This is a genomic window from Shewanella salipaludis, assembly GCF_012911865.1.
In the GTDB taxonomy this organism is placed as follows: Bacteria; Pseudomonadota; Gammaproteobacteria; order Enterobacterales; family Shewanellaceae; genus Shewanella; species Shewanella salipaludis.
Window position 1 is genome coordinate 1 of sequence record NZ_JAAXYH010000002.1, and the last position, 57671, is coordinate 57671.

Consider the following 57671-nt stretch of genomic DNA (forward strand, 5'->3'; position numbering starts at 1 on the left):
TCGACTGGCAGTGGGTCAAGGGCCACGCCGGCCATCCAGAGAATGAGCGTTGTGATGTGTTGGCAAGACAGGCGGCCGAAGCCTCGCCGACCCAAGCCGACACCGGCTATCAGGCCTGAGCCATGCCTGCCTGAGTGCTCACCAGTGACAGCCAGTATATGCGCCAGGGCATCACCCAGTGGATCCATGGCTGGAAGAAGAAAAACTGGATGACGGCCAGCCGCACCCCGGTGAAAAATGTCGACCTGTGGAAGCGCCTGGATGCCGCCTCACAACAGCATAAGGTCGACTGGCAGTGGGTCAAGGGCCACGCCGGCCATCCAGAGAATGAGCGTTGTGATGTGTTGGCAAGACAGGCGGCCGAAGCCTCGCCGACCCAAGCCGACACCGGCTATCAGGCCTGAGCCATGCCCGCCTGGCATGCTAGGGCGTGATGTTGAAAAAATTCTGACAAAAACCTATGAAGGCCTGCCCCAACGGCGTCGGGTGCCGGCTCTTGTGGGTGATCAAATAGAAGCTGCGCTCCAGCGCCAGCCCCTCGACTGTGACCAGCGCCAGCTCCTTGCGGCTCAATTCCTTCTCGACCGTCAGTTCGGACAATACCCCCAGGCCGGCGCCCTGCTTCACCGCCAGCTTGATGGCCTCAGGGGTATTGAAACAAAACTTCACCTTAGGCTGCATCGCCAGCGCATTGGCGGCATTGACAAAATGTTCACGGGTCCCCGAGCCCTCCTCCCTCAGCACCCAGGGGAAGCCTGTCACCTCCGCCGGTGACACCCGCTTGTTGGCGAAGGGGTGCGCCGGGTGGCAGAAGACCAGCAACTTGTCTCTATGCCAGGGTTCGACGGCGATGCGTCTGTCGGCGCAATGGCCCTCGATAAACCCCAACTCACTGCGACACTCGGCAACCGCCTGGATCACCGCCTGGGTGTTGCTGATGTCGAGCTCCACATGGCTCTCCTGGTGCTGTTGGCAGAAGGCCACCGCCGCCTTGGCCAGCAGATAGTTGCCTATGGTCGAGCTGGCACTGACGTTGAGCTGCCCCACCAATTCCCCGTCCTGACTGCTGAATGCCGCTTCTATCTGCGCCACCCTATGCAGCAGATCGCTGGCCAGGGGCAATAACAGGCTGCCCTGGGCATTGAGGTGCAGCTTATTGCCCAGACGCTCGAACAGCCGGCTGTTGAGCTGTTTTTCCAGTTCGGCCAGCGCCATGGAAGTGGCGGGTGCCGACAGATTCAGGTGTTCGGCCGCCTTGGCCACCTGGCCTATTCTGGCGACGGCATCGAACACGGCCAACTGTTTGAGGGTAATGCGCATAGCGAAGAAAGGTTCCTGAAAAGAGACGAATGCGTCTATGGGGCTCTGCCAAGAATATCATTTGACTTTCGGTTGAGACACCCTGCCACTGCGACCTGCGCTGGGCGCCGTCGACCACTGGGGCTGACGCCGTTTACGCCTGTCGGCTATGGGGGTGAGCGGCGTCTCCAGTTTGCGGGCGACGATCAGATACAGGCTGCCGGCACTGGGCAACCAGGCCTCGAGCGTCTGCTGCCAGAACCCCGAGTCCTGGATCTCCCCCAGCAAGCTGTGATACAGCAAACGTTCATCACAGACCACCTGATACCCCAACAACCCCAGCCAATCCCTGACTCTGGACGGCAGGAAGAAACGGCCGCTCCAGGGCAGTTCATCCCTGTGTTTGGGCAACAACTTGCCGATAAAGGCCGGACTCAGGGGATTGAGGCCGACGATGAGCAAGTAGCCACCGGAAATCAATACCCTGTCCGTTTCCCGCAGGATACGGTAGGGATCGGCCTCGAACTCCAGCAGCAGACTCATGAGCACGGCATCCATGCTGGCATTTTGCAGTGGCAAGTGGCAAAAGTCCCCCTGGAGCTGTGCGCCGCTGTCCGGGAAGAGGGAAAACTGATGCGCCACGCTGCAGCCCTCACCGGGCAATTGGGCACTCAGGGGGCCAAGCTTGAGCAGATGATAACCGAAAATCTTCGGCCACCATGGCGAGACACAGGTCATGACTCTTTGACGCAACAGGGCACCGTTTGGCAGTGCCGCCCAGCTCTGCGGCTTGGCATGGCTCCTGGTATTATTGGTATGGGACACACACGCCTCCTCGTTGACGGCCTGAATACGTTTGCAGATTGTCGTACCAGTGACAGGCAGATAGCACTATACAAACAATCACTGTGTTGCGTACACTGGAATGGTCACGCAGGACCATGACACGCCAGCGACACAATACTGCCTAAGGCATTGGACCTACAGGAATATACCATGCTTAATATATCAGGCATTGCCGCCTTCAATGATAATTATATCTGGCTGATTTGGGATCAGGATCCATCCAAGGCCTATGTGGTCGACCCTGGCGATGCCGATGCCGTGCTCGACTATCTCGCCGCCCACGATCTGGCACTGACCGGCATACTCATCACCCATCACCATGCAGATCACACCGGCGGCATCGCCAAGCTGCAGGCGCACTATGGACAGGCCTTGAGCGTCTATGGTCCCGAGGCCGAACAGATCCCCGGGGTCAACCAGCCCTTGCCCGGCGATCAGAATATTCACCTGCCCTTCATAGAGCCCAGCTGCTGCATCATCCGGGTGCCTGGACATACCTCGGGACACATAGCTTACCTCATCCAGGACGCCTTATTCTGCGGTGATACCCTGTTCAGTGGCGGCTGCGGGCGGCTGTTCGAAGGCACCGCCACCCAGATGCTGCACTCTCTGACCCGGCTGGCACAATTCCCAGTGAACACCCGGGTCTATTGTGCCCATGAGTACACGGAGGCAAACCTGGCCTTCGCCCTCACAGTCGATCCCCTCAATCCGCAACTGCGCGAGTACCAGCAGTGGGTCGTCAAGGCCCGCCAGCATGGCATCCCGACCATTCCCTCTGAGCTGTCGACCGAGCTGGCGATCAATCCTTTCCTGCGTTGTTTCCGCAAGGATATACAAGACGCCATAGAGAAAAAGTTCAACCGCACTCATTTGGATGAGCTGCAAACCTTCACCCTGCTGCGCCAATGGAAAGATAATTTTTAACCGCAGGCCAAGCAAAAGCCCCTTAAAAGCGGCGGCTTAGGTCGCTGCGGCCAGACGCCTCCCAGCCAATAACCCTGGTTTCTCTGCTACATTTGAAAGACATGCACCCGTATTTGCTCTAGAATATGCCGCTTTGCTCAATAACTGCGCCCATAACTTACTGGCCTGATATGTGCTTTTAGGCGGTGCCAATAACAGAGGACTCACGTTTTCGATGCGAGTATCACCTTATTTTTTTGCGGGGGGATTTGCCCTGCTCAGTGGTTGTCAGGTACTGAACGACCAAGCGGTTAACCCGGTCGTGGCCCCGCCGGCGACGCAGCCAATGGTCGCCGCCACAGTGGTGGAAACCCCGGCGGTTGCGGAACAGATCACAGATCTCTGGGAGCGGATCCGCCAGGATATGACCCTGGCCGTGCCCGACAAGAAACTGGTCAACCACTACCGGGATTGGTACATAGCGCATCCACAGCACCTGGCCATAGTGTCCGAGCGTGCGGCCCCTTTCCTGTATTTGATCGTCGAAGAACTGGAAAAACGCCGGTTACCGATAGAACTCGCCCTGCTGCCGATAGTCGAGAGCTCCTTCGATCCCTTCGCCTACTCCCACGGCGCGGCCTCCGGGCTATGGCAATTTACCAGCCCCATGGCCAGCCACTTCGGCCTGAAAATGAACTGGTGGTACGACGGACGTCGCGATGTTCCCGCCGCCACCACGGCAGCGCTGGATATGCTGGAGTACCTCTACAACAAGACGGGGCAGAATTGGCTGTACGCCATCGCGGCCTACAACACGGGCGAAGGCCGGGTTCTGAACGCCATCAAACGCAATGAGAGTAAGGGCCTGAAGACAGACTTCTGGTCCCTGAAACTCCCGAAAGAAACCAAGCGCTACGTGCCGCAACTCTTGGCCCTGGCCGACGTCATCAAGCACGCGGATGATTATGGCATCGCCTTGGCCGCCATAGACAATGCGCCGCAAATCGCCGTGGTCGATGCCGACAGTCAGATAGATTTGGCCCTCGCCGCCCGCCTGGCCAAGATGTCGACCGAAGAACTGCAGCGACTGAATCCGGGCTTCAACCGCTGGGCCACCGCCCCCGAGGGACCCCACACCTTGGTGCTGCCCATAGACAAGTCGGAAGAATTTAAACTGGCACTGGCAGGCACAGACTCGGCCGCCAGAATTAACTGGCTCAGATATCAGATCAAGTCCGGCGACAGCATAGGGGTCATAGCCAAGCGTCATAACACCACGATAGCGGCCATTCGCTCGAGCAACGGCTTGACCTCCAACACCATAGTGGCAGGCAAGTATCTGTTGATCCCTGTGTCGGCGCAGAACCCTGAATTGTACACACTGTCGATGAATCAGCGACTGAATAATAAGCCCGCCGGCAAGGGCAACAAGCTCGACTATAAGGTCAAAGCGGGTGACTCGCTGTGGACCATAGCCAGGGCACACAAGGTCAAGATTGACCAACTCAGTCGCTGGAATCACCTCAACAGCAAGAACCCGCTGCAATTGGGGCAGAAGCTGGTGATCTGGACCCAGGGGAATGGCTCATCCCATGACGCGAATGCCGTGATAAGGACAGTCAACTACAAGGTTAAATCCGGCGATTCTCTGGCCCGCATCGCCAGTCGTTTCAAGGTCAGGGTGAGCGATTTGATCGAATGGAACGACCTGGGTTCGGCCCGCTACATACAGCCAGGGCAAATGTTGAAACTCTTGGTCAATGTGACCAAAGGCAGCGTCTGACGGACTGTCGCAGTTCCAGGATAAAAAAACGGCAGCCCAGGCTGCCGTTTTCGTGTCCGCTGCGCGCCAGATACTGCCGCGCTCAATCCCGGTTATCCTCAGTGCGGTGGCGTCAGGGCCATGCGCACCGGGGCCAGAGTAGCTTGCTGTGACTCCTGCGCCTCCTGCGCCTTGCCGGCAAAATAGGCTTCCAGGTAATAACCTTTTCCCTTCACCCTGGCCAGGGCCTTGGCGGGTATCAGGAATCTGACCTTAATCACGCCACCGGCCTGAATCACAGTGTCCCGCAGCGCCTGGGTAAACATCATGTCGTCCGACCAGGCCCAGAGCCGCTTCCCCTGGGGATCGAGCAACCAGAGATCGGCCGTCATCCCCGAGTTATACCTCAGGGCAACGGCATGACGCTGCACATTGGTCACCAACAGGGTCACCTTCAGCGGCTGGTTAGGCTCGAACGCCGAATCCAGGATGAGTTCTCCGGTGAATAAGTCCTGCGCCATGCCGTCCTCCCCCTTGGCCGCGTGCTGTGGCCCGAGTGTAATGAGTCTAGTGTCATTCATGCCGAGCGGCAGCGGCCTCACCAGAGGCTCGGTGGCTATTCCGGCCGGCCTCGGCTGGCTCGCCGTCATTGGCTGAGGCTGAGCCTCTGGCTGGGGCCGGACCTGAGTCTCGACGGCCGCTGGCGTTTGTTGCCCCGCGGCCCTGTCTTCGCCCTGATAGGGGGAGCTGCAGGCCGCAAGCCCGAGGGACAACAGCAATAAACTTGTGACTTGGCGCATTATTTACCCCCCAGTTTCTTCAGCAAGGACTCCTTGAGCTTATCTTTGAGTTTTTCCTCGGCCTTAGCCGCTTCCTGCTTCAGCTTTCCGCCCAGCAATGCCTGGGTATCCAACGCATACTCGGGTTTTTCAAAGGTGCCTGTGATGGCCAGGGGAATGTCGATCCCCGCCAGCGCATCCTGACCCTCGCCGCCTTGGCCCTTGAGCGAGCCCACCAGGCTGGTGGTCAACTTGTAGTCCAGGGCTTCACTGATAAGGTTTGCGGTCCCCGCCCCCGCCAGTCGCAGCAAGGGGGACGCCATCGCCAGGTCAGGATTGGTGACCAGGGCCTTAGCCACGGTGAAGCTGCCGCCAAGGCTGGAGAAGTCTGTCTTGCGCTCGGCGTTATCCTGGGCCGACATATCGCCCTTGAGCTTGGCCTGGGCATCACGGAGCATCTGTGGAATATTGACCCCGTAGAGGGAACCGTCCGTGACCTCGAAATTGCCGTTCGCCAGCAGATTGGCTTTGATATTTTCCGGCACCAGGCTCTTGCCCGTCCCCTTGACGCTGAAGTTGGCACTGCCGGACAGGAGATCTACCTCGGCGGCATCCATCAACAAGGGCCTGACCTGTACTCCGGCAAGCTGCTGGTTAAACTCATAACTCGCCACCTTCTGCCGAGCGTCGAGCCTGGCCTTGGCGGTGAGTTTTCCTTGATATAAGTCTGCCGTCAGTTGCTTGAGATCCACTATGCCCTTGTTGACGGCCAAGGTCATTGCCCAATTTTGGGTCTGCACCTTGGCCAGCTTGATGGCTTTCACTGTCAACGCCAGCTTAAGATCCAGCTGCTTGAGGCCACTGAGATCCGGCTCTGTCGCCGCAGGGGAGGACGTCGCGGCCTTGTCGGCATCCGCCTCGCTCTGGGGCAACCAGGCATCCAGATCCAACTCGCCCATGGCCAGGGTGACATCCAGTTGTGGCACCTTAGTGCCATAGTTAACCCCAACCCGGCCCGAACCCTGGATATCGCCGGCACTCAATTCCCTCAGGGTCAAGAGTAACTGCTGCTTATCCAGCACAAGGTCCACATCCAAGAGCAGCTCGGCCGTCAGTTTTTGCTGGGGAATACCGGCCCCCTGCAGCAGGTTGGCGACCTTAAAATCGCGCACCTGCACTTGCTGCAGATCCCGGCTCAGCTTCAACTTGCCTTCACCCTCACTATGCAGCGTCATATCTGTCAGCTGGGCATCGAAGTCATAGGCAACGGAGGCGAACTCGTCGAGAGAGAATTTACCCAGGCTGAAACGGGTCAGAGTAAGGCTCTGGGTCTGCCCCTTGGCCTCATCGATCAGATTGACCCGTGCCTGACTTATGCTCACTCCGCCTATATTCAGGCTCTCCAGCTTCACGGCCGCGGGCTTTTCCTGTGCCGGCTGACGGGTCTTGGACTCACCCACCAGGCCATCCAGGCTCGACTCGCCATTCTTGCGGGTCACCAGGTTGACGGTTAACCCCTCGAGTGTGAGCTGAGCTATCTCCACCTCTTTGGAGAGCAGCGGCATCAGCGCCACTTCGGCGACGGCGCCCTCGATCTCCACCATGGCAGCTGGCTTGAATCCCTCCGGATTGGATAAGGCTATCCCGCCGAGATTGATGCCGAGCGCGGGAAAAAAGGTCCAGGAAAGATCTTGCTCTATCGCCAGCTCCCTGCCCGTGTGTTGTTTCACCGCCGCAATGATTTCGGGCTTGAAGTCGTTCGGGTCAAAAAATACCGTCAGGTAAAGCACCAGCGCCAATATCAGGCTCGCAGTGATAGCCAACAGCCACTTGATCAATTTCATAACCATATCCTTGTTAAATCATCATATTGCTAACGAAAGAGTTTAGCCTAAAAAGCTCAGGTCCAAGACGCTATCGCTGACGGCAATGCCATTGTCGTCGGCATATAACTGCATGCCTGCGGTTATCTTCACGCCATTTATTTCTATGGGAACACCTATCTCGCCAACGCCATGTTTCGCCGTCTTGATCGGCATGGCGCCGAGGGCCTGGATGCCTATGTCCATCCTGGCAAGCGCTGCCACATCGCGCACATAGCCGAATATCACTATCCCTTGCCAGCCCATGTCGACGGCGGATTGGGCTATCATATCGCCGAGCAGGGCCCGTCTGGATGAGCCCCCGCCATCGACCACCAACACCTTACCACGGCCAGGTTGCGCCAAGACGTCTTTCACCTTGGAATTATCTTCGAAACATTTGACCGTCACTACCTCACCCCAGAAAAGCCTTCTGGCGCCAAACTGACGAAAATCGCCCCTGAGCAGCTGCAAGCTGGCTTCATTGTGATCGAATAAATCCGGTAACAGATCTAACATGCTTGTCTCCCTGCAAAATCAAAATCTTAGATTACGCACTCTCGGCCAAGGCGACAAGCCTTCTGACAAATTGGATATCTCTTTTCGACTCGTTAGTGTATAAAGCCTTTGAGCCTGATAGCATAAACACTATAATAAGCTTAACCTACACCCGATGAGTCCACGACCCTATTCAAAAACCTTGTATATGGTTATTTTTAACTAAGCGAACACCTCAATGACTAAAGATCTTGATTTACAGAGCGCGATAGCCGCCCTCGATGAGTATGGATACGATAAAAAACTCTCAACGGATCTTGAACAAGCACGTAACAAACAACAAATGGCTAAATATATTAAGTCACTCGACTACAGCCTGCGGCGTTTATTAATATTACAGGATACTGTAAACGACTTGGTTGACGAAAAGAAACACCAACTCGCACAACAGGAAAATATCCAAACCTATAAGACAAAGATAATAAACTTATCCCGTGAATATAATATGACGTATGCCGAAGTGTTGGGAGTGATGGCGAGCCAGAGTCAAAAATAACAAGGATATTGTTAACCAGGTAAACTGTACACGGCTGCAACTAATCCCCTGATTTATCACTGGCATTTCTTTTTCAAGCATCAGGGGAATGTCATGAGTTACCCCGTGCAGGCTCGGATGTTTGAGCCTGCCCTTCTTGCAATACCCGCCCGCTTAAGCCGTTGCGACTGCCTCTCGGGCTTCAGCCTGGCTTCCTTTAGCCTAACTTAAGGCATCGGCTATTGCCTCCCTAATACAGCACCCTAGCACCTCAAGGCTGGCTCCTCATGGCCCCATGGCTCAAGTGGCGGCTGCCAATTTTGCGGCTAATTCAGCATAGTCATAAGAGGTTATTTCAAACGGATTGCCATCGGGATCGGCGAAGTAGATTGACCATGCCAAGCGATGATCGACTCTGCTGAAATGAATGCCGCAATTCTTGAGGTGCTGTTGCCAGCATAGGAAGTCGGCGCAATTCACACCAAATGCGACCGTGGTATCTTGTGGTGTCTTGGAGTCGAATAAAGCCAGGTGCACTGAACCATTGGCTAAGGTCAGTGGGCCTCCGCCAGACGCCCACTGCGCCAATGCCGGCAACCGGGTAAAACCAAGATTATCCCCGTACCATTTTTCTGCCGCGGTTAAATCCGTAACATAAATATGGATATGATCGACTCGCGAAAAACCGGGTGGCATATTGACTCCTGAATAGATCCTTTCCTGCCGTTATTCTTTCATACCTTGAGTGACGGTGAGCCAATTAATACTAGCCTGGTTTTCTGGCAATAACAGAATATGCTTGCCGGCAACTCATTTGAGCCTAATCCGAAAACCCAAAGTGATAGGCGAACAGGGCACAATGACGTATTGAGGTCGGAGAATGGCAGAGATCACTGCCACAATATGCATCTATGGAGGAATGAATAGCCTCAGTCGAGATCTTTCAGCGGCCAGAGTACTATATGATCTTCTATGTCGCGCACCCGCTCCTCGTTGACCACCTTGCCCTGAACGGAAATTCCGGCCTGGTGCATGGCGTCTTTCGAACCCGAGATCAAGGGATGCCAGGCAGCGAGGCCACGTCCCAGATGCAGGCGGCGGTAAGCGCAACTGTCCGGCAACCAGGTAAGCTCGGCTATGTTGTCTGCCGTGATGGCGGTACACTGAGGCACATGCTGGAAGCGGGTATCATAGTGCCGGCAGCCGCAGCTTTGCTCATCGAGCAACTTACAGGCCGCATTGGTGTAGTGCAGTTCCTCCGTGTCATCGTCGATCAACTTATTCAAACAACATTTGCCGCAACCGTCACAGAGGGATTCCCATTCCTGTGTGCTTAGCTCTGCCAGTGATTTCTGTTCCCAAAACGCCATGTGTATTCTGAATCTCAATTAAAAAGCCGCTACTGCGGCTTATTTTACCCTAATTGGTGCCTGGGCAGCCAACACTCTGTCCGGCACTATCCCTGACACTGAGGCTGATGGCTAATCTATGGCGGGATACTTGATCCGCTCCGACAGATAAGTCACTGAGATGCCGAAGTAATCGGAGCGATTCCAGTTCATCAACGCCCGGTAGTTGTCATACACCAGGTACTTGCGTCCCCGTTGGCCATCTGGCATCAGGACAGACACCTGCATGTCGTCTCTGTTCGGCAGATCTTTGCCATCGTAACGCCGCACCCCCAAGGCTTGCCAGGCGGCGAATGACTTCTTGGTCTCCAGCCCCACCAGACTCATGTCGAGACTCGAAGGCACCTGTACCTGGCGGCCCCAGGTCTCCGAGGCCTGCCAACCTGCCTGCTGCAGATAGTAAGCGGCCGAGGCGAAGGCATCATTCGGATTGCTCCAAATGTCTTTCTTGCCATCGCCGTCACCGTCCTGGGCGTAGGCCAGATAAGACGTCGGCATAAATTGGGTCTGGCCCATGGCGCCGGCCCAGGAGCCCTTGAGTTCTTCGAAGGGAATATTTTCCTGCGCCATGATCTTCAATGCCGCGAGAAACTCTTTCTTGAAGAAGGCCTCACGCCGGCCTTCATAGGCCAGCGAAGCCGTGACAGACAACACAGGATAGCTGCCCATCAGAGCCCCAAAGTTGGACTCCACCCCCCACAGGGCGACGATGAATCTGGGCTGCACCCCGTATTTCTCGCCTATGGCGGTGAGCTCCGCCCTATGCTGCTTGAATAAGCTGCGCGCCTGCTCCACCTTCCATTCCGGCACCACGCGGGGCAGATAGGTTTCCAGGGTATGCTGGCTCTCGGGCTGCGACTTATCCGAGGCTATGGCCTTCTTGAATAACTTAAGCTGCGCAAAGGCACTCTCAACCGTGGTCTTGGGTATGCCCGCCGCCAGGGATTCTTTCTTTAAATTATCGAGATAGTCGCCGAAGCTGCCCCTGTCGGCTTGCGGCTGCGCCATCGCCGGCAGAGACATGATGGCGCCGACAATGACACTATGAAGTAATTTCCAATTCATAACTCACCCTAAATATTTCTAACGCTTGTGTGCTTGGCTCTCCAGTCACCTGCGCCCGTTACCCCAGAGACTAATGCGCTTGTGTCTGCTCTTGCTGATTCTGCTGTTTGTACTCTTCGAGCAAATTCACCTGTGGCGGCGGTAACTGCAGGTAATAGCCCTTATCGGCCAATTCCGCCCTCACCCTGTCGATATCTGCGATACCCAGGTGATCCCGTTTGGACAGGGGCAGCAGCATCACCAGCTTTGGCGGACCGAACATCTCCAGCAAGGCCTGGGGCACATCCTCAAAATGATCGCGCTTCCCAACAAAAAGATAGGTATCTGCCCTGCGACTACTCTTATAAACGGCACATAACATAATGGTATCAATTTCCCCGGTATCAAACTTGCCAGCCAATGGGCCACACTATAACATGGTCACTTCGTAATTTAATTGCAAATCAGCGGACGACTGATGATTTCTGGAGAATAATGCCGGGATGCCAAAACCTAGTCTCGAGTTGAAAGGGTCCTCTTTTACGCTTTCGGTACTGCACATCAATAATCAGGATTTAGATGCGGTCGCCGCCGAGTTAGACCATAAGCTCGCCCAGGCACCGCAATTTTTTATCGGCGCCCCCCTGGTCGTCAATCTCAGCGGGCTGGATGGTGAAGAGGTGGATGTCGCCGCCCTGAAACAACTCTTGACCAGCAGGCAGTTGGTGATTGTCGGTGTCACGGGCGCCTCTGCGGCGTTGAACCAACAAGCCAAAGATCAAGGCCTGGCCAGCATCAAGGCCGGCAAACAGAGTCCTGTGACCCCACCTCAGGTCCGAAATACCAAAATAGTGAAGCAAAACATTCGTTCCGGACAGCAAGTCTATGCAAAAGATGGCGATTTAGTCATTTTTGGTGCCGTTGGCAATGGCGCCGAAGTCATTGCAGATGGTAGCATTCATATTTACGGTGCACTGCGTGGTAAAGCCATGGCGGGTGCCGGCGGCGACCGCCATGCTGTGATCATAGCCCAGTCCATGGAAGCCGAACTGGTTTCTATCGCAGGGCAATACTGGCTGGCAGAAAATCTGCAACAGCACTGCCCTGGGAAGAGTGGCTGTATCCGCCTCGAGGGCGAGTCACTCATAGTCGAATCATTGCCCCTATAACTTAATGGCAGAAAAGGATAGAAAGAAACATGGCACAAATTATTGTTGTCACCTCAGGTAAAGGCGGTGTGGGCAAGACCACATCGAGTGCTGCTATTGCCACAGGGCTGGCCCTTCAAGGCCACAAAACCGTGGTCATAGATTTCGATATCGGCCTGCGCAACTTAGATCTCATCATGGGCTGTGAACGCAGAGTCGTATACGACTTCGTCAATGTCATCAATGGTGAAGCCAACCTGAATCAGGCGCTGATCAAGGACAAGCGCTGCGAGAAGTTGTTTGTCCTGCCGGCGTCCCAGACCCGGGATAAAGACGCCCTGACCAAGGAAGGCGTCGGTCGGGTACTCGATGATTTGGCCAAAGAATTTGACTATATCCTCTGTGACTCCCCTGCGGGCATAGAGCAAGGCGCCATGATGGCACTGTATTTTGCCGATATCGCCATAGTCACCACCAACCCTGAGGTCAGCTCGGTGCGTGACTCGGACAGGATCCTCGGCATGCTGCAGAGCAAGTCCCGCCGCGCCGAGCAGAACCTGGAGCCCATCAAGGAATATTTGCTGCTGACCCGCTACTCGCCTACCAGAGTCAAGAGCGGCGAAATGCTCAGCGTCGAAGACGTCAGCGAGATCCTGGCGATCCCACTGCTCGGGGTGATCCCCGAATCCCAGTCTGTGCTCAAGGCATCGAACTCGGGCGTGCCTGTGATCATAGATCAGGAAAGCGATGCCGGCCTGGCCTACAGCGATACGGTTGCGCGCCTGCTCGGCGAAGATTTGCCAGTACGTTTCATCACGGAAGAAAAGAAAGGTTTCCTACAACGGATATTTGGTAGCTAATTATGTCTCTACTCGACTATTTCAGAAGCAATAAGAAAACCAGCACTGCGGTAATGGCCAAAGAGCGCCTGCAGATCATAGTCGCCCACCAGAGGGGCGAACGTGGCGCGCCGGATTATTTCCCGCAGATGAAACAAGAAATTATCGAAGTGATCCGTAAATATGTGCAGATATCTGAAGATCAGGTCTCGGTGCAGCTGGATCAGAACGATGACAACCTGTCGGTACTCGAACTGAACGTCACCCTGCCCGACAGATAAGCCATTCGCCCACCACTCCCTACATGGGATTGGTGGGTCTCGCTGCCGGCGCCGCACTGGACGACATATTCGTCGCAAGGTATTCGTCGCAAAGTATTCGGCGCCAAAGCCTTGCCCCGTGTTGTTTTCGCGCACCACCTAGCGCCGAGTCACAAGTGTTTACCGCCGGCCAACTCGTCCAGCTTGGCGTTTATCTCGCGTAACCTTGGCATTTGTTGCGCCCACTTAGCCTAACAGTGCCAAGCCGATTGCATAGAATGCCGCCGCCAGGAACGACGCCAGGGTCCTGAGATGATTCCAGCGCCGCCAACGGCAAACATACTCGCGCCAGAACCCAACAGACTCGGGCCGATGGGGAGCGACTCTTTTTAGCGCCTCATTGAGCGGTACATTGGCCGCAACAGTCACCAGAAAACAACCGCCCAAATACACCAGACTCCCAAGCAGCAAGTATACGGCGCCTGGATGCTGCCATTGGATGAGCGAGAAGCTCCCCAGTATCAGGCTAATGACTGCGGCACCAAAAAAGCAGCCGAAGAATAATGGGTTAAGGACAGTGATATTGATGGCTTGCATGGCGGACATGCCGGCTTCGGCCTGGATCTTTTCGAGCGCGCCCATGACAAAGTTTGAGAATGCAAAAAAGATCCCGGCAACCAGGCCACAGCTCAGCACCCCGGCCAGAGTCAGGGGAAAAAGGACAGTCTCGACCCAATTCATATCATACTCCCGCGGCAAGCATTGCTACCCTAGGGGCTAAACCCACACGCCAGCAGCCATGGGTCCGGCTTTGGGCCGGCTCGCCATTAAGGCTATTGATAGGTTCTGCCATTATGTTTAAGCCAACCCGCGACATGACGCCCATCGGGATCCCTGTGGGTCCAATGCACTATCCCGCCCTGTCGGTTCCACTCATACTCACCGTAAAACTGCACCCGGTCACCATTGGCCAGCGCGTTTATCCTGGCGGCCAAGTCTATGTTATGGGCTATTAACAGCGTCAGACCCGAAGGGAGGCGTAAGATAAATCTCTGGTGCCTGGCCCCCTTGGTATCATCCGCCAACAGCCGTACCACCAGGCCCATGCCTTCGACCTGGAGCTGACTCTGGTGGTTCTCGAAAGCCCGCTCTATTGCGCCGTCATCGGCAACGGCACTCGCCGTCGAGGGCATGTCGCCAACCAATACCGGCTGCCGGCTTTGACCCGCATCCATCCATAGATAGATCCCCGTCACCAGGGAGAGGATAATCAGTAATTTTTTCATGCTAGGCCCCGTTGCCGCATAATCTGCTTGGCTGTTCCCAACCCCAACCCGTCGCCGCTAATGCAGCAAACTAGAGCCAGGGCGATGCTTTCAATCCGCGGATCCCTTGGTAACACAGGCGCTCAGCAAGGCAGCTGTCCCTCTCTCTCGACTCGAGTAGGTACACATGCTGATAAGCCGCCTTGTAACCAATGGGTAAACTTCTGCTCCAGCTGATCCGCCGCTCTGTTGTGGCTCAGTAATATGTAATCATGTCCGGATGGAATAAAGCCGAATGGTGCGATCAGATTACCTCTTTTCAGATCGTCCACGACTAATGGATATGAGCCTATTGCGGCCCCCAAGCCATCGACTGCAGCCTGAAAACAGAAGTAGAAATGCGCAAAGCTCTGGCCGGCATTGCCAGCAAGAAACGTATCGCCGTAACTCGAAGACCAGTCATCCCATGCCTGTGGCCTGGTCTGGCTATGGAGCAGCTTAATCTTGCCCGGCTCCTGTTTCACCTGTTCCCAATATTCAGGCGAAAATACGGGACCAACCCACTCATCCACTAACCGCGTCTTTTGATAATCATGGGACAGCGCAAAATCATCACGCCGAATCGCCAACGACAAGCCAGTCGTCCCCAGGGTGACTGGGCCTCCGGCTGTCGATAACCTGACATCGGCCCCTGAACTTAGATAAAAATCCGCTAACCTGGGCATCAGCCAGCGCATGGTCAAGGTTGGCTCGCAGGACACTTCGAGACAGGGATTTTTCATCCGATACAGCATGTTTACGCCGGCATCCAAGGCTTGAAAAGCCTGCTCCGTATAGCCTTTGAGCAACTCGCCCTCTTGGGTCAAGTGCAGATTCCGGCCTTGCCTGTAAAACAAGGGCAGAGAGAGGTGGTTTTCCAGCACTTTGATCTGTTTGCTCACAGCCCCATGGGTGATATTCAATCTGTTTGCGGCTTCGGTATAACTCGGCGATGATGCTGCAACATGAAAAACGTGAAATGCCTTGAGGTGTCTCATCCGTGACTTTTTCTCACATAGCGACTGAAATTATTTCGATTATAGCCAGCCGTTAAAATGCATACAATGGCGACTCAAACATCAGCATAGATCAAATTCGGAGTATGCATGGAGTTCATCAGCCTCGCCGTCCTCGGCGTGTTAATCGTCATCAGTCCAGGGGCTGATTTTGTCTTGGTGCTGAAAAACAGTATCAACCATGGCAGAAAGGCCGGGATCTGGACGGCCATTGGAGTGAGTCTCGCCATCTGTATTCATATAGCTTATTCGCTGCTCGGCATAAGCTACTTGATAGCCCAGAATGAGGTGCTATTCAGCCTAGTCAGATATGCGGGTTCGGCCTATCTCATCTATTTGGGGTTGAAAGGCATTTTCTCCAGCGGTGCTCAGATAACCTCAGTAAAAGCAGACGCAACAGATATCAATACTGTGCAATATCTGGCACAAGGTTTCTTGTGCAATCTCTTAAACCCGAAAACAATGCTCTTTTTCTTGAGTATTTTCAGCCAAGTGATTTCACCCGATGCAGGTGATTACCATCCGGCTGTCATATACGGGCTATATATGGTGCTACTGCACGGGCTCTGGTTCTGTATCGTCGCCATGCTCTTCACATCCAATGCACTTCAAGCACGCTTGCTGAAAATGAAGCAAAGGTTAAATCAGGCATGTGGCGCCGGTTTACTCGCCTTCGGCGCCTTGCTTGCCATAAAATCGTGAAGCCGCGTTTCATTCAACAGTCGCGTTTCATTCCACAGCCGCTTCCCAATGTTAATTAACCGGCGATGCGAATTAACCTGGGTCTTCGATAAGCGCACAGCGCTATGGAATATCGCAAGGCCTGCTTTAGTGGAATCGAAAGAGCAGGAGCAGGACCTATATCCTGTCTTTCTTGTTGCCACAATAGCGCGAATCATCGCGTTATTTTTAAATCATTATATTTTACTTTGAATTTGGCGATATAAAATGTATGTGGCTATAGTTAGTCAGCGCCTGCCAATCGCAGGAAAAAATTCAATCTGGGGCTGATAGGTTAACTATTTTAATTTATGTTTAATTTATTTTAATTTGCTATGGCCCAGCCGAGTTGACTTTGTTTAACTTACATTCAAAGGGAACTTCCAATGTCTCACAAAGCGCTGTTATTGACGATATCCATGCTGCTTTTCGGCGCCATGCCATCGCTGACCATGGCCAAGGACCTGCCATCCAAATCCGCCACAGATGCAAGCGATGCCAAGATTGTCGAGTGCCCGCTGGCGGCCAATCAACCCGACACCTTCGCCCTTTGCGCCACCGCGACCTGCTGGACACTCGATGGCGTGGCTTACTGCAAATGTGATGTCATGAATGAAGAAAGTATTTCCTTCAGTTTTAACTATGAGGCAAACGGCGAGAGTAAAAACATTTGCGATACGCTTTTGCAGGGAAACCGCAACGGCTTCACCGTCAGCACCTATGCCACGCCCCGCCAGATTGAAACCGACTATGAGCCCGAGACGGAAAAGCTCGGCCCTCCCATGGGCTATTACACCTGCGACACCGAGTCGGGACCACAGGCCTATGGCGCACAATGTGATGGTGGGCTGTGTTTCACCAGCACTCAGGGTAAAGACTTCCCGGGTCTCGGCCATATCAACCAAAATCAGATAGTGTGTTCTTGCCCACCCACGCTGAGCAAAGCGCCGGGCTTCCAGATTGCCGGCCCCTGGAGCTGCAAACCGGGCGACAAAAATGCAGACAACCATTGTTGCGATCAAGATTATTACGATGATATGTGTGGCGTTACCAGCGTAACGGCTACGGGCACTGTACTGGCAGTGAACGCCCCCATAGGTACCGCCAGGGCGCTTTCAATCAAGCTCGACGGTGACGTGCCCAGGTTTAATTCCTGCCGGTTCAAATAACCTGCCGGTCTTTTGCAAAGCCCATGCACTGGGTGCCGTGCTGCGCAAAAGATCACCCGGCGGCGCTATGGCCTTCCCTCAGGCTAACCACAGGGCGCGCTCAGCCGCGAAACGCCGCCTCGATCGCGGCAATGTCGATTTTCCTCATCGTCATCATAGCATCAAACGCCCGTTTGGCAGCGACTCGGTCGGGACTCGTGTATGCCTTCGTCAGGGCGAGCGGCGTGATCTGCCAAGAGATGCCCCACTTGTCCTTACACCAACCGCACTCGCTCTCCTGACCGCCGTTGTCAACGATGGCGTTCCAATAGCGATCCGTTTCGTCTTGGTCTTTGGTCGCCACCTGAAATGAGAAGGCTTCGCTGTGCTTGAATGCCGGTCCGCCGTTAAGCCCGAGACACGCAACGCCCAGCACTGTGAACTCGACTGTCAATATATCCCCTGCTTTCCCCGCGGGATAATCCCCGGGGGCGCGATGCACAGCGCCGACCGACGAATCGGGAAATGTCGTGGCGTAAAACCGCGCGGCCTCCTCGGCATCGTCATCGAACCAAAGGCAGACGGTGTTCTTCGCAACCTTTGTCATGTCATTTCTCCTCTGGGGTCCATCCATGCATAGTTTGTTTGTTAGCTGTGCAAGCTTTTTTGCCAGTAACCCACATCCTGCCACTGATCAAACTTAAAGCCTATTTTTTCAAAATGGGCTACTTTCTTCATGCCCATTTTTTCATGGAGTGCAACACTCGCTTGATTTGGCAAGGTTATCCCGCCAATCACAGACTGAACACCACAAGCTTTCAGCTCCGCCATGAGGGCGATATACAACATGGAGCCATAGCCTTTACCCCTGGTCCCGGGAGCAAGGTAGACTGTGACTTCCACTGAAAATCTGTATGCACTTCTGTCTTTCCATTTGGTTGCGTAGGTATAGCCAACGACAACCGAATCTTCCACTGCAACCAGCCAGGGCAAACCAGCAGCTTGTACATTCTGAATTCTTCGATTGATTTCTGTTGCAGATACCTTTTCTTCTTCAAACGTAATAGCTGTATTTTCAATATAGTGGTTATAAATTCCAGCTATCACTTCTGAGTCAGCTTCCACGGCTTTTCTTATCATGCTACCCAACTGTATTTTTCTGTGTTAACCGTTTGCTAAGCGTTTTTTTCATAACATGCAATGATAGTCGTATTGAGCACAGACGTTGCAAAGAATTGTGACTTGGCTTTTAAGTACTCACTGTCAGAAAAGAAGTCATCCGCTGCGCTTTGACTGGGAAAATTGATCGTGAACACACGGTTGATAGCCACCTCTACTTGAGACAGCAGCACCTCAGACACGACAAAATCGAAACCAAAACCGCCGCCATATGTGGTTAAAATGGGCTTCATTGCCTCACGGTATTGCGCGTAGGTTTCATTATCTGAAACCTCTAACCCCACTAGCATTTCATACATCACAACATCTCCATTGTTCCTTGTTTAGTGTTTAGTGTTTAGTGTTTAGTGTTTAGTGTTTAGTGTTTAGTGTTTAGTGTTTAGTGTTTAGTGTTTAGTGTTTCGGCAACACACTCGCTCCTCCCCATAATTTTGTTAGTTCAACAAAATAAAATAGCCGCAGGCAAGACCAACACCACCCCTAACTATTTCTGTTTATTTAAATTAAACCTTAAAATCTCACTTTTCCAGGTTTCATACAGACTGCCATCAAGTATTTCTAGAAATATGGTGCAATCTGTAATAATAAAAACTGATCCTAATGGATCGTTCTTATCAAACATCATTTTATAAAAATAGATTTCTTGACCATTCCATTTGTAAGGGTGCCTGTCAATTTTTACTTCAGCATCGTAAAGCACTTTCCCATCGACAATGTTATTGATTAAATCACATTTTTCTTCATCATGATTAATCAAAGCCAATGCAACCCCTGATTTTTGATTATAGATCTTTACACTGAAATGTTCAGAACTATACCTTGCAGTTGAATTTTCAGGCAATGGTAAAGCCCCACCGAAAGCCTCTATATATGCTACAGCACAAACATTTAAAGGAATCATTAAAAAATCAGAAGGTATAACTTTTTAAATGCCAAAATAGGCCTCTCCACATCGACGAGCAATCAGGTAACTTCGTTCATTAAAAATTGAGACTGGAACAGTAAAGATCAGCAGCACTTATTGAAGAGTGGAACATTTTCGCCACAAAAAAATAAACGCAATCCTTATAAATTAATACATTTCAAAATAAAACATCCATGTTAAAATCAGTATAGTTATCGACATAATAAAACATGCGTCTATGCATTAAATGAAATTTAACTTCAGAAAACCTATCAGCTCTCAATTCAGAAAACATCTTTAATAACTCCTCTGACTCTTTTCCTTGGAGTAATTTCGCAGCAAAAATAAACTCACTACTCTTAATCTAAAGTACCTTAAACTGCGCCAGCACCTGTTTAATAGGTTCATCCCTATTGCTATTACCTCCGCACTTCCTCGCCTGATTCAGCAGGTACTGCATCGCCTCCATGACTGTGCCATTTTAACGACCGAGACACCCATAATTTGGGGCTCGTGATAGCACATATGTGGTCTTGGTTTCAGATAAGTCAGACGATGCGATGCAGTTCCCCGGTTTTGTATGCCGGCATAGGAACACCTCAAGTGACTCATTTTGGTGTCCACTGAAACGGGGCAAGTTCAAGATCGGTATAACTGGGTTGTTATATTTAATTTTTTGAAATACTCACTTTCGTTTTTGACGCAGATGCGAGTTCGATCACTTGTGCATACGTTAAACCATCGAGCTTTTTACTCAGAATATCGTAGTTCATGCCTTCCATCGCTGGATCACCCAACATATCGTAGACACTATTAACATCGGAGAACTGAATGGCTAATAAAGCCATGGCAAACTGTTGCTTCTTATTTTTAGACAATTTCTTAAATAGATAATTAATATCTTTTTGAATAGTTTGGCTGCTGTTACCGTTAAGTACGAAGGTATCTGAGACGCTAGCACAGCCAACAGAGGTTAATAGTGTCAGACCCAAAAATAGACTTTTCATAAAATATAACGTTTTGCTAAACGGCGCGCGTTAGCGCGTCCAGTGGAGGCCGCTTTTTGGCCGGAACGATGTTTGAGCAACTTGTTATAAATTATCTACTACCCCGATATACAATGTCGCCTTCTTTAATACCAAGATCTAAACGCATTGTGTTTAGTAGTGCATCTGCTTTTTCTCGCATTTCTTCCCAACTGGCACTTTGACCTTCGTACATAATCGGTATGAAGAAATCGATCATTTCGTTGTATTTATCCATTACCTCCTGAGTAGAAACAAGACTTAAATAGCCATAGGCCTTATTTCTGCAAAGCGCAAACGAATGCTCCACATCAGGATTAACGGCGCGCTGTTTTTTTGTTGTTACAGCTTCAAGTTCACGGAGTATTTCACTAATTAAATGCACAACATCTTTGTAGATCGCGAGCTTGTCGAAATGACGAGTAATTTCTTTTTGTTTTAGGAGGTCTAATTCTTTCTTTATACCCTCTAGTGCTTCAGAGTGTTTAGCTCGCTCATTTTGTAGCATTCGCTTTGCCCACACTCCACCAAGCCAACTTGAAAAAGCGGCTAAGATTAAGGCGCTACCACCAACTGAAGCTATAACAGCCGTGGCAATCTTGAAGACTTCATCGATATTCATAATAATTTATAACATTTTAATAGTGCGCATGCGCATATGTACATAGGTCCAATGCAAACCAGATTATCACAACTTACTGTTTTGTAAACCATTCAACTTGTTCACCCCACTAAGCCTTCCGGCTAAACGCGCATGCGCTCTTGCACCTCTTTATGAGCGGGCAAGATCTCGTTATTTTCTCCCCCCTCACGCAGAGAATTGGTCCATCTCCAGCCACGCTACCGCCCCTGGATCCGGGCCTCCACCTTGCCGCTGTATGCTGCTCTCGATTGTTGGGTACTCTCGATTATTGAATGCCCGTGAGCGTCACTTGTCGAAAACGGGAATGAGGTGCATGGAAGTAAATGTGAGGCAAGAAACCCTATGGCTCTCTGTTGCTATCTTCCTGACAACTGGGCTGCTTCCATGACAATATCATCACTGTTATTAATGAGTTAACTTAGGATATATTCGCCGCTATGGCAAGCTGAAAACGGCTGCAGGCATCACTTTAGCCGGCACAGACCTTTTCGGCATTGCTGCGCCTGTCTGCTTAGTGCGTGCATGCCGGCCGGCCGGCCGGGGGTAATGTGTCCGTGACTTACTATGACAGCCAGCAGTGGCAGCTCTCAGCTATCAACTACCAGCTCCCAGCTCTCTGTTAACAGGCATGGCCCCGATGCGGGCGGCGGAAACAAAACGGGGACAGGTAAGTACCTGTCCCCGTGACATTCGCGGTGTAAATCCGGCGCGTTAGGCTCAGAGTCTCAGTTGCCCCAACGCCTCGGCGGCGAGGGTGCCGCGCCAGCCGCTGAGCACCAAGGGGGTCTCTCCCTGCTTGCCGGCCCATAGCCATTGCAAGTAATCATGGATGTGGCGCTTGGAGCTCAGGAGTTCGACCGGCACCTGATGGTGCTCGCACACCTGCGTCAGGCAGTTCTTGATCGCCTTGAAGGCGGACTTGTAGCCCGGCTTGAGCGCCAGCACATCCACGGCCTCGGGCAAGTTGGCCAGATCCGCAGTCTGCAGCACCCTGAGCAGATCTTTGCCGTGGATCCGTTTCTCTTGTTCGGTCAGGTCATTGATCCGCAACAGCTCGGGCAGGCTGCCTGGTTGCTTCTTCGCCAGGGCGATCAGGGCGTGATCTTTGACGACGAAGCCCAGGGCGAGATCCCGCGCCAGGGCCTTCTCCATGCGCCACTTGGCCAGCACCTTGAGGTAGGCCAATTGTTGCTGCGTCAGCTGGAAGGCATTCTTCACCCTGAGATAGGCGACGCTTGTGTCGGGCGCCGCCAGGCGGTCCTGGGTCATGCGCTCGCCTTCTTCGTATACCCAGGCCAGCCTGCCCTGCTGTTCCAGCTTGGCCAGCAGCTGAGGGTATAGCTTGTAGAGGTAGAACACATCGTTGGCGGCATAGTTGAGCTGGGCTTCGCTCAGGGGGCGTTTCATCCAGTCGGTACGCGACTCGCCCTTATCCACTATCACTTCGAGGCAGGTCTCTACCAGCTTGGCGTAACCCATGCCATGACCCATGCCACAGACGGAGGCGGCTATCTGGCTGTCGAACAAGGGACCTGGCTGACATTGGCCATTATGGGCGAACACTTCCAGATCTTCGCTGCAGGAATGCACCAGTTTGATGATGCCGGGGTCGGTCAACAGGCTCCAGAAGGGCGAGAGATCCTGTATGGCAACCGGGTCTATCAATGCCAGGCTCTTGCCGTCGTAGGCCTGGATCAGCCCGAGTCTGGCGTAGTAGGTCCGGGTGCGGACAAATTCGGTATCCAGCACCAGCAGCTTAGCCTGGCGATATTGTTCAACCAGTTGCGCCAGTGCGGCTTCATCACTCACATATTGAAACGCTAACAAATTATTCTCCGGAATGAGGGGCCCTAAAAACAAAAGCCGGCAATTGCCGGCTTCATCCTTACGCAGTCTTGACTTCGTCTCGAAGTTCCCGGCGTAAGATCTTGCCCACATTGGTTTTGGGTAATTCCTGACGGAATTCTACCAGCTTAGGCACCTTATATCCCGTTAAATGATGACGGCAATGGGCGACTATCTCGGCTTCGGTGAGGGATTTGTCTTTGGCAACCACAAATATCTTCACCAATTCGCCGCTGGCTTCGTTGGGTACCCCAACCGCCGCCACTTCCAGCACCTTGGGATGCATGGCCACCACTTCTTCCACTTCGTTGGGGAAGACGTTGAAACCCGACACCAAGATCATGTCTTTCTTGCGATCGACTATGAAGAAGAAGCCCTGCTCATCCATATAGCCTATGTCACCGGTCGCCAACCAACCCTCGGCGTCGAGCACCTTGGCGGTTTCTTCCGGCCGCTGCCAGTAGCCCTTCATCACCTGGGGGCCCTTGCCGAACAACTCGCCGGTCTCGCCCTGGGGCAAGACCTTGCCTTCCTCATCGCGGATCTGGATCTGGGTCGAAGGCGCCGGAAAACCTATGGAGCCGTTGTAGCCCTCGAGGTTATAGGGACAACAGGCCAACAGGGGTGAGGCTTCGGTGAGGCCATAACCTTCCAGCAAGCGGGTCTGGGTTATCGCCTGCCACTTGTCGGCCACGGATCTCTGGACCGCCATGCCACCGCCGATGGACAGCTTGAGCCGGGAAAAGTCCAGCCGCCGGAATTCCTCACTGTTCACCAGCGCGTTGAAGAGGGTGTTCACCCCTGTCAGGGCGGTGAAGGGGTATTTCTTCAGCTCACTGACGAAACCGGGAATGTCCCTGGGATTGGTGATCAGCAGGTTGTTGCTGCCCTTATGCAGGAACAAGAGGCAGTTCACCGTCAAGGCGAAGATGTGGTACAGCGGCAAGGCCGTCACCACCAACTCTGTGCCCTTGTTGAGCATGGGCGAATAGGCGCCGTCGGCCTGCAGCACGTTGCTGACCACATTGCCATGGGTCAGCATGGCGCCCTTGGAGACCCCAGTGGTGCCGCCCGTATATTGCAGGAAGGCCAGATCATCGAAGTCGATTCTGGGCTTGACGTACTGCATCCGCCGCCCCTTAGACAGGGCATCACGCAGCGACAGCGCCTTGGGCAGATGGTACTTGGGTACCAGCTTCTTGATGTACTTGACCACGAAATTGACCAAGGTGCGCTTGGGGGCGCTGAGCAGATCCCCGAGCCCAGTGATGATCACGCTCTCCACCTGGGTCTCATCCACCACTTCTTCCAGGGTGCGGGCGAAGTTGGACACTACCACTATCGCCCTGGCGCCCGAGTCGTTGAGCTGGTGCTTGAGCTCCCTGGGGGTGTAGAGGGGGTTCACATTCACAACCACCATGCCGGCACGCAAAATACCGAACAGGGCGATGGGATATTGCAGCAGATTCGGCATCATCAAGGCGACCCTGTCACCCTGTTTGAGTCCCAATTGATTCTGCAAATAAGCGGCGAAGGCCCGGCTGCGCTCTTCCAGCTTACGATAGGTTAAGGTCGCGCCCATGTTGATAAAGGCGGGTTGGTCGGCATATTTGGCCACCGAGGTCTCAAACATATCGACAAGGGAAGTGTATTGCGCCGTATCTATTTCGGCAGGCACGTCTTCGGGCAAATTCTCAATCCAAGGCTGGTCCACAAATCTCTCCTAGAATCCCCATGGCGGCAGCAATGCAGCCAGGGTCAATGTAAGGCGTGCGTAAAATTGCTTATTAAAACGCCGACTTACTTCTTATACTTATTGAACACCCACAAAAATCATACGGGCGTTTTAATTTTTGATCATCATCACATAAATGCAACCAAAAGCCCAGCCCGATTTTTGGTATGCATCATCGCCCCGCCGAGACGCTTTTCTCGGCCAGAAACGCCCTGATCTCTGCGGCCACCCCGGCGGCATTGCCCATGTGCAGGTGATGATCCCCCGGCAACACGGCTTCGGTCAGGTGGCGGTACCAGCCCCTGGCCAATGGCAAGGCGCTCCTGAGCTGGTGAAAACCCTCGCTGCCGGTCAACAACAGGGTCGGGGTGGCCACCTGCTGCATCAGGGCGTCGACCTGCTCGAAGGTCAGTCGCAGCGGCGAGTCCAGCTTCAACCTGGGATCGCTGCGCCAGCAAAAGCCCTGCTCCGTCTGGCGCATGTTGCGCTCCACCAGCAAGCGGCACCAGGACTCGTCGAGGCCGGTGATACCGGCCCTGGCACGCACCGCCACCTCGAGCGACTCGTACGAGGTGGCGGGTTTGCCCCTGTTGCCGAGCCAGCGCCCGTGCTGGTTGAAACTGTGCGCCAGGCGCTGCCCCGACTTGGCGGCATCTTCGAACAGCGGGCATAGGGCTTCGATCAATACCAACTTATTGACCTTGGCGCCAAAGCCGGCGGTATAGGCCGAGGCGACTATGCCCCCCAAGGAATGCCCGAGGATGGCGACCGGGGCCAGGGTCTGACCCAGGTGCGCCAGCAGTTGATCCAAATCATAGAGATAATCGAGCCAATGCAGCGGATAGGCCCCTGGCCTATGGTCAGACAAACCATGCCCAGGCCAGTCTATGGCCAACAACTGGAAATCACTCAGGTGCCCGGCCAGCGGCGCGAAACTGTTGGCGTTATCCAGCCAGCCATGCAAGGCCAGCAACAAGGGCTTATCCTTCGCCCCCCAGCGTCGACCGCAGAGGCGAATATGGGGCAACGCCAGCTCAACTTGCTGTCCCGCCGGCGGCGGATTTTCGGGGGCGGAAGATTGCCACATATAGCCTCGAATGTCAGTTAGCTTGTCGCTAATTTAAGAAGATTTTTTAATGAACTTGAGCGTCATGCGATCGCTCTCGCCTATGGCAAGGTATTTATCCCTGTCTTGCTGTCCCAGTGCCAGCACAGGCGGCAGTGTCCACACCCCCCGGGAATAATCTTTGCTGTCTTTCGGGTTGGCATTGATCTCGGAGCTGGCAGCCAACACGAAACCCGCCTTGCTCGCCAGGGCTATCACCTGCTCCGGCACCATGTAACCGCTGTCGGGATCCATGCCTGGCTTGGCCCTATGCTCCACCACGCCGAAGACGCCGCCGTCTTTCAGCACCCGGAAGGCGGCATCGAATATCCCTTCCAGCTGATCTTGCATCGCCCAGTTATGCAGGTTGCGAAAGGTCAGCACCAGATCCGCACTCTTGTCGGCCCCGAGCGTCAACTTGGCCGGCGGATCCAGGGTCACGGTCGAAGCGGCGCCCAGCACATCCCTATGTTGCGCCAACCAAGCGGCGAATTTCTTGCCATTCTTGGCCCTATACCTGTTGCCCTGGGTGTCCTGGCTCGGCTCGGTTTCGAAGTTGGCGGCGACATAATGGCCGTCTTTGGCCAGATAAGGGCCAAGGATCTCGGCATACCAGCCACCGCCTGGCCAAAGCTCGATCACCGTCTGCGAACTGTTAATCCCAAAGAAGTTCAGGGTGTCCTGGGGATGGCGGTACTCATCACGCAGGCTGTTTTTGGCCTGGCGGAAGTCACTCTTCACCGCCTGGGCCAAGGCATCCTGGGACGGCTCGGGCGCCGCAGCCAGGGCTTGGACAGAAACCAGACCGGTGAGAAGGAGCGAAGCACAGATTGAGGTTATTTTCATTTTGACTCTCGTGGGGAAACCGAAGCCTCAAGCTAACAGTCGGGATGAAAAAAGCCAAGGGATTGAAATAGCTGGTTACATTTAGTGTTCAGCGCAGCAGGCTGGCCCGGTCAACCCGGCGCCATGCCAGATACAGAAAGCCGGCACTGCAGCTCAGCCATGACAGCACCCAAAACCAGGCAGGCAGCCAGCTGTTCTGTGCCAGCATGACCGCATCGCCCTGGCCCGAGAGGCCGAACAAGACCGCCGGACTGGCCAAGGCATTGAGCATGATCATCAGCGCCGCTATCCTAAGGCCGCTGAGCAGGGCCGGCTGATGGTTGAGTCTCAATGGCAACAGCAACAAGCCGGCCAATGTCAGCAAGATGCCTATGGTCAGGAGATCCCGCCCCCAGAGCAGCAGGCTCAGCAGCACGGCGCCGCCGAGGAAGGCAAAACTGGCACGTATCCCCCTGGGCCAGGTGGCCAGGATGAAAATCAGGTAACCCCAACAGGCGGCGCCGAAGTAACCGGCGAAGCCGATCAACAGAGGCGCGCCCCCCTGGCTGAAACAAAAGCCGGCACCATTGGGAAACAATTGGATATGACTGACGATGCCGCCACTGAGCAGGGTCGCCAGACCGTGGGACAATTCGTGAAAGAAGCTTTCGAGCCATTTGAAGGGAACGCCGAGATACGGCAGGCGAGTGAGCAACAGGGCAAACAACAACTCCAGGATGAAACGACCGCGGCCCGGGACACCCGAAGGGACGGCGGCGTATCTTGACGCGGTGACGGCATCAGGCATAGATGTCTATGCCCACCATGCTTTGGATCTCATCGCGTTTGGCAAAATTCTGCGTCAGCATATACTGGTTTATCGCCCCTTCGGTGCCCTGCGCCAGGCTATCATAGGTCAGATGAGAGTCGTGGAAGGATGAGGGGCGGTCGCCACTGGCATGGACGCGGGTCGGCATGCCACTCTGGCTCAGCGGCAGCGGCGGAATGAACGCTGGCCCCGACTGGGCCGGGGCAACAAGGGTCTGGGGCGGACGGTTACTTGCTACAGCCTGAGTGAGTCCTATCGAATTAATGTTCATCTGCATCTGTGCCTCGTTCTATGCGGCGCCACACGTCTCACACCCACACTGCAATTTATTGTTTCCTGACATGTATTTATACTAGTCCAGCCGACTGGCATTCGCTAATCGGTCGTACGGTAAAATGCCTGCAGTCCCCTCTGGCGTACCACTAAGCTATTCTCTTCCCGGCAATTTTTTCCAGGCAACTGTGTCGCGTAGATACACGGGTTGCAGTTCGTCGACACTGGTAGTCTCCCCGGCGGCGATACCCACCTGTGCCAGCTCAAGCATGGCCCTGGCATCGGGAAACTTGACTTGCGGCAGCGCATCCAACCCCTGGCCTAGGTTCAGTAACTCGGGATAGGCGTCGAAGCCGGTGCCGCAGGCGACTATCGGCAGCGCCGTATCCAGGGCCAGATCAAGCGCATCGGGCGCACTGACCTGCTCGGCAACGACCTGGGTCGCTATGCCATCGACGGCCACATATTGGCCCCAATAGACCTCGCCCATGCGGGCATCTATGGCACACAGCACTTGGTTGGCGCCGTGTTCGCTTATCGCCATCTGCGCCATCGCCGCCAGGGTCGAGATACCGATCACAGGCAACTCCTGCCCCAGCGCCAACCCCTGGGTCATGCTGGTGCAGATGCGTATGCCGGTGAAACTGCCGGGCCCCCGGCCATAGGCGATGACATCCACCTTATCCAGGCCTATGCCGGCCCGGTGCAATACCGCATCCACCATGGGCAACAGCCGCTGGCTATGCTCACGGGGCGCATCGGCTATCTCGGCATAAACATGCCCATCGACCAGCAAGGCGGCGGAACAGGCTTCGGTGCAGGTATCGAGCGCTAAAATCGTTGGGGAAGCAGTCATCTGGTTGTTTTCTGTCATCAGTAAAGGCCAATCCCATTGTTGGATGGCAGGAATAAGGTATAGGGCGCCCGGGCGCAAATCAATGAGCGCATGAGTATACCCCAAGACAGGGTGGATAATTCAAGTTTCCTGATACATATCCCCGGATCCCAAGCGGTTTTATGTAACTGCGGATGGCGGGTTGCCGGCTCAGGTCTCAGTCGGCGGCGTCATGGCGGATGAAGTCGATGAGCCATTGGGTCACGCGCCGATTGTCCAGCGGCTGGGACAGGGACTCCAGCCCCTGCGCTATGCGTCCCGCCGGGATCCTGTGGCGGCGCGCCTCCATCAAGTCCCGGGAATAGGCCTTGCTGAATTCGGGATGCCCCTGAATGCCGAGGAAATGCGCATCTATCTGCACCATGTAGAAGGGACAGAAGTCACTGGCGGCCAGCACCTGGGCGGCGGCGGGCAGGACACTGACCTGATCCTGATGGCTGACGAGCAGCGACATGCGCTCTTCGTCCTGGGTCATCCAGGGCTGTTTGCGGGTGATCTCTGTCGTGGCCACCCCCACGCCCCAGCCCTTGGGCGATTGTATGACTTCACCGCCGAGCGCCTTGGCCATCAGCTGATGGCCGAAGCAGATACCGACCAGCTTCTTGTTGGCCAGGTAGAGCTCGCGGACATAGGCCTCCAGGGTGCGGATCCAGGCCAGATCCTCGTTGACGCTATGGCGGCTGCCGCTGATGATATAGGCATCGCACTCGTCTATGGCGGCCGGATACTCAGAGTCCATCACCCGGTAGATGCAAATGCCTATCGTCTCATCCAGCCCGGTCAGGAGTTCATGGAACATCTCCGGATAATTGCCATGAGCCTGCAACAGGGGCTCGCTGACATCGTCACATTGCAAAATACCTATCTTCATCCTCTCCCCCTACTCGCTCGGCGTGCTGCCTCCGTTAAGCCTAAAGCAATAGATGGCAAATGTCCTGCTATAGGCTGCCGGTCAGCGCGTCCCTGAACAGGCCGGCATATTGTTCGGCGTCGAAGGCGATGGGATTGCCCGCCGCGGCCGCATCCGCCAACGCCATCTGCCCTATCCGCTGCGCCTCTTCCCTGCCCAGGCCTATCTCGGCCAGTGTATGGGGGATCCCCAGCTCGGCCCTGAGATCCAGCAACCACAGCAAGCAGGCATCGAAGCCCGGCTCGGGCAATTCCAGATAGCGGGCCAGACGGCCTATGGGCGCCTCTATGGCGCTGCGGTTGGCCCGTAACACATAGGGCATGAGGATGGCGTTGAGCAGGCCATGGTGTTTATCGTACAGGGCCCCCAGGCTATGGGCCAGGGCATGCATGGCCCCCAGGCCGCGCTGAAAGGCGGTTGCCCCCATGCAGGAGGCCACCAGCATCTGGGTGCGGGCCTCCAGATCGTCCCCGTTGGCGACGACCCGCGGCAGGTGCAGTTTGATCAGCCGCATGGCCTCCAGCGCTATTCCGGCGGCCATGGGATGGTAACCCGGGGCGCAATAGGCTTCCAGATTATGGGATAAGGCATCCATGCCGGTGGCGGCGCTGAGGTGCGCCGGCAGACCCAGGGTCAGTTCGGGATCCAGCAGCACCCGCGCCGGCAACATTTGCGGGTGAAACAGGATACGTTTCACCCGCCTGGCGCTGTCCGTTATCACCGCCGCCCGGCCGACTTCCGATCCCGTGCCCGCCGTGGTCGGGATCGCCACCACGGGTGCCATCAGCCGGGCGTCCAGTCGGGTCCAGTTATCCCCCAGATCTTCGGCATCCCACAGGGACAGGGACTGGGACTGGGCCGCCATCATGGCGATGGTCTTGCCGGCATCCAGGCTGGAGCCGCCGCCCAGGGCGATGACGCCATCGAAGCCGCCCCGGCGAAAGACACGCATGCCGAGACTGACATTGTCCGCCGTTGGGTTGCCCCGGATGTCGCTGAACACCGAGGACTCAAGGCCAGCGGCGCGGCATAGGGCCAGCGCCCGAGGCACCATGGGCTGCTGCGCCAGGCCGGGATCTGTCACCAGCAGGGGCTTGGTCATGCCCAGTTGCCGGCAGGCCTCCGGCAGGCGCCGCAAGACCCCGGCACCGACGCTGATGGCCGTCGGATAGTTCCACTCTGCCTGCAATGCCATACCGCCTCCTGAGCCCCCCTCTGTTGTGGGTGCATGAAAAAGATGCTCTATCAACACTGATGTTTGATGTGAAAAGACTTGGGTCTGGTCAGGTAACCGAATCCCAATTCCGACAGGCTGCATCCCCTGCCCGATTGCTTCACCCCTGTCCAGGCGAGCCCGGGATCCAGGTAATCGCACCTGTTGATGAAGAAGGTGCCGGTTTCCAGGCGCTCGCCCAGGGCGATGCCGGTCACTATATCCCGGGTGAAGATGCTGGCGCTCAGGCCAAATTCGCTGTCGTTCATCAGGGTGAGTGCCTCCTCATCGCCTGCGACCTTCATTATGCCCACCACAGGGCCGAAGGACTCCTGGGTCATCAGCCGCATCCCATGGTTGACCTGGGTCAGCAGCTGCGGCGCCAGATAGGGCGTGCCGGGACGGCTCAATGGGAACAACGCCTCGTCTATGTGGGCCACTGCCCCCTGGGCCAGCGCCTCCTGAATTTGCCCCCGGACGAAATCGGCCGCCGCCGCGTTGACCAGGGGTCCCAGGGTGGTTTGGGGATCGTCGCTGCGCCCCAGTCGGTAGGCCTTCACCGAGGCGACGGCCCTGGCGACAAAGGCATCATAGATGTCCGCGTGAACATAGACACGCTCTATGGCGCAGCAGGACTGGCCCGAATTGAAGAAGGCGCCGTCGACGACGCTCGCCACCGCGCCGTCAAGCTCGGCGTCGTGCCGGACATAGGCGGGATCTTTGCCGCCGAGCTCCAGCCCCAGGCCGATGAAGCGGCCGGCGGCGGCCCGCTCCACCAGTGCGCCCGCCGTCACAGAACCGGTGAAGGCCACATGGTTGACCGCCCCCGAGGCGATGATCTTGGTGGTGGCCTCATGGTTCAGATGCAGGTAGCTCAGCACTCCGGGGGGCAAGCCGGCGGCCTCGAAAGCGGCATACAAACGCTCGGCACAGAGTGGGGTCTGGGCCGAATGCTTCAACAAGACGCAGTTACCCGCCAGCAAGGCCGGCACCAGGCTGTTGATGGCAGTGAGATAGGGATAATTCCAGGGCGCTATGACGAACACCAGCCCCAGGGGTTCATGTTGGATGTAACGGCTGAAGCCCGGCTTGGCTGCCAGGGTCAGGGGTGCCAGGGCGGCGGGCGCCGCGGCTATCATGTAACTGGCCCGCTCGGCGAGCCCGGCGACCTCGCTCGCGGCGTAGCGCAGCGGCCGGCCCATCATCCAGCAGAGCTCCAGGGCTATGTCCTCCCGTTGGGCCAGCAGGTACGCCACCGCCCCGGTACAGATGGCCTGACGCTGTGCCAGGGGCGTGGCCGCCCAGTCCCGCTGGGCCCCCCTGGCCTCGGCGAGCACACGCGCTATTTGGGCGTCGTCCGCCAGCGCCCGGCTGACGTAGACGCTGCCGTCTATGGGGGATAGGGTGTCCTGGAATTGACTCATGCGCTGCCCTCGGTTGTTGCCTGTGCTTCAGCTGCTACTCCGGCCCGGCCGCCAACGAACTTGAACCCGGCCTCAAGGTTAAACTATCTCGAAATAGCGTTGCAGTTCCCAATCCGTCACCTGGCGGCGAAACTCGCGCTCCTCCCATTCCCGACTGGCGGCGAAATGCGTCACGAAGGCCTCGCCAAACAGCGTCCCGGCCGCCTGGGATTGCTTCAACTGCGCCGCCGCCTCCCAGAGGCTGGTCGGCAGCGCCAGGGAGGCATCATGGGTCTGGTCGTAGGCATTGCCCTTCACCTCGGGCAGAGGCTCCCACTTATGCATTATGCCGTAGAGGCCGCTGCCGAGCGCCGCCGCCAGTGCCAGATAAGGATTGGCATCGGCGGCGCCGAGGCGGTACTCGATACGCTGGGAAGCCGCAGACCCAGGAATGAGCCGCAGCGCCGTGGTGCGATTCTCTACCCCCCAAGTGGCATCCGTCGGCGCCCAGAAGCCGGGCACCATGCGGGTATAGCTGTTGATGGTCGGCGCTATCAGGCAGAGCAACTCGGGCATCAGCCGCTGCTGCCCGGCGAGGAAATGCCGTTGCAGTTGGCTCATGTTATGTGGCGCATCGGCATCGAAGAAGGCCGATGTGCCGTCCTTATGGCGCAGCGACAGGTGAATATGCCCGCTCTGCCCTGGGTAATCCCCCGACCACTTGGCCATGAAGGTGGCCAGCAGGTTGCGCCTCTGGGCCAGGACCTTCATGAAGGTCTTGAACAAGGCGGCCTTGTCGGCGGCGGCACAGGCCTGGTCGACCGTGATGGCCGCCTCTATCACCCCTGGGCCGGTTTCCGTATGCAGGCTCTCGATGGGAAAATCCATGGTCTGTCCCATGGCGAGAATGTCGTGATACAACTCGGAATGCACAGAGTTGCGCAGCATGGAATAGCCGAACCAGTCGGGGGTGATGGGCTTGAGATTCAGGTAATGCTTCTCGCGGATGGAGTGCGGGGTTTCATCGAACAGGAAAAACTCGTACTCCAGCGCCGCGAAGGCGTCGAAACCCAGCTTATCGGCCAAAGCCAGCACCCGCCGCAGGCAGCCCCTGGGGCAGATGGCTTCGGCGTCGCCGGTAAACTCGGCCAGGAAGAGCAACATGCCGGCTTCGCCTATCACATCACGGCAGGTATCGGGCAAGATGCGCACGGGCGCATCCGGGTAGCCGGTGTGCCAGCCTGTGTAGCGGCTATTATCATAGAGCCTGTCTTTCATGTCCCAGCCCAGCACCACGTCGCAGAAGGCGAAGCCTTTCTCCAGCGAGGCGAAAAATTTCTCCTTCGCCATGTATTTGCCGCGCATCACCCCGTCGTTGTCGAACAGGCCGACTTTGACATGGCTCAGGCCCCGCTCTTCCACTATCGCCATGGCCTGGGCCCGGGTCTTGACCTCTCTGGCTTGCATAAGCGTCCTCCCTTGCACTGGGCTCTCTGTCTATCCATTTGAAAATATGGCATCAAATGTCATAGGCGGCGAAATTTTTTTCACCATTTCTGCCAATGCAAGGCTCCGGAGGCCGGCCAAGGGCTGGGCCAGGCTCAGGCTTGGTCGGGACTATTGAGGGTAGAGGCTCAGGTATTTTGCCAGCAAGCCGGCGTCATCCTCCACCCGCTCGGGATCCGGGGCGATACAAGCTATCGGACAGGCCCTGACGCATTGGGGCTTATCATAATGACCGACACATTCGGTACACTTGGCGCTGTCGATCTCATAGATGGCTTCCCCCAGGGCGATCGCCCCATTGGGGCACTCGGGCTCACACATGTCGCAGTTGATGCAGTCATCCAAAATGCGCAATGCCATATCAGCGCCCCCCTTGCTGCCCCTGGGGCAAAGACTGGCCAGCAGGCTCGGGAGCCGAGTGCTCTGGCGTCAGGTAGCGCATCAGGATCCCATAGGCCAGATTGAGCTCCGTCTCCAGGGCAATAGCCACCTTGTAGCCGGCCCCCTTGGCATCTTCTATGGCCTCTCCCTTGGCCGATTGCATCCGGGTCAGGGTGAAGCTCAGGTTGCCCTCAGGGGTCATCAGCTCGAGGCGGTCACCGACCAGGAATTTATTCTTGACCTCTATCTCCACCAGCCCCAGGGCGTTGCGGCCCAGCACTTCGCCGACGAATTGCTGACTGTCACTCCTGGAGTGGCCATGGTCGTAGTTCTGCATGTCCTGGTGGCGATGGCGCTGCAGGAACCCCTCTGTGTAGCCCCTATGGGCCAAGTGTTCCAGCGACTTGGCCAGAGCGGGATTGAAGCCTCTATCCTGCATGGCATCGTCTATCGCCTGGCGGTAGATCTGCGCCGTGCGGGCGCAATAATAGAAGGACTTGGTCCTGCCCTCGATTTTCAGCGAGTGCACCCCCATCTTCACCAGGCGCTCCACATGCTCGACCGCCCGCAAGTCTTTGGAGTTCATTATGTAGGTGCCGTGTTCGTCTTCGAAGGTCGGCAGGTATTCCCCCGGACGCCCCTGCTCCTGCAGCAGGAAGATCTCATCGCGCGGCGCGCTGGTCGCTGCCTGGGCTTCGGGCAGGTACAGGCCGACCGGCGCCGTGGCTATTATGTCACCCGTCTCGGTTTCACTGGCCGGATGGGCGGAATATTGCCAGCGACAGGCATTGGTGCAGGTGCCCTGATTGGGATCGCGCTTGTTGATATAGCCGGACAGGAGGCAGCGGCCGGAATAGGCCATGCAGAGAGCCCCATGCACGAAGACTTCCAACTCGACTTCCGGGCAGCGAAAACGTATCTCCTCTATCTCATCCAGGGATAATTCCCGTGACAGTATCACCCGCTCGATTCCCTGTTGGTGCCAAAACTTGACCGTCGCCCAGTTGATGGCGTTGGCTTGCACCGACAGATGCACAGGCATGTCGGGAAAATGCTCCCGTACCAACATGATTAACCCGGGATCCGAGAGTATGACGGCATCCGGCCGCATCTGGATGACGGGCGTCATGTCTTTGATGAAGGTGGTCAGTTTGCCGTTATGGGGGGCTATGTTGCTCACCACATAGAATTTCTTACCCAGGCTATGGGCCTCGTCTATGCCCAGGGCCAGGGTCGGCATGTCGAACTCATTGTTGCGTACCCGCAGGGAATAGCGCGGCTGGCCGGCATAGACGGCATCGGCACCATAGGCGAAGGCGTAACGCATGTTCTTCAAACTCCCGGCGGGAGACAACAACTCGGACATAATATAGGACTCACTCGAACGTCTGAAACAGGAAAGCCGCCATTGTAAAAGGTCGTTTTCTTGCGGCAATCAATACCCCAAGCCGCCGGGATTTAACTGCACTCTCATTGATCCAGATCAACTTTAGGCGTTCTGGCGCGCCGCGTGCCGGGTATGTTTCGTGGGTTCAGGCGTGGAAGCGGCGCAGCTTCACCCCTCAAGGGCCTGCGCCAGAAACGGGTGAAATTCGAAGGGGACCCAATTGCCAGGCTTCCCCTGGCACTCGGCGAGCATGCGCCGGTAACTGGCATTTTCCTCTACCCCGCGGATAAACGCCGCCAGCTCGGGATGACGATAGCCAGACAGCTTGGCATCGGCCAGGGAAAGGGCCGCCAGCAGGGTCGACAGGAGCAGCACGGCACCGAAATCGCATCCGGGTAAGCTGTGCTTATCCGCCAATAATGTATCCAACAGGTAATCGACACTCGCTTTATAAGCCTCAATACCCGCCTGCCGCATCAGGGCGCTGTTTTCTGACTCGCCGAACTTGCTAGAGAGCAACCTGGCCCTGAACAGAAATATGATGGCCGCCTCGACATCCGAGTCGGCGAGGCGGAACAATTTGGCATCCAGGGTTTGATGCCAATTCCCTGGCAGGTAATCCAGGGCGATCAGCAGCGAATCCACCCGGACGCCCGCCTCCCCCAGCAATACTGGCACTTGTTTCTTGGGGTTGGCCCGGGCCAGCAACTCATCCGTCAGCAGCTCGTCCCAGGACAGCAGATGATCTTCATGCCGTATGTCGTTTTCCAGCAACAGCCATTTGATGCTCCGGGAAAAAGGAGAATCATATACCCATATCAGTCGTTCCATATCATCCCTCTGTGAGTCGGCCTTGGCCTGCTGTCAGCGGCCTTAACCGGCTGGATTGACCTTGGAGGTCAACACATGATCCTGCCAGCTGCCGGCAATCTTGAGATAGGATTTGGCATAGCCTTCGCGCTCGAAACCCAAGCGCGCCAACAGGGCTGCGCTGCGCTCATTGTCCGGCATATAGTTGGCCATCACCCTATGCAGCCCCACCTCGTTGAAGACATAGTCCAGGCCCGCGGTCAAAATCTCCTGCATCAGCCCCTGGCCCTGGTACTTGTGGGCGATCGAATAGCCGAGGAAACAGGCCTGGAAGGCGCCGCGGGACACGCAGGTGAAATTGGCCATGCCTATGATGTCGGTGCGCGCTTTATTCAGGGCGACAAACTTATAGTCGCTGCCGTCATCGAAGCCCGCCTGGGCCGCCGCCGAGGCTTGCTGCCAATGGCCCAGGGTCAGGTAATCCTCGCCGCGGACGGGCTCCCAGGGCGCCAGATGCTGCCGGTTTTCCCTGTGATAACTGAGCAGGAGTGGTGCGGCTGCCGGGGCCTGTATCTCCAGCCGGGTTCGCGATGTTGCTATCATGGGTTATTTCTCGTATACACTTTATGCGAGCCTGCCAGTGGAACGGTGCACAGGCGGGTGCTAAAAAACATTTATGCTACTGATAATAAATGCCTTTCAATCAAGAAACAATGGCAGACGCCCGCCAGGCCCCGAGGCATGACCTAGGTCGGTGGCGATGAAGCAGAGGAAGCCCCATGATATCTATTCTGGATCTGGACCATATAGTGCTCAATTGCCGCGACCTCGCCGCCAGCGAGGCCTTCTATTGCCGGGTGCTGGGTTGCCGGGTCGAGCGCAGACTGGCCGAGCCTGTGCTGGTGCAGCTGAGGGCCGGAGCGGCGCTGATCGACCTGACATACGCCGAACCCGGCGAAGATAAGCCCAGGGTTTTGACCGGGAATATGGCGCATTTCTGCCTCAACCTGGCCCAGACCGACGGCCGGGCGCTGCTGGCCCACCTGCGTCAGCATGGGGTGCGGCACGAGTCCTTGAGTGAAAAGTATGGCGCCAGAGGCTACAGCCAGTCTGTGTACATCTATGACCCGGATGACAACAAGGTAGAATTGAAACTGCTGGCGCCGCGCCATAGCGGCCATAGCGATGATCAAGAGTCATGACCAGAGTACTGACCAGAGCCATGATCTGAGTACTGGGGCTGAGCACTAAACGTCAGGTGCCCAAAGCACCAGAAACCCGCAGTCGCCCCACGCTCTCGAGACTCAGCTCCCCGGGTTGGGGACTCCAGCTCAGGCGCAGGTAATTGACCAGATCCCGCAACTGACCATAGCTCAGGTCCAGGCCAAGGTAGGCATGACTGGCATCTCTGGCCCTGAGGACCAGGGCATAGCCTTGCTGCTTGGGCCGGCCCGGCATGTCCGTGGCCCGGTAGTCGCGACCATAAACCTTCTGCCCCGTGACTTTGGCTATGCCATAGTCATGGAACCAGGGGGCCTGCCGGCAGATTGATTACACGAATCACGTTAGCACGCCACTCTGGAATGGCAAATCCGCCAGGGGCCAACGAGTACTGAAATCAATTTAATTACAGCTTGTTAGCAACCTGCCGCATGCGGCTGGTCAGGGAAAAATTCCTGGCATAAAAAAGCCAGGACAGAGTCCTGGCTTTTTAGCAGCTTAACCTAGACTAACCCTGATTATTTTGGCCCGGATTATTCTGGCCCGGATTATTTTTGGGTCCAGCGGTCCATCCAGCCCAGTACCTTGGCGTACCACTGCTGCAGGTTGTCGGGATTGAGGATCCAGTGATTCTCATCCGGGTAGATCAGCAGCTCTGAAGGGATCCCTTGACGCTGCATGAAGCTGAAGGCCGCCAGTCCCTGATCGTAAGGCACGCGGAAGTCCTTCTCACCATGGATCACCAACATGGGCGTCTTCCAGTTTTCCACATAGTTGGCCGGGTTGAACTTCTCGTACAGGGCCTTGCTCTGCTCATAGCTGCCACCGAACTCATACTCAGGGAACCAGAGTTCCTCCGTCACATGGTACATGGAGCGCATATCGAACAGGCCGGCATGATTCACCAGGCACTTGAAACCGTCGTTCCAGTTACCCTGGATCCAGTTCATCATGTAACCGCCGTAGGAGCCGCCCAAGGCACAGGCGTTATCCGTGTCCAGCCACTTCTGCTGCTTGCCGACGGCCGCCAAGCCCTTCTGCAAGTCTTCCAAGGGCTTGCCGCCCCAGTCCAGGGAGATGGAATCCGTGAAGGCCTGGCCATAACCGGTCGAACCGTGGAAGTCCACCATGACGACACCGTAGCCGGCACCCGCCCACAACTGGGCGTTCCAGCGGCCGCTGAAACTGTTGCCGAAGGAGCCTTGGGGACCGCCATGCACCAGATAGGCGACGGGGTATTGAGTCCCTTCCTTGAAGTTGGCCGGCTTTATCCAATAGCCGTAGACTTGCTCGTTATTCCAGCCCTTGAAGCTGAACTGCTGATAGTCGCCGAACTTGATCTCCGCCAGCTTGTCCTTGTTGACATCGGTCAGGCGCTGCAGCCCCTGGCCATCCAGGTTGACTGTGTAGAAGTCGCCGGGCCGATCCAGCGCCTTATGTTCGAAGATCACCTTATCCCGGGTCACGGCCAGCAGGCTGTTGCTGCCTTCGTTGTAGATGCTGCGTACGTCACCGAACTGAGTGTTGACCTCGAAGATGCTGACCTGACCCAGATCCTGGGCGGTGACATACAAGGTACGGTCATCCGGACCGAACGCTATGGAGCTGGGGCTCCTGTCCCACAGGGGAGCGATTTCCTTCACCTGGCCTGTGACAGTGTCGCGCAGCATGATGGCGTACCTGTCGGCCTCGAAGCCGGGTTTCTTCATCGCCAGGTACGCCATGTAGCGACCATCGGCTGAGAAAGTCGGCTGGGCATCCCAGGCCTGATTGTCTTCGGTCAGGTTAACCGTCTTGCCACCGGCGACCGGCACCTGCCAGATGTCGTAATTCGTGGTCCAGGCCTGATCTTTGCCCGGCGCCTTGGCACTGTAGACGATATGCTTACCGTCCGGGGTGAAGCTCACCTCTTCCATGCCGGAGAATGGCTTGGGCGGGGTTTCTGTATCCCTGCCCTGGGTGACATCGACGGCGTCGGTCAGCATCTGACCGCCGAGCTGAGCGACGAACAAGTGACCGCGGGCATGATCGCCCCAGGTATCCCAATGGCGTACCATCAGCTGCTGATATTCGCGTCCCGTGCTCTTGCGCTGCGCTTCCTGGGCAAACTTGTCTTTGGAACAGGCCAGGTCGGCACACTCGGGGAAGACCCTGATGCTCATCACCAGCTGCTTGCCATCATTGGATAACTTGTAAGCTTCGACATCCAGCGGCAGATCTGTTACCTGCCTGGCTTCGCCGCCATTCAGGGCCAGATTATAGATCTGGCTCGAGCCATTGCGGGCGGCGATAAAATACACAGATTTGCCATCCGGGGCGAAGGCCACGTCATGCTCTGTGCCGCTGGCCGTGGTCAGCTGTTGTGGCTTGGCACCGGGCTCGGCGAGATCCAGCAGATAGAGATCCGCACTGGCATCCCCCTTGGCGTCCAGGGTCTTGAGGCCATAGACGAGCTTAGTGCCATCCTTGGAGACGGCGGCCGATTGCAGCTTATTGAGCTTGACCAACTGTTGTACATTGAAGGGAACGGGTTCGGCGGCTTGGGCCGACAGGGCCAGTCCAGCGGCCCCCAGCGCCAATAACAGGGGAGTCATTTTCATTCTTATTCTTCCGTTTTGAGTTGATTTTGTTGCTATGTCATTAATTTATCATTTATTTAGTTAAACACACTAGCCAAACAAAAACGCTCAGGCAAGCCTGAATTGCCTGTCTGAGCGAGTATTTTGTGACAAAATGTCTGACTAGCGCCTAGGGCTTAGGCATTGGCGGCGTTGGCTATATTCACTTTCCAAATCGCCGGGCCGGTTTCATGGGCGTTGACCCCTTGTGAATCCACGGCCACAGTCACAGGCATGTCCTGAACGTCGAATTCATAGATGGCTTCCATCCCCAGATCTTCGAAGGCCACCACCCGGGATTTCTTGATCGCCTTGGACACCAGGTAAGCGGCGCCGCCAACGGCCATCAGGTACACTGCCTTGTGTTTCTTGATCGACGCCACAGTCGCGGGTCCGCGCTCGGCCTTGCCTATCATGCCCATCAGACCTGTCTTATCCAGCATGAGATCGGTGAACTTATCCATGCGGGTCGCGGTCGTCGGGCCGGCAGGACCAACCACTTCGGTGCCGACGGGATCGACGGGGCCGACGTAATAGATGAACTTGCCGCTGAAATCCACCCCTTCCGGCAGGCCTTCGCCGCTTTCGATCAGGCTCTGGATGCGCTTATGCGCCGCATCCCGGCCCGTGAGCATCTTGCCGCTGAGCAGTATGGTCTCGCCACTCTGCCACTGTTCTATATCCGCCTGGGTGACGGTATCCAGGTTCACCCGGCGCACGTCGGCCCCCACTTCACGGGTGATTTCCGGCCAATCGGCCAGGGATGGCGGCGTCAGCTCGGCAGGCCCAGTGCCATCCAGGTGGAAATGCACGTGGCGGGTGGCGGCGCAGTTGGGGATCATCACCACCGGCTTGGATGCCGCGTGGGTCGGTGCCGACTTGATCTTGATGTCCAGCACTGTGGTCAGGCCGCCCAGGCCCTGGGCGCCTATGCCAAGGGCATTGGCACGCTTGAAGATGTCCAGGCGCAGCTGCTCTTCCGTGGTCTCGGCGCCGCGGGCCAGCAATTCATGAATATCGACGCTCTCCATCAAGGCTTCCTTGGCCAGCACTGCGGCTTTCTCTGCGGTGCCGCCTATGCCTATGCCCAGCATGCCGGGAGGACACCAGCCGGCACCCATGGTCGGCAGCGTCTTCTCTACCCAGGCGGCGATATCATCGGACGGATTGAGCATCGCCATCTTGGCCTTGTTCTCCGAGCCACCGCCCTTGGCGGCGATCATCACTTCGATATGATGACCGGCCACCATGTCTATGTGCACCACCGAAGGGGTATTGTCCTTGGTGTTCTTACGGCTGCCGGCGGGATCGGCAACGATAGAGGCACGCAGCGGGTTATCCGGATTGGTGTAGGCACGGCGCACACCTTCATCCACCATCTGCTGTACTGTCATGTCTGTCTTGTCCCACTGCACGCCCATACCGACCTTAACGAAACAGGTCACTATGCCTGTGTCCTGGCACAGGGGACGTTTGCCTTCGGCGGACATGCGCGAGTTGATCAAGATCTGCGCGATCGCATCCTTGGCCGCGGTGCTCTCTTCACGCTCATAGGCCGCGGCCATGGCGTCGACGAAGTCTTTCGGATGATAATAAGAGATGTATTGCAGGGCATCGGCGATGCTCTCGATAAAATCGGCTTGTTTGATCATCTGAGGGGTTCCAGACACAGTTGTATTCATAGACATAGTGGGCGCTCCAGCAGCCATTGCGGCCTAACTCTTTCTAGTAGTTATGGTAATGATTCGGGTATAGATATTGGGCTTTCATTCGCCTGTATTCACTCAGCCACTCGGGGATCGGTGCCGACGGGTTTGCACGCCTTTTCCCGTGTTATCCGGTGCCGATTTAACCTCTTAGTGCTTTAATGGCCAATATGATACTCTTTCCGCCCTTTTGGGGCTACATCACATTTTTAATAGGTTTAGGTTATGGACACAGACGCAGCGTCTTCCCGGGTTTCACCTCAATTGGCTTGCCGTCAACTGGACTGGGACATAGACACCCGGACGCTCTTCGGTCACTTCGCCCACTTGCCCTGGGCCGTCCTGCTCGATTCCGCCGACGCCAGCCACCAGGATGCCCGTTACGATATCATCTGCGCCGCCCCCATAGCGACCTTAGTCACCCGCGGAGCGCAGACGGAATTGAGCCATTGGCAAGCCGGCAAGCCGAGCCACAGCGAACGCCTGAGCCAAGAGCCGTTCGCGCTGCTCAGCGGCACACTGCAACGCCTCTTTCCCGAAGCCAAAACCAGCCGCTTTCCCTTCGGTGGCGGCGCCCTGGGCAGCTTCAGCTATGACTTGGGACGACGAATAGAGAAGCTGCCCGCCACCTCGCGTCGGGACATAGAGCTGCCGGAGATGAATATCGGCTTCTACGACTGGGCATTGATCTTCGACTATCAGGATAAAGGCTGGCATCTGCTGCATTACCGGGGCGAAGCCGCCCTCGAACTTGAGCTGCAACGGCTCGAGGCCAGCTTGCTGAGCACGAGGGAAACCCTGGCCTTCGCCCTCACCTCCCCCTGGCAGAAGCAAATCACCCAGGCCGAATACGCGGAAAAATTCGCCAGGGTGCAGGAGTATCTGCATAGCGGCGACTGTTATCAGATCAACCTGACCCAGAGGTTCAGCGCCGACTACCAGGGCGATGAATGGCAGGCCTATTGCAAGTTACGCCAGGCCAATGCGGCGCCCTTCTCCGCCTTCATGCGGCTGCCGCAGCAGGCCCTGCTATCCATCTCCCCCGAACGTTTCATTCAGCTCAGGGGCGACCAGATCCAGACCAAACCCATCAAGGGCACACTGCCGCGTCATGCAGATCCTGTGCTGGACGCCGCCGCGGCCAAACGGCTGCAGGCCTCGCCCAAGGACAGGGCGGAGAACCTGATGATAGTCGACCTGCTGCGCAACGACATAGGCAAGGTCGCCAGCCCAGGTTCCGTATCTGTTCCGGCCCTGTTCGAGGTGGAGAGCTTTCCCGCGGTGCACCATCTGGTCAGCACAGTCTGCGCCACCCTGGCCCCTCAATATGGGGCCACAGATCTGCTCAGGGCGGCATTTCCCGGCGGCTCGATCACCGGCGCACCCAAGATACGGGCGATGCAGATCATCGAAGAGCTGGAACCGGCACGCCGCAGCCTGTATTGTGGATCCATAGGCTACCTGAGCCAGGATGGGCAGATGGATACCAGCATCACCATCCGCACCCTGGTCGCCGAAGGCGGCAAACTCTATTGTTGGGCCGGTGGCGGCATAGTGGCCGACTCACAGATGGAGGCCGAATATCAGGAGAGTTTCGACAAGGTCAGCCGTATCCTGCCCTTGCTCGAATGAGACTCGGCATTGGCGAGACTCAGCATAGGCAGTGCAGGGCAAATTGAGCCAGCAGGCGGCTAACGGGCAGCATATGGATCAGACAGAATTCCGACTCAGATACAGCTTACACCCGCTATCGCCACCGCTGGCGACACCGCACGGTGCCGGCCTCAGAAAGGCCGCGGTATTGGTGGCGTTGGCGGACATAGAGGGGGAACTGCAGCTGGTATTGACCCGAAGACCCCTGCACCTGCGTGCCCATCCTGGCCAGATAAGCTTTCCCGGTGGCAAGGTGGAAGCCGGCGATGCCGATGACACGGCAACGGCACTGCGCGAAGCCGAGGAAGAGATAGGTCTGCACCCGGCCAATGTCGAGGTCCTGGGGCAACTCCCCGCCCACAAGACAATCACGGGATTCGAGATCACCCCGGTTGTCGGCCTGGTCAGAGACGCCTTCGAGCCGAGACTGGATCCCGGCGAGGTGGCCGAGTATTTCACCCTGCCCCTGTCCTTCGTTATCGACCCCATGAACCGGCATAAACGCCAATTCCTGCGCAATGGCCGCTACTACACAGTGGTATTTATCCCCTTCGGGACCAAATTCATCTGGGGCGCGACGGCGGCCATCATAGACATTCTCTGCCGTCAGCTGGGCGTGCCGACATACCAGCCCCAGGGGCGGCGTCAGACGAACAGGTTCAAATAGAGGCCGGCCGACAGGGAACAGAGCAATAATAAGGGAATATTGAACCAATAGCCGATGCGGCTATGGTGCGCCATATAGTAATTGACCACCAGGCTGACCACACTTATCCCGGTGCAAATCCAGAGCAATGTCTCCAGCAACAGGGTCGGCTCGGGATCCCAATGCAAACGCGCCGGCGAGCCCTGGCTGAGCAGGTTGCCGAAGGCACGCTCCGGCCTGGCCTCATCGAACACCAAGAGGGCATACAGGGCCAGGGACCAACCGGCAAGTGACAGAGTCGCCAGACAAATCTGAAATATTTTCCTTTTTTTCATCATATCGCCGACTCCCCCATGCGCTTATTCCATTAAAGATTTGCCATATTGAGTCAGAATACCTTTTTCAGCTTGAGAAAAGCCACCAGCAAGGTAATATAAACCTCCAAATTTTTTATATAAAAACGTTTTTCGTTGGAGAACTAAGCAACAATGAGCATTGCATCTGTCGCTTCTGTATTTAAAGGTGAGCACGCGGTCGGTTCGCAAGTCACGGTTCGCGGCTGGGTCAGAACCCGTCGCGATTCCAAGGCCGGTATCTCTTTCCTGGCCGTATATGACGGTTCCTGTTTCGACCCTATTCAGGGCGTGGTGCCAAATAGCTTAGACAATTACAACGAGCAGATATTGAAGCTGACGGCGGGTTGCTCCGTCATCATGACGGGCAACGTGGTCGAATCCCCGGGCGCAGGCCAGGCATTCGAACTGCAGGCCACGGCTGTGGAAGTGACCGGCTGGGTCGATGATCCAGACACCTACCCCATGGCGGCCAAGCGTCATTCTATCGAGCATTTGCGTGAGCTGGCTCACTTGCGTCCCCGCACCAACATCATAGGTGCCGTCGCCCGGGTGCGTAACTGTCTGTCCCAGGCCATTCACAGGTTCTACCATGAGCAAGGCTTCATCTGGGTATCCACCCCGCTGATCACCGCCTCGGACACCGAAGGTGCCGGCGAGATGTTCCGCGTCTCGACCCTGGACATGGAAAACCTGCCGCGCACCAGCGAAGGCAAGGTCGACTATGACAAGGACTTCTTCGGTAAGGAAGCCTTCCTGACGGTATCGGGTCAGCTGAACGGCGAGACTTACGCCTGTGCCCTGTCCAAAATATATACTTTCGGCCCGACCTTCCGCGCCGAAAACTCCAACACCAGCCGTCACTTGGCCGAATTCTGGATGGTCGAGCCGGAAGTCGCCTTCGCCACCCTGAACGATGTGGCCAGCCTCGCCGAAGGCATGCTGAAGTATGCCTTCAATGCGGTATTGACCGAGCGCATGGACGATCTGGAATTTTTCGCCCAGCGGGTCGACAAGACGGTGATAGAACGTCTGCAATCCTTCGTCAGCAGCGATTTCGCCCAGGTCGATTACACGGATGCGGTCGAGATCCTGCGCAACAGCGGCAAGAGCTTCGAATTCCCCGTCTCCTGGGGTATAGATCTTTCCTCGGAACATGAGCGTTATCTGGCCGAAGAGCACTTCAAGGCCCCTGTGGTAGTGAAAAACTACCCCAAAGATATCAAGGCCTTCTACATGCGTCTCAACGACGACGGCAAGACAGTCGCCGCCATGGACGTGCTGGCTCCCGGCATAGGCGAGATCATAGGTGGCTCTCAGCGTGAAGAGCGTCTGGACGTGCTGGATGCCCGCCTGGCCGAGATGGGTCTGGAGCAGGAAGATTACTGGTGGTATCGCGACCTGCGTCGTTACGGCACTGTGCCTCACTCAGGCTTCGGTCTGGGCTTCGAGCGTCTGGTGTCCTATGTCACGGGCGTGAACAACATCCGCGACGTGATCCCCTTCCCCCGGGCCCCCCGCACCGCCAACTTCTAAGCTTTAGCCTTGGGACATAAAAAAACGCGCCGAGGCGCGTTTTTTATTGCCTGTTCAGCGCTACGGCTCAGGCCTGGCTTATCTGGTTGAGGATCCGCTTCTCCGAGATGGGATAGGCAGTGCCCAGCACCTGGGCGAAGCAGGACACCCGGTATTCTTCTATCATCCAGCGTGCCTCCACCAGCACCTCGGGCACCGGCATGGAGCGCGGAAGCTTGGCCAACTGACTCGCCAGCACCTCCTGCACCTTGTTGATGCTGTGCATGTGCAACCGGTCGCGGCTGGGATCCACCGGCAACTTATCCAGACGCTTCTCTATGGCGGACAAATACCTGGCCACATCGCCCAAGCGCTTCCAGCCACAGGCCTCGACGAAGCCCTTGAACACCAGCGCATCGAGCTGGCTCTGGATATCACTCATGGCGAAGGCGATATCCAGGCTGATCTTGCCCTTGAGACGCTTCTTGATCTTCTGGTACAGGGTGAGGATCTTCTCCACCTTGAGGGAGATCTGCTCGGCGGTGGGGTTAAGCTCCTGGCGCACCCACTCCTTGGCCTGCTCGAACTGCTCCGGGTTACGCACATCCAGGCCCTTCTCGTCCAGCAACTGCTGCACAGCCGCGGCGATGATGTCATCGATCAACACCTGCACCTGGCCGAAGGGATTGAAATACATGGCCAACTTGGCTTTGTTCGGCAACGCCTGCTGCAGATGTTTCACCGGCGAGGGGATGTTGAGCAGCAGCAAGCGCCGCAGCCCCTGCCTATGGGTGGTCTGCGCCTCGTACTCGTCATCGAACAGCTTGATGGCGACGCTATCCTTGGTATCGACCAGGGCCGGGAAGGCCTTGACCTGATAGTTGCCCTTCTGCTGCTGATACTGCAGCGGCAGCTCACCGAAGCTCCAGTCGGTGAGCGCACTCTGCTCTATGCCGGAATCGGCCACCTGGCGTATGGCCTTGGCCACCACCCCCTGCAGCTCGGCCTTGAGCGGCTCAAGTTGCCGCCCCTGGGCGACCAACTTATGGTTATCGTCTTCTATCTTGAAATTAAGCTGCAGATGGGCCGCCAGCTGACTCAGGTCGAAGTCCTCCGGCGTCAGCCGTACCCCGCTCATGCGCAGCAGCTGCTTGCACATGGCCGGCAGCAAGGGCTGCTCGAACGGCGTCATCGCCTGCACGCAGGCGCGGCCATAATCGGGCGCCGGCACGAAGTTGCGTCTCAGGGTCTTGGGCAGGGATTTTATCAGCGCCACGCATTTCTCTTCCCTCAGGCCAGGCACCAGCCAGTCGAAATCCTGCTCGTCTATCTGATTGAGCAGCGCCACGGGAATGTGCACGGACACGCCATCGTCCAGGGCCGCAGGTTCGAAATGGTAGCTCAGCTTGAGGCTCAGATTGCCCTTGTGCCAACTCTCGGGGAAGTCCAGCGCCGACACATGGGCACCGCTGCGCTGCATCAGCAGCTCTGGGCTGAAATCCAGCAGCTCCGGCTGCTGACGGCGGGCGGTTTTCCACCAACCGAAGAACAGCTGGCCGTTGTAGATGCCGGCCGGGATCCGCGGCTCGTAGAAGTCCACCAGCACTTGCTCATCCACCAGGATATCGCGCCGGCGTGACTTATGCTCCAGCGACTCCACATCCTCGAGCAGCTTCTGATTGTTGACGAAGAAGGCTTCCTGGGTCTGCAACTGACCTTCGGCCAGGGCGCTGCGGATGAAGATCTCCCGCGCCTCGACCGGATCTATCGGGCCGTACTGTACCTTGCGCCGGCTCACTATGTTCAGGCCGTAGAGCACCTGATTCTCGAAGGCGATGACGCTGGCGGGTTTGGCCTCGAAATGCGGCTCGACATAGCTCTTCTTCACCAGGTGGGCTGCCAGGGATTCGAGCCATTCGGGCTGGATCTTGGCGCAGCAGCGGGCAAACAGGCGTGAGGTCTCGGTCAGCTCGGCGGCCATGATCCACTTGGGCCCCTTCTTGGCCAACGGCGAACCGGGAAACACGAAAAACTTGCGGTTGCGGGCGCCCAGGTATTCGTTGTTGGCGTCCTTGAAACCTATCTGGCTCAAGAGCCCCGCCAGCAGGGCCTTATGCAGATTGTCATAATCCGCCGGGGTGTCGTTCAGGCGCCACTTGAGTTCATGCACCGCCTGTTTCAGCTGAGTGTACAAGTCCTGCCATTCGCGCACCCTGAGGTAGGCCAGGTATTCGTCGCGGCATAATTTGCGGAACTGGCTCGCCGACAAGGCCTTCTGCTGTTCCTTGAGGTACTGCCACAGCTTGACCCAGGAGACGAAGTCCGAGTCTTTATCGGCGAAGCGCCTGTGGGCCTCGTCGGACGCCTGTTTCTTGTCCATCGGCCGCTCGCGGGGATCCTGAATGGACAGGCCGGCGACTATGACCAAGGCTTCGTTGAGACAGCCCAGCTGGTGCGCCTCTATCACCATCCGCGCCAGGCGGGGATCCACAGGGATCCGGGCCAAGTTTTTGCCAAGCGGCGTCAACACCAGCTTGTTGGCTTGCTGCTTCACCGCCTGCAGCTCTTCCAGCAACAGGAAGCCATCGCGGATATGGCGTTGATCCGGTGGCTGAATGAAGGGGAAGGCCCCTATGTCGCCCAGGCCTATGGCCAGCATCTGCAGTATGACGGAGGCCAGATTGGTGCGCAGGATCTCGGGATCTGTGAACTCTGGCCTGTTGTTGAAGTCCGCCTCGTCGTAGAGGCGGATGCAGATCCCCGGGCCGACCCGGCCGCAACGCCCCTGGCGCTGGTTGGCGCTGGCCTGGGAGATGGGCTCTATCGGCAATCGCTGCACCTTGGTGCGGTAGCTGTAGCGGCTGATGCGGGCCGTGCCCGGATCTATGACATAGCGGATCCCCGGCACAGTCAGCGAGGTCTCGGCCACGTTGGTTGCCAGCACTATGCGTCGCCCCCTGTGGCTGTTGAACACCTTGGACTGCTCGCCGTAGGATAACCTGGCGTACAGGGGCAGCACTTCCGTGTCGCGGTACTGGCGGCGGTTGAGCTGCTCGGCGGTATCGCGGATTTCGCGCTCACCGTTCATGAAGATCAGTATGTCGCCCGGGCCTTCGGCGACCAGCTCATCGACGGCGGCGAAGATGCCCTCGGTGACATCCAGATCTGCATCCTGCTCCTGCAGCAAGGGGCGATAGCGGGTCTCGACCGGGTAGGTACGCCCCGAGACTTCGATGACAGGCGCCTGATTGAAATGTTGGGAGAAACGCTCCACGTCTATGGTGGCCGAGGTGATGATCACCTTGAGATCCGGCCGCTTCCTGAGCACCTGTTTCAGGTAGCCGAGAATGAAGTCTATGTTGAGGCTGCGCTCGTGGGCCTCGTCTATGATGATGGCGTCGTACTGATCGAGAAACTTGTCCGAGGTCAACTCGGCCAGCAAGATGCCGTCTGTCATCAGCTTGATGTAGGAGTCGCTCTTGATGGCATCGGCGAAGCGCACCTTGAAGCCGACGGCCTCGCCCAGGGGGCTGTTGATTTCCTCGGCAATCCGGCTGGCAACGCTGCGGGCGGCCAGTCGCCTTGGCTGGGTATGGCCTATCAGGCCGCGGCAGCCCAGGCCCAACTCGAGGCAGATCTTCGGCAGCTGGGTGGTCTTGCCCGAGCCGGTTTCACCTGCGATGATCACCACCTGGTTGACGGCTATGGTGCTGGCTATCTCATCCCGCATCAGGGAGACGGGCAGGTTATCCGGATAGCTTATGCCGGGCCTGGCCGCCCGGCGTTGCTGAACCTTGGCATAAGACGCCTTGGCCGCCTCGGCAAGCTGCGCCAGCGCCGCCGTCTTCTTGTCCGAATCGGCTTCTTTATTCAGCCTGAACAAACGCCGACGGATCCTGGACGCATCCGTCTGATAACAAAGGGAGAGAAACGCGTTCGATAGCGGGTGTTTGTCCGAGTTCAAATCCAAATTCCATTGCCGACTTCAAAGGCCAGGATCCTAGCAAGGAAAGGGCCCTATGGGTATGGCTAATTCAATGGATTGGCGGGCAAATGTGCTTATCTGCCCCCTGCCCAGCTCCCGTTGTCCCATTGCCGGCTAGCCGCCATGTCTATTGCCGTGTCGCCGCCATAGCCCGGCACCATCCATGCACCCGACCTAGTCCCCGATCTGGCCCCCGGCTTGGGCCCCAACCTAAGCCAGGGCATGAGGGCGCTCGGCGCCTGCATGACATTGAGCCAAACCTGGGTGTTGCGGCCGCACGCCATCGAGCTTTTCTGTGTTACTCATGTGTAACTGTTTGTTTCCTTTGTCAGCATTTCATCCCGCAATTTCAATCCCCTCCTTGCCTGTTTTGCGGATTCTGGCGACAATGACGACAGAACTCACCAGATTAAGTGCTTCAATTCTTGCGAATCGCGTCGTTCGGTACATGCCTGCGTTTTATGCTCGTCAGCTGGGTGCTGAGCTGCCGTTATGCCCACGCGGATGCCGCCTGGCTCACCCTCAACATAGAGGGCGTCGAGGGCAAACTGGCGCAAAATGTCCTGGCCCATCTTGGGCCGCTGCCGGATTCCGCCGTCCAGCGGCGGGCCTATCTGTTCAACGTCGAGTCCAATGTCAGCGCCGCGCTCGAATCTCTGGGCTATTACCATGGGCGTCTGGAGAAGGAGGTAGTGGAAACCGACTCAGGCCCCTGGCCGCTGACACTCAAGATCACCCCGGGGGAACCGACCCGGCTGCAATGGGTCGATATCCAATTTGCCGGAGAGATACTGGACGATGATGCCTTCGATACCTGGCTGGATCTCATCCCCCTCGAGCCGGGCGACATACTGGATCACGGCCAGTACACGGACATGAAATCGCAACTGCTGGGGTTGGCCTTTTCCCGTGGCTATTTTGACGGCAAATTGACCCGGTCAGAGATCAAGGTCAATCGCGACCTGGATCTGGCCCAGATCAGCCTGCATTATGACTCGGGCCAGCGTTATCACCTGGGGGAGATCGGTTTCGAGGGCCACACACTCGAGCCAGGCTTCCTCGAACGCCTCATTCCCTTCGAGCCCCATGCGGCCTATTCCAACAAGCGTCTGAATGCGCTCAATGGCAAGTTGCTGGATACCGGCTACTTCGCCAATATCAAGGTGCTGCCCCAGATAGACAAGCTGGCCCAGGGGCAAGTGCCGGTGCGGGTCGAGCTCACCCCGAGAGCGGATCACGCCATAGAACTGGGCTTAGGCGCCGACATAGGCAAGAGTGCCGACAACGTGATAGAGCCCAGGGTCAGAGTGACCTGGCGCACACCTCAGCTCAACCGCTATGGCCACTCCCAGGAAACCAGCCTCGAATGGAAGCCTGACAAGCCCAAATTCTTAACCACTTATACCTTGCCCCTGAGCCATCCGCTGGACGATCAGCTGAAGATACGCCTGGGATTGCTGCGGGATCAATACGGTGTGACCCAGGATTATGATGCCGCCGGACGGACCTTCAATGACATAGGGCGCCTGGAGTCGAGCAAATATTTGTTGGGGCTGCTACGGCAGCGCAGGTTAGCCGACAATTGGCTGTTCGGCTATTCCCTCGAGGCTAACAGGGAGTTCTATACCCAGGCAGATGTGGATTACGATCCCGTGTTCTATCTGGCCGGCGTCCGCCTGTCGCAAACGCTGCGCAGCGATAATTCCCTGGATCCCAAGTCGGGTTTCCGGCAGATTTACAGTTTCGAGTATGGCGATCCCGAACTGGGTTCCCAAACCCGCCTGGCCAGGTTACAGGCCAGATTCAAGTGGATAGACACCTTCTTCGACAGGCATAGAATCGTTTCCCGGCTGGATCTGGGGGCTAACTTGGCCGAGGAGCATCAACTGGCCTATATCTCGCCCTCGCTGCGCTATTTTGCCGGTGGCGATCAGAGCATACGTGGCTACAGTTATCAGGAACTCGGCCCCTACCGAGACTATATCAACAGCCAGGGCGGCCTGTCCCGTGAAGTCGTGGGGGGCCGCTATCTAATGGTGGCCAGCCTGGAGTATCAATATTATCTGACCCAGCACTGGCGCCTGGGCAGCTTCATAGATGCGGGTAATGCCTTCGATAACCGTCAGTTCGAGCCCGTGGTGTCCGTCGGCGGCGGGATTCACTGGATTTCGCCCATAGGCCCCATTCGGCTCGACTTGGGGGTCGGCCTGAAAGAAACCGACACAGTGGACAGATCCTGGCGTATCCATCTGACCATGGGGACAGATCTATGACCCCTGCCACGCCGACGTTACTCAGGGCCAGGCTGCGCCTTGGCTGGCATTATTTCAAATGGCTGACGCGCGTGCTTGTCTATGTGCCCTTGACCTTAGTCATACTGGCGGCCCTCTTGCTTGGCACCCCACTGGGCGCCCGGGTGTCTGTTTCTCTGGCGAACTCCCTGGTGCCGGGTCTGACATTGAGCTATAGCTCAGGCACGCTGAACAAGCACCTGAGCCTGGCACACGCCGGTTGGTCGGGGACGGGAATAGACGTCAGGCTAACGGATGTCGACTTCGCCTGGACTCCGGCTTGTCTGCTGCATAGGCAAGTCTGTGTCAACGACTTGAGCGCCACAGAGGTCAAAGTGGCGATCGACACCCAGGCGCTTGCGGCCGAAGCCACTCTCGAAACTACTCTTGAAACCAATCTCGAAACCAATCTTGAAGCCAATGCCGAAGTCGGAGCAAGAACCGATGCGGCCGACCGAGACGACGGCCCGGCAGCACTGACGCTGCCGCTGGCCATCAGCCTGACCCAAGCCGAGCTGCACCGAGTGCGGGTCACAGTGGACGGCAACAGCTTCAGCGCCGCCAGCCTCAACACCGGCGCCACCTGGCGAGCGGAGGGCTTGATCGTCACCTCGCTGGACACCCAGGGGCTGGAGGTCGTCATCCCGGCGGCGGACCCCATTCAGGGCCAGGCTGGCGTTCCTGGCCAGGCCCCAACGGCCGCCACGGCTGGTATTCCTGCATCTATTCCTGCTGCCATAGATACCAGCACAGTCTATGCCTGGCCGTTGGCCCAGTTGCCGGCCGTCGGCATGCCCTTTCCCCTGTATGTGAAGGCGCTGACACTGACAGACAGTCGGCTGCAACTGGGTACCAGGGTCGACCACTTCGGCCACATAGCCCTGTCGGCCAGCTACCTTGGGTATGATCTGGTCATCAATGACCTCAATGCCAGCCATGATGACGGCACTGTGCAGCTCAGCGGCGAACTGGCCCTGAAAGGCGCCTATCCCCTGCGCCTTAAAGCGGCATTGGAATTGAACAAGCTGGCCGAACTGCCGCAACTCACGGGGCAGGCATTGCAGTTGACCCTGAATAATGACTTGCGCGATTTACACCTGAGCGCCAGCGCACAGGGCGATGCCGGCTTCAGCCTAAGGGGCAAGATCAATCTGCAATCTCCGGACTTACCCTATCAGATGTCACTGGCCCAGGGCATGGCCCGCTGGCCGTTGCAGGCGCCGCTTTACACCCTGAGCGAGCTGACGCTCCAAAGCCAGGGGAGCCTCAGGAAACAGCACTCGAGCCTGACGGCCAGACTCAGTACGCCCTTCCATGGCGAGCTGGCCATTGCCACCGAGTTCAGCCATGGCGGCGAAAAACTCACCCTGGAGCGCTTCGATGCCAAGGGCAGCCCAGGCATGCTGTCGCTCCAGGGGGAACTGGACTACAGTGACGGTTTGCGCTGGCAAACCCGGCTCATGACCCAAGATCTGCAACTGGAACAACTCCTGCTCCCAGACGGCAAGACGCTGCCCGAGAGCAGCATATCCGGCCGCCTTGACAGCCAGGGTTACTGGCAGGATGGGCGCTGGCAAGTTGCCTTGTCCCAGACACAATTACAGGGCTCGTTGCGGCGTTTTCCTTTCACACTCGGCGGTGATGTCCGGCTCGATAACCTGTGGCATCTCAGTGCTCAAGCACTGCACGCCGAGGCGCTCGGTGCCAGCCTGGATATGCATGGCACGGCAGGACAGCAATGGGATCTCCATGGCCAGCTGAATGTGCCCGACTTCAGCCTCTGGTTGCCCACGGCCAAGGGCCGGCTGCGGGCGCAACTGGACGTCAGTGGCAGCGAACCGCATCCACAATTACAGATAGCGGCCGACATAGGCGCGGCAGAATATGCCGGCGCCAGCTTGCAGGCGGCCAAGTTGAGCGGCCGGTATTCCCCCTTGGATAACCATGGGTTCGATATCGAACTCAAGACCCGGGACCTGGCCTGGAATAGCCATAGCCTCACGGGCGGCAGCATAGTCGCCAAAGGGGATGCTCGGGCGCAAACCTTGACCCTGGAGACTCAGGGGGAACTCGCCCTGGCCAGCAATATCGCCAGCCAGTTCGATGCCGAGCATTCGCTGTGGGCCATTTCGGTCGCCGACTTGTCACTGGGAACACGCCTGGGGCGCTGGCAATTGGATGAGCGGGTCGATATCGCTTGGGATCAGGCCAGGGCCCAGGGCAAGCTAAGCGCCTTCTGCCTGCAACATGCGGAAGGTCGACTATGCCTGACAGACGCCAACCAAATTGGCAACCAAGGCAAGGTCAAACTCGAGGGCCAGGGCAATCCGGGGAAAATACTGGCGCCGCTGCTGCCGGCGAACATTGACTGGGACGGGCCGGCACACCTGGAGGCCGAGCTTAGCTGGGCCCCCAAACATAAGCCCGAGGCGTATCTGGCCCTGGCGTTTGCCCCGGGCAGCCTGACCCTGCAGCAGGACAAGCAGCGCCGACTCAAGATGAACTACCAGCAACTGTCCCTGCTCAGCCGCCTGGATGAGCGGCAGCTGGTCAACCAGATACAATTCCAATCCGAGGACATTGCCAGTCTGGACACGGAAATCGCTGTCTCTGTCACCCCGGATCGGCGCCTGAGCGGCTTTGCCAACATACAGGAGATCAACTTGGCGCCCTTTGGGGAATTCTTCCCCCAACTGGACCGGCTTGAGGGCCTGCTTTCCAGTAAGTTAACCTTCGCCGGAGACTTGATGACGCCCAGAGTCGCCGGCGAGATAGGCCTGAAACAAGGCACACTCTCCCTGGCCTCGAATCCAACCCTGCTGGAAAACATCGACATGGATATGCGGCTGGCCGGCCAACAGGGGCACCTGTCGGGCCACTGGCAGATGGGCGATGGCAAGGGCCGGCTCAGCGGTCAACTGCAATGGCCACAGGGGCAATTCAGCGGAGAGCTGGCAATCCAGGGCCAGGAGCTGGCGCTGATCCAACCTCCCTTGGCCATTTTGGATGTGTCACCCGATATCACAGTCCGCTTCGATCGCCGGCTGCTGGACATAAGCGGGAAGATCTCCGTGCCTTCGGGCAATATCAAGATAGTTCCGCTGGTCAAAGGCGGGGTTGCCGTCTCGGATGATGTGATCTTCGAGGACTCAATCGCTGCCGAGCAACGGCAATTGAGTCCCTATGGGATAGCCGCCAACCTCAACATAGAGGTAGGGAAAGCACTGCTCATCGACGGTATGGGCCTCAAGGGCAAGCTGCGGGGCTCGCTCAAGCTGCAACAGCAGGCCTTTCGCCCTCCTCTCTTGTATGGGGATATCAGGGTCGTCAACGGCAGCTATCGTTTCATGGGACAAACCTTGAAGATCACCAAGGGTGAGGTGCAGTTTGTCGGCCCGACTCAGGTGCCGAATCTCAATATAGAAGCCATAAGGGAGATCCGAACCGAAGACATCACGGCCGGGGTGAGGATCACAGGCACGCCGCAGCGCCCCCTGGTGACTTTGTTCTCCAATCCGGCCAAGGAGCAGGGGGAGATCTTGTCCTACATCCTCAAGGGCAAGGGGCTTTCCAGCAGCACAAGCGAGCAGAATAATGCCTTGATGATCAGCGCGGCATTGAGCCTGAGCTCACAACTGGATGGGGGAGCCATCAGTGGCATAGGCAGCACGGCAACCGGCTTGATTGAAAAGTTCGGCTTCTCCAACGTGCAACTGGACACCAACGATGAGGGACGGGTCGCCATCAGTGGCTTCATAGGGGAGGACTTGATGGTCAAGTATGGGATAGGGGTATTTAACCCAGGCTATGAAATGACGGTCAGGTACTATCTGTTATCCCAGCTCTACCTGGAGACTGTCTCCGGCACCCTGGGGCAATCATTGGATATCTACTACAGCTTCGATCTCTAGACCGCTTTCGACCTAAATGGCCAGAAACGGGCAACAAAAAAGCGCCTCAAAAGGCGCTTTTTTTGTCGAAATCACATTAAGCGAATGTGAAATCTACGTGTTCAACCAAAGGCTTGAATACGTGACGTTGCATAGCTTGAGCACGAACACTCACTTCTTTGCCATCTAAAACGATAGTCAGAGTAGAAGTATAGAAATCTTCGTTAGCCTGGATGTTGATGATGTCTTTGTGATCAAAAACAATTGAAACTGGCTCTTTACCTGCGCCGTAGATAACAGCTGGTACTTTACCTGCATGACGTAGGCGGCGGCTCGAACCTTTCCCTACTTCAGTACGGGTTTGTGCTTGGATAGTGTAAGACATGGATTTCTCACTTAATTCTTAAATAGAAAGTATGCCGCCATTTTCGACCAATGACGGCTCATATAAAGCGCGCGGATTCTACCATGACAGCCGGGGGGAGAGCAAGGCCGGATCTCTGGCCAGAGTTCCGAGCACCGCGCCTTACCAGTGGCGCACCGGACCGCAATCTACATGCACGAAACCCGAGTCCGGGTAGTAACCTACCCCACCGAGTTTCAGCGACAGTGCCGCGTCTCTCAGGTTCTTGAGCTTAACGCTGGGGATCGCTATGTCCATCGCCATGCCACGCATATGGTAGCTCTGCTTGGCAACACCGCCGCTCTTGGCCGCCAACATGGCGTTGGTCACAGGCGAGCGATAGCCGGAAATCACATGTATGTCATCCCGGGTGTCCAAGGTTTCCCGTAAACTGTACAAAATATCGTATAAGCGCTTATCCATGGGCACGGCCAAATTTTGCCTATGATCACGCAGTAAATGACTGAAATCAGACATGACATCACTCTGATAATGACCATCAATCCAATATGCACCGCCACCATGCTCACCCGTATGACGATTGTACAGGCTCAGGGCCCGACTCCCTTGGGTTGACCTGCTGGCCATGGCTTTAGAAGGGATCACAGAGAACATTGCCGCACCACCCAGGCCCAACAACAACTGCCTACGGGCAGGACAAATCACAGACACTAGCTCACCTTTTGATCATTTTTCACACAATAGACAAGCAAATTATACTGAATAAACGCCGAGATCAAGTTTTCTGCAGGGTGAAAGTGCCATGTTTGCTGGGTTTCGTCCCTATGTCATTGCTGTTCAATAATTTAACCCGGCTCAATTAATTGCCTGGGTATTCGCCGCCACCCTGGACGACGAACCCGCCTCCTTGAGCCGATAAATGTCCTCCCGGTACTGAGACAAGTGTGCCTCATCGACCCAAGCGGTCCAATAGACGAAGTATATCGGCAGCGGCTGATTCAAGGAAAACCACTGAGTCTTTCTGGAGCCCTGCCGCATTCTATGCCAGGTGCGGGTGTCCTTAATCAGGTGCTCGGCAAACCAATCGGCCAGCTCCTCTACCTTTTCGATGCGAATACAACCATGGGACAGGGCCCTGTCTGCCCGTTCGAATAGCCGCTTATCCGGGGTGTCGTGCAGGTAAACG

The 57671-nt window shown here is 56.6% G+C and carries 56 protein-coding genes and 1 pseudogene (1 of these 57 running past the window's edge); 16 read left to right on the forward strand and 41 right to left on the reverse strand.

Annotation, left to right across the window (positions count from 1 at the left end; translation table 11 throughout):
* Together HC757_RS02885 and HC757_RS02890 are read left to right on the forward strand one after the other, a co-directional pair.
* Positions 1-119: RNase H family protein (locus tag HC757_RS02885; RefSeq protein WP_342343043.1), on the forward strand; the 119-nt coding region annotated here is incomplete at its 5' end.
* 15 nt (positions 120-134) lie between these two features.
* Positions 135-404 (forward strand): annotated as a pseudogene (locus tag HC757_RS02890) (RNase H family protein); the annotation flags it as partial.
* Positions 405-423: 19 nt separating this feature from the next.
* Here HC757_RS02890 and HC757_RS02895 read toward each other — a convergent pair.
* On the reverse strand, positions 424-1320 hold the full coding sequence (locus tag HC757_RS02895; protein WP_169562823.1) for a LysR family transcriptional regulator: 897 nt from the start codon (positions 1318-1320) through the stop codon (positions 424-426).
* A gap of 57 nt (positions 1321-1377) precedes the next feature.
* Entirely contained in the window at positions 1378-2124 is a 747-nt protein-coding gene (locus HC757_RS02900) for a class I SAM-dependent methyltransferase (RefSeq protein WP_342343033.1), read from the reverse strand.
* 171 nt (positions 2125-2295) lie between these two features.
* Here HC757_RS02900 and gloB point away from each other — a divergent pair, with 171 nt between their 5' ends.
* Positions 2296-3072: a hydroxyacylglutathione hydrolase gene (gene gloB, locus HC757_RS02905; protein WP_169562824.1), complete on the forward strand. Its 777-nt coding sequence runs from the start codon at positions 2296-2298 to the stop codon at positions 3070-3072.
* A gap of 214 nt (positions 3073-3286) precedes the next feature.
* Positions 3287-4834 (forward strand): lytic transglycosylase, encoded by a 1548-nt coding sequence (locus tag HC757_RS02910; protein ID WP_169562825.1) that lies wholly within the window; start codon positions 3287-3289, stop codon positions 4832-4834.
* A 98-nt stretch (positions 4835-4932) separates the two neighbouring features.
* Here HC757_RS02910 and HC757_RS02915 read toward each other — a convergent pair whose 3' ends face one another.
* Genes HC757_RS02915 through HC757_RS02925 form a run of 3 tightly spaced genes read right to left on the reverse strand, consistent with a single transcriptional unit; the run spans position 4933 to position 7973 of the window.
* Positions 4933-5613, reverse strand: a complete 681-nt coding sequence (locus HC757_RS02915) for a BsuPI-related putative proteinase inhibitor (protein WP_244623076.1) — start codon at positions 5611-5613, stop codon at positions 4933-4935.
* A complete protein-coding gene (locus HC757_RS02920; protein ID WP_169562826.1) occupies positions 5613-7436 on the reverse strand; it encodes an AsmA family protein in 1824 nt (607 codons plus the stop codon). Before HC757_RS02920 ends, HC757_RS02915 begins: the two co-directional genes overlap by 1 nt.
* Before the next feature lie 42 nt (positions 7437-7478).
* On the reverse strand, positions 7479-7973 hold the full coding sequence (locus HC757_RS02925; RefSeq protein WP_169562827.1) for a putative 4-hydroxy-4-methyl-2-oxoglutarate aldolase: 495 nt from the start codon (positions 7971-7973) through the stop codon (positions 7479-7481).
* 217 nt (positions 7974-8190) lie between these two features.
* Between HC757_RS02925 and HC757_RS02930 the strand changes: the two genes are divergently transcribed.
* Positions 8191-8508 carry a hypothetical protein gene (locus tag HC757_RS02930; protein WP_169562828.1) on the forward strand — a complete coding sequence of 106 codons (318 nt, stop codon included), beginning with the start codon at positions 8191-8193 and terminating at the stop codon, positions 8506-8508.
* Between the two features lie 279 nt (positions 8509-8787).
* On the opposite strand, the gene HC757_RS02935 is transcribed toward HC757_RS02930, so the two are convergent.
* From HC757_RS02935 to HC757_RS02950, 4 genes are all read right to left on the reverse strand, one after another.
* A complete protein-coding gene (locus HC757_RS02935; RefSeq protein WP_169562829.1) occupies positions 8788-9183 on the reverse strand; it encodes a VOC family protein in 396 nt (131 codons plus the stop codon).
* A gap of 233 nt (positions 9184-9416) precedes the next feature.
* A complete protein-coding gene (locus HC757_RS02940) occupies positions 9417-9857 on the reverse strand; it encodes a YcgN family cysteine cluster protein (RefSeq protein WP_169562830.1) in 441 nt (146 codons plus the stop codon).
* 111 nt (positions 9858-9968) lie between these two features.
* The gene (locus HC757_RS02945) at positions 9969-10961 is read right to left on the reverse strand and encodes a lytic murein transglycosylase (protein WP_169562831.1); all 993 of its coding nucleotides are present in this window, start codon (positions 10959-10961) and stop codon (positions 9969-9971) included.
* 70 nt (positions 10962-11031) lie between these two features.
* Positions 11032-11322, reverse strand: a complete 291-nt coding sequence (locus HC757_RS02950; protein ID WP_169562832.1) for a YcgL domain-containing protein — start codon at positions 11320-11322, stop codon at positions 11032-11034.
* 121 nt (positions 11323-11443) lie between these two features.
* Here HC757_RS02950 and minC point away from each other — a divergent pair, with 121 nt between their 5' ends.
* Genes minC through minE form a run of 3 tightly spaced genes read left to right on the forward strand, consistent with a single transcriptional unit; the run spans position 11444 to position 13208 of the window.
* Entirely contained in the window at positions 11444-12109 is a 666-nt protein-coding gene (minC, locus tag HC757_RS02955; RefSeq protein WP_169562833.1) for a septum site-determining protein MinC, read from the forward strand.
* A gap of 29 nt (positions 12110-12138) precedes the next feature.
* Positions 12139-12948, forward strand: a complete 810-nt coding sequence (minD, locus tag HC757_RS02960; RefSeq protein ID WP_169562834.1) for a septum site-determining protein MinD — start codon at positions 12139-12141, stop codon at positions 12946-12948.
* A gap of 2 nt (positions 12949-12950) precedes the next feature.
* Positions 12951-13208, forward strand: a complete 258-nt coding sequence (gene minE, locus HC757_RS02965) for a cell division topological specificity factor MinE (protein ID WP_169562835.1) — start codon at positions 12951-12953, stop codon at positions 13206-13208.
* 225 nt (positions 13209-13433) lie between these two features.
* Here minE and HC757_RS02970 read toward each other — a convergent pair whose 3' ends face one another.
* The 3 genes from HC757_RS02970 to HC757_RS02980 form a co-directional block, all read right to left on the reverse strand.
* A complete protein-coding gene (locus tag HC757_RS02970; RefSeq protein ID WP_169562836.1) occupies positions 13434-13928 on the reverse strand; it encodes an anthrone oxygenase family protein in 495 nt (164 codons plus the stop codon).
* A gap of 92 nt (positions 13929-14020) precedes the next feature.
* Positions 14021-14473: a DUF3465 domain-containing protein gene (locus HC757_RS02975; RefSeq protein ID WP_169562837.1), complete on the reverse strand. Its 453-nt coding sequence runs from the start codon at positions 14471-14473 to the stop codon at positions 14021-14023.
* A gap of 122 nt (positions 14474-14595) precedes the next feature.
* Entirely contained in the window at positions 14596-15489 is an 894-nt protein-coding gene (locus tag HC757_RS02980) for a LysR family transcriptional regulator (protein WP_169562838.1), read from the reverse strand.
* Positions 15490-15597: 108 nt separating this feature from the next.
* Here HC757_RS02980 and HC757_RS02985 point away from each other — a divergent pair, with 108 nt between their 5' ends.
* Both HC757_RS02985 and HC757_RS02990 read left to right on the forward strand, forming a co-directional pair.
* Entirely contained in the window at positions 15598-16209 is a 612-nt protein-coding gene (locus HC757_RS02985; protein ID WP_169562839.1) for a LysE family translocator, read from the forward strand.
* A 404-nt stretch (positions 16210-16613) separates the two neighbouring features.
* On the forward strand, positions 16614-17396 hold the full coding sequence (locus HC757_RS02990) for a hypothetical protein (protein ID WP_169562840.1): 783 nt from the start codon (positions 16614-16616) through the stop codon (positions 17394-17396).
* 100 nt (positions 17397-17496) lie between these two features.
* Here HC757_RS02990 and HC757_RS02995 read toward each other — a convergent pair whose 3' ends face one another.
* From HC757_RS02995 to rimJ, 21 genes are all read right to left on the reverse strand, one after another.
* A complete protein-coding gene (locus HC757_RS02995) occupies positions 17497-17982 on the reverse strand; it encodes a VOC family protein (RefSeq protein WP_169562841.1) in 486 nt (161 codons plus the stop codon).
* 41 nt (positions 17983-18023) lie between these two features.
* Positions 18024-18515 carry an arsinothricin resistance N-acetyltransferase ArsN1 family B gene (locus HC757_RS03000; protein ID WP_169562842.1) on the reverse strand — a complete coding sequence of 164 codons (492 nt, stop codon included), beginning with the start codon at positions 18513-18515 and terminating at the stop codon, positions 18024-18026.
* A 35-nt stretch (positions 18516-18550) separates the two neighbouring features.
* Positions 18551-18853, reverse strand: coding sequence for a DUF1330 domain-containing protein (locus HC757_RS03005; protein ID WP_169562843.1), 303 nt, complete (start codon positions 18851-18853; stop codon positions 18551-18553).
* A 185-nt stretch (positions 18854-19038) separates the two neighbouring features.
* Positions 19039-19455 carry a hypothetical protein gene (locus HC757_RS03010; RefSeq protein WP_169562844.1) on the reverse strand — a complete coding sequence of 139 codons (417 nt, stop codon included), beginning with the start codon at positions 19453-19455 and terminating at the stop codon, positions 19039-19041.
* A 671-nt stretch (positions 19456-20126) separates the two neighbouring features.
* Complete coding sequence (locus HC757_RS03015; RefSeq protein ID WP_169562845.1) at positions 20127-20465, reverse strand: hypothetical protein; 339 nt, start codon at positions 20463-20465, stop codon at positions 20127-20129.
* Between the two features lie 91 nt (positions 20466-20556).
* A complete protein-coding gene (locus HC757_RS03020) occupies positions 20557-21105 on the reverse strand; it encodes a hypothetical protein (protein ID WP_169562846.1) in 549 nt (182 codons plus the stop codon).
* 738 nt (positions 21106-21843) lie between these two features.
* Positions 21844-22953 (reverse strand): ribonuclease D, encoded by a 1110-nt coding sequence (gene rnd, locus HC757_RS03025; RefSeq protein ID WP_169562847.1) that lies wholly within the window; start codon positions 22951-22953, stop codon positions 21844-21846.
* A 58-nt stretch (positions 22954-23011) separates the two neighbouring features.
* Entirely contained in the window at positions 23012-24685 is a 1674-nt protein-coding gene (fadD, locus tag HC757_RS03030) for a long-chain-fatty-acid--CoA ligase FadD (RefSeq protein WP_169562848.1), read from the reverse strand.
* 193 nt (positions 24686-24878) lie between these two features.
* Complete coding sequence (locus HC757_RS03035; RefSeq protein ID WP_169562849.1) at positions 24879-25793, reverse strand: alpha/beta fold hydrolase; 915 nt, start codon at positions 25791-25793, stop codon at positions 24879-24881.
* A gap of 33 nt (positions 25794-25826) precedes the next feature.
* Positions 25827-26657 carry a class I SAM-dependent methyltransferase gene (locus HC757_RS03040; protein ID WP_169562850.1) on the reverse strand — a complete coding sequence of 277 codons (831 nt, stop codon included), beginning with the start codon at positions 26655-26657 and terminating at the stop codon, positions 25827-25829.
* 88 nt (positions 26658-26745) lie between these two features.
* Positions 26746-27444, reverse strand: coding sequence for a M50 family metallopeptidase (locus HC757_RS03045; RefSeq protein ID WP_169562851.1), 699 nt, complete (start codon positions 27442-27444; stop codon positions 26746-26748).
* Positions 27437-27742, reverse strand: a complete 306-nt coding sequence (locus HC757_RS03050; RefSeq protein ID WP_169562852.1) for a hypothetical protein — start codon at positions 27740-27742, stop codon at positions 27437-27439. The genes HC757_RS03045 and HC757_RS03050 overlap by 8 nt, the downstream gene beginning before the upstream one ends.
* Before the next feature lie 150 nt (positions 27743-27892).
* Complete coding sequence (gene tsaB, locus HC757_RS03055) at positions 27893-28594, reverse strand: tRNA (adenosine(37)-N6)-threonylcarbamoyltransferase complex dimerization subunit type 1 TsaB (RefSeq protein WP_425313943.1); 702 nt, start codon at positions 28592-28594, stop codon at positions 27893-27895.
* A gap of 196 nt (positions 28595-28790) precedes the next feature.
* A complete protein-coding gene (locus HC757_RS03060) occupies positions 28791-29504 on the reverse strand; it encodes a glutamine amidotransferase-related protein (RefSeq protein WP_169562854.1) in 714 nt (237 codons plus the stop codon).
* 67 nt (positions 29505-29571) lie between these two features.
* The gene (locus HC757_RS03065; protein ID WP_169562855.1) at positions 29572-30738 is read right to left on the reverse strand and encodes an iron-containing alcohol dehydrogenase; all 1167 of its coding nucleotides are present in this window, start codon (positions 30736-30738) and stop codon (positions 29572-29574) included.
* Between the two features lie 50 nt (positions 30739-30788).
* Positions 30789-32180: an aldehyde dehydrogenase family protein gene (locus HC757_RS03070; RefSeq protein WP_169562856.1), complete on the reverse strand. Its 1392-nt coding sequence runs from the start codon at positions 32178-32180 to the stop codon at positions 30789-30791.
* 78 nt (positions 32181-32258) lie between these two features.
* Entirely contained in the window at positions 32259-33626 is a 1368-nt protein-coding gene (locus HC757_RS03075) for a glutamine synthetase family protein (protein ID WP_169562857.1), read from the reverse strand.
* 150 nt (positions 33627-33776) lie between these two features.
* On the reverse strand, positions 33777-34025 hold the full coding sequence (locus HC757_RS03080) for a YfhL family 4Fe-4S dicluster ferredoxin (RefSeq protein WP_169562858.1): 249 nt from the start codon (positions 34023-34025) through the stop codon (positions 33777-33779).
* A gap of 1 nt (position 34026) precedes the next feature.
* Positions 34027-35412: a prephenate-dependent tRNA uridine(34) hydroxylase TrhP gene (trhP, locus tag HC757_RS03085; protein ID WP_211164258.1), complete on the reverse strand. Its 1386-nt coding sequence runs from the start codon at positions 35410-35412 to the stop codon at positions 34027-34029.
* A 189-nt stretch (positions 35413-35601) separates the two neighbouring features.
* Positions 35602-36264 (reverse strand): glutathione S-transferase N-terminal domain-containing protein, encoded by a 663-nt coding sequence (locus HC757_RS03090; RefSeq protein WP_169562859.1) that lies wholly within the window; start codon positions 36262-36264, stop codon positions 35602-35604.
* Between the two features lie 42 nt (positions 36265-36306).
* Positions 36307-36846 (reverse strand): ribosomal protein S5-alanine N-acetyltransferase, encoded by a 540-nt coding sequence (gene rimJ / locus HC757_RS03095; RefSeq protein WP_169562860.1) that lies wholly within the window; start codon positions 36844-36846, stop codon positions 36307-36309.
* Between the two features lie 176 nt (positions 36847-37022).
* Here rimJ and HC757_RS03100 point away from each other — a divergent pair, with 176 nt between their 5' ends.
* Positions 37023-37445, forward strand: coding sequence for a VOC family protein (locus HC757_RS03100; RefSeq protein ID WP_169562861.1), 423 nt, complete (start codon positions 37023-37025; stop codon positions 37443-37445).
* 52 nt (positions 37446-37497) lie between these two features.
* On the opposite strand, the gene HC757_RS03105 is transcribed toward HC757_RS03100, so the two are convergent.
* From HC757_RS03105 to HC757_RS03115, 3 genes are all read right to left on the reverse strand, one after another.
* The gene (locus HC757_RS03105) at positions 37498-37701 is read right to left on the reverse strand and encodes a hypothetical protein (protein WP_169562862.1); all 204 of its coding nucleotides are present in this window, start codon (positions 37699-37701) and stop codon (positions 37498-37500) included.
* Positions 37702-38012: 311 nt separating this feature from the next.
* A complete protein-coding gene (locus HC757_RS03110) occupies positions 38013-40064 on the reverse strand; it encodes a dipeptidyl-peptidase 5 (RefSeq protein WP_169562863.1) in 2052 nt (683 codons plus the stop codon).
* Between the two features lie 155 nt (positions 40065-40219).
* On the reverse strand, positions 40220-41734 hold the full coding sequence (locus HC757_RS03115) for a fumarate hydratase (protein ID WP_244623084.1): 1515 nt from the start codon (positions 41732-41734) through the stop codon (positions 40220-40222).
* 279 nt (positions 41735-42013) lie between these two features.
* Here HC757_RS03115 and pabB point away from each other — a divergent pair, with 279 nt between their 5' ends.
* Together pabB and HC757_RS03125 are read left to right on the forward strand one after the other, a co-directional pair.
* Positions 42014-43420 carry an aminodeoxychorismate synthase component I gene (gene pabB, locus HC757_RS03120; RefSeq protein ID WP_169562864.1) on the forward strand — a complete coding sequence of 469 codons (1407 nt, stop codon included), beginning with the start codon at positions 42014-42016 and terminating at the stop codon, positions 43418-43420.
* 73 nt (positions 43421-43493) lie between these two features.
* A complete protein-coding gene (locus HC757_RS03125; RefSeq protein WP_169562865.1) occupies positions 43494-44108 on the forward strand; it encodes a CoA pyrophosphatase in 615 nt (204 codons plus the stop codon).
* Here HC757_RS03125 and HC757_RS03130 read toward each other — a convergent pair.
* Positions 44087-44422 carry a hypothetical protein gene (locus tag HC757_RS03130; RefSeq protein ID WP_169563319.1) on the reverse strand — a complete coding sequence of 112 codons (336 nt, stop codon included), beginning with the start codon at positions 44420-44422 and terminating at the stop codon, positions 44087-44089. The genes HC757_RS03125 and HC757_RS03130 overlap by 22 nt on opposite strands.
* 153 nt (positions 44423-44575) lie before the next feature.
* Here HC757_RS03130 and asnS point away from each other — a divergent pair, with 153 nt between their 5' ends.
* On the forward strand, positions 44576-45976 hold the full coding sequence (gene asnS, locus HC757_RS03135) for an asparagine--tRNA ligase (RefSeq protein ID WP_169562866.1): 1401 nt from the start codon (positions 44576-44578) through the stop codon (positions 45974-45976).
* A gap of 67 nt (positions 45977-46043) precedes the next feature.
* Here asnS and hrpA read toward each other — a convergent pair whose 3' ends face one another.
* A complete protein-coding gene (hrpA, locus tag HC757_RS03140) occupies positions 46044-49919 on the reverse strand; it encodes an ATP-dependent RNA helicase HrpA (protein ID WP_425313944.1) in 3876 nt (1291 codons plus the stop codon).
* 482 nt (positions 49920-50401) lie between these two features.
* Between hrpA and HC757_RS03145 the strand changes: the two genes are divergently transcribed.
* Complete coding sequence (locus tag HC757_RS03145) at positions 50402-52213, forward strand: autotransporter assembly complex protein TamA (protein WP_169562868.1); 1812 nt, start codon at positions 50402-50404, stop codon at positions 52211-52213.
* Positions 52210-56142, forward strand: a complete 3933-nt coding sequence (gene tamB, locus HC757_RS03150) for an autotransporter assembly complex protein TamB (protein WP_169562869.1) — start codon at positions 52210-52212, stop codon at positions 56140-56142. Before HC757_RS03145 ends, tamB begins: the two co-directional genes overlap by 4 nt.
* Positions 56143-56218: 76 nt before the next feature.
* Here the strand turns inward: tamB and rplY are convergent, their stop codons facing one another.
* The 3 genes from rplY to HC757_RS03165 form a co-directional block, all read right to left on the reverse strand.
* Positions 56219-56506, reverse strand: a complete 288-nt coding sequence (gene rplY, locus HC757_RS03155) for a 50S ribosomal protein L25 (RefSeq protein WP_169562870.1) — start codon at positions 56504-56506, stop codon at positions 56219-56221.
* Positions 56507-56647: 141 nt separating this feature from the next.
* Positions 56648-57196, reverse strand: a complete 549-nt coding sequence (gene mepK, locus HC757_RS03160) for a peptidoglycan L,D-endopeptidase MepK (protein WP_169562871.1) — start codon at positions 57194-57196, stop codon at positions 56648-56650.
* A gap of 144 nt (positions 57197-57340) precedes the next feature.
* On the reverse strand, positions 57341-57671 hold the 3' portion of the coding sequence (locus tag HC757_RS03165; protein ID WP_169562872.1) for a L,D-transpeptidase family protein. The gene runs 1067 nt beyond the window's last position; 331 of the gene's 1398 nt are visible here — the last part of the coding sequence; the start codon falls outside the window, past its right edge; its stop codon occupies positions 57341-57343.

Bases quoted from the DNA above. Each gene is read 5' to 3' on its own strand.
- HC757_RS03110 (WP_169562863.1), bottom strand. From the start codon at position 40,064: ATGAAAATGACTCCCCTGTTATTGGCGCTGGGGGCCGCTGGACTGGCC.
- rplY (WP_169562870.1), bottom strand. From the start codon at position 56,506: ATGTCTTACACTATCCAAGCACAAACCCGTACTGAAGTAGGGAAAGGT.
- HC757_RS03075 (WP_169562857.1), bottom strand. From the start codon at position 33,626: ATGCAAGCCAGAGAGGTCAAGACCCGGGCCCAGGCCATGGCGATAGTG.
- HC757_RS03065 (WP_169562855.1), bottom strand. From the start codon at position 30,738: ATGGCATTGCAGGCAGAGTGGAACTATCCGACGGCCATCAGCGTCGGT.
- HC757_RS03130 (WP_169563319.1), bottom strand. From the start codon at position 44,422: ATGAAAAAAAGGAAAATATTTCAGATTTGTCTGGCGACTCTGTCACTT.
- HC757_RS03040 (WP_169562850.1), bottom strand. From the start codon at position 26,657: ATGAAAATAACCTCAATCTGTGCTTCGCTCCTTCTCACCGGTCTGGTT.
- HC757_RS02915 (WP_244623076.1), bottom strand. From the start codon at position 5,613: ATGCGCCAAGTCACAAGTTTATTGCTGTTGTCCCTCGGGCTTGCGGCC.
- HC757_RS02975 (WP_169562837.1), bottom strand. From the start codon at position 14,473: ATGAAAAAATTACTGATTATCCTCTCCCTGGTGACGGGGATCTATCTA.
- HC757_RS03100 (WP_169562861.1), top strand. From the start codon at position 37,023: ATGATATCTATTCTGGATCTGGACCATATAGTGCTCAATTGCCGCGAC.
- HC757_RS03125 (WP_169562865.1), top strand. From the start codon at position 43,494: ATGGATCAGACAGAATTCCGACTCAGATACAGCTTACACCCGCTATCG.
- HC757_RS03005 (WP_169562843.1), bottom strand. From the start codon at position 18,853: ATGTATGAAATGCTAGTGGGGTTAGAGGTTTCAGATAATGAAACCTAC.
- HC757_RS03080 (WP_169562858.1), bottom strand. From the start codon at position 34,025: ATGGCATTGCGCATTTTGGATGACTGCATCAACTGCGACATGTGTGAG.
- HC757_RS02895 (WP_169562823.1), bottom strand. From the start codon at position 1,320: ATGCGCATTACCCTCAAACAGTTGGCCGTGTTCGATGCCGTCGCCAGA.
- HC757_RS03060 (WP_169562854.1), bottom strand. From the start codon at position 29,504: ATGAAGATAGGTATTTTGCAATGTGACGATGTCAGCGAGCCCCTGTTG.
- HC757_RS03015 (WP_169562845.1), bottom strand. From the start codon at position 20,465: ATGAAAAGTCTATTTTTGGGTCTGACACTATTAACCTCTGTTGGCTGT.
- HC757_RS03035 (WP_169562849.1), bottom strand. From the start codon at position 25,793: ATGTGGCAATCTTCCGCCCCCGAAAATCCGCCGCCGGCGGGACAGCAA.
- HC757_RS02970 (WP_169562836.1), bottom strand. From the start codon at position 13,928: ATGAATTGGGTCGAGACTGTCCTTTTTCCCCTGACTCTGGCCGGGGTG.
- HC757_RS02930 (WP_169562828.1), top strand. From the start codon at position 8,191: ATGACTAAAGATCTTGATTTACAGAGCGCGATAGCCGCCCTCGATGAG.
- trhP (WP_211164258.1), bottom strand. From the start codon at position 35,412: ATGTCCGAGTTGTTGTCTCCCGCCGGGAGTTTGAAGAACATGCGTTAC.
- tsaB (WP_425313943.1), bottom strand. From the start codon at position 28,594: ATGACTGCTTCCCCAACGATTTTAGCGCTCGATACCTGCACCGAAGCC.
- HC757_RS02910 (WP_169562825.1), top strand. From the start codon at position 3,287: ATGCGAGTATCACCTTATTTTTTTGCGGGGGGATTTGCCCTGCTCAGT.
- HC757_RS02935 (WP_169562829.1), bottom strand. From the start codon at position 9,183: ATGCCACCCGGTTTTTCGCGAGTCGATCATATCCATATTTATGTTACG.
- HC757_RS02945 (WP_169562831.1), bottom strand. From the start codon at position 10,961: ATGAATTGGAAATTACTTCATAGTGTCATTGTCGGCGCCATCATGTCT.
- HC757_RS03045 (WP_169562851.1), bottom strand. From the start codon at position 27,444: ATGCCTGATGCCGTCACCGCGTCAAGATACGCCGCCGTCCCTTCGGGT.
- gloB (WP_169562824.1), top strand. From the start codon at position 2,296: ATGCTTAATATATCAGGCATTGCCGCCTTCAATGATAATTATATCTGG.
- HC757_RS03070 (WP_169562856.1), bottom strand. From the start codon at position 32,180: ATGAGTCAATTCCAGGACACCCTATCCCCCATAGACGGCAGCGTCTAC.
- pabB (WP_169562864.1), top strand. From the start codon at position 42,014: ATGGACACAGACGCAGCGTCTTCCCGGGTTTCACCTCAATTGGCTTGC.
- HC757_RS02990 (WP_169562840.1), top strand. From the start codon at position 16,614: ATGTCTCACAAAGCGCTGTTATTGACGATATCCATGCTGCTTTTCGGC.
- HC757_RS03105 (WP_169562862.1), bottom strand. From the start codon at position 37,701: ATGCCGGGCCGGCCCAAGCAGCAAGGCTATGCCCTGGTCCTCAGGGCC.
- HC757_RS03000 (WP_169562842.1), bottom strand. From the start codon at position 18,515: ATGATAAGAAAAGCCGTGGAAGCTGACTCAGAAGTGATAGCTGGAATT.
- HC757_RS03020 (WP_169562846.1), bottom strand. From the start codon at position 21,105: ATGAATATCGATGAAGTCTTCAAGATTGCCACGGCTGTTATAGCTTCA.
- HC757_RS03090 (WP_169562859.1), bottom strand. From the start codon at position 36,264: ATGGAACGACTGATATGGGTATATGATTCTCCTTTTTCCCGGAGCATC.
- HC757_RS02985 (WP_169562839.1), top strand. From the start codon at position 15,598: ATGGAGTTCATCAGCCTCGCCGTCCTCGGCGTGTTAATCGTCATCAGT.
- asnS (WP_169562866.1), top strand. From the start codon at position 44,576: ATGAGCATTGCATCTGTCGCTTCTGTATTTAAAGGTGAGCACGCGGTC.
- minC (WP_169562833.1), top strand. From the start codon at position 11,444: ATGCCAAAACCTAGTCTCGAGTTGAAAGGGTCCTCTTTTACGCTTTCG.
- HC757_RS03010 (WP_169562844.1), bottom strand. From the start codon at position 19,455: ATGATTCCTTTAAATGTTTGTGCTGTAGCATATATAGAGGCTTTCGGT.
- HC757_RS02925 (WP_169562827.1), bottom strand. From the start codon at position 7,973: ATGTTAGATCTGTTACCGGATTTATTCGATCACAATGAAGCCAGCTTG.
- HC757_RS02980 (WP_169562838.1), bottom strand. From the start codon at position 15,489: ATGAGACACCTCAAGGCATTTCACGTTTTTCATGTTGCAGCATCATCG.
- HC757_RS02920 (WP_169562826.1), bottom strand. From the start codon at position 7,436: ATGAAATTGATCAAGTGGCTGTTGGCTATCACTGCGAGCCTGATATTG.
- tamB (WP_169562869.1), top strand. From the start codon at position 52,210: ATGACCCCTGCCACGCCGACGTTACTCAGGGCCAGGCTGCGCCTTGGC.
- HC757_RS02950 (WP_169562832.1), bottom strand. From the start codon at position 11,322: ATGTTATGTGCCGTTTATAAGAGTAGTCGCAGGGCAGATACCTATCTT.
- minD (WP_169562834.1), top strand. From the start codon at position 12,139: ATGGCACAAATTATTGTTGTCACCTCAGGTAAAGGCGGTGTGGGCAAG.
- HC757_RS03115 (WP_244623084.1), bottom strand. From the start codon at position 41,734: ATGATCAAACAAGCCGATTTTATCGAGAGCATCGCCGATGCCCTGCAA.
- minE (WP_169562835.1), top strand. From the start codon at position 12,951: ATGTCTCTACTCGACTATTTCAGAAGCAATAAGAAAACCAGCACTGCG.
- HC757_RS03050 (WP_169562852.1), bottom strand. From the start codon at position 27,742: ATGCAGATGAACATTAATTCGATAGGACTCACTCAGGCTGTAGCAAGT.
- rimJ (WP_169562860.1), bottom strand. From the start codon at position 36,846: ATGATAGCAACATCGCGAACCCGGCTGGAGATACAGGCCCCGGCAGCC.
- HC757_RS03145 (WP_169562868.1), top strand. From the start codon at position 50,402: ATGCTCGTCAGCTGGGTGCTGAGCTGCCGTTATGCCCACGCGGATGCC.
- HC757_RS02940 (WP_169562830.1), bottom strand. From the start codon at position 9,857: ATGGCGTTTTGGGAACAGAAATCACTGGCAGAGCTAAGCACACAGGAA.
- HC757_RS02995 (WP_169562841.1), bottom strand. From the start codon at position 17,982: ATGACAAAGGTTGCGAAGAACACCGTCTGCCTTTGGTTCGATGACGAT.